This window comes from Streptomyces shenzhenensis (assembly GCF_021462265.1).
Classification (GTDB): domain Bacteria; phylum Actinomycetota; class Actinomycetes; order Streptomycetales; family Streptomycetaceae; genus Streptomyces; species Streptomyces shenzhenensis.
Map to the genome: position 1 here is coordinate 112,238 of NZ_JAJONF010000019.1, position 54,893 is coordinate 167,130.

The window sequence follows — 54,893 nt, forward strand, 5'->3', positions numbered from 1 at the left end:
TCCCGGTAGACGCCCGGGGCGAGGACCAGCGTCCAGCCGCTGCCGGTGGCGGCGGTCACGGCGGCCTGCACGGTGGTGAAGTCGCCGCGGCCGTGCGGGTCGACGTACAGGGACCGCGGGGTGCGGCGGCGCTCCGGGGAGCCGTACCGCCCGAAGGGGCGGGCGGTCGCGTGCGCGGGGCGGGCGGCCAGGGCGAGGGCGGCGCCGGCCCCGGCGCCCGCGAGCAGGAAACCCCGTCTGGACAGGGGAGGGTGGGGCGAGGACATGCGGGTGCTCCTTGGCGGGGGAGACGGGTGGCGGTGGTACGTCCTTCGCTGTGGGGGGGGTGGGGCGGGCCGGGGCCGGTCGTGCCCCGGCCCGGTCACGCACGCGCGTCAGCGCAGCCGGCCGGCGCCCGCGCCGCAGTCGACGATGCGCGGCACGGCCCGCGCCGGATCGACCTTCGTGCGCAGGGCCGGGGTCCAGGTGGAGCCCGCCGTGAGGGTCTCGGCCGGGATCTGCGCGTTGTGGACGGCGATCAGATCCGTCAGCTCGCCGTTGACGTAGTTGTCGTCGGCGGTGAGCGTCGACTCGTTCCACTTCTTCAGGATCGAGCCCGCCTTGACCGTGTCGGGCAGGGTGAACGCGTTGTGCTCGGCGACGAGTTGGGACTCCTTCCCGATGCCGTAGCTGTAGCCGTAGCCGTCCTCGGCGACGAAGTGGTTGTTGTAGGAGTCGACCTGCCCGAACCGCACCCGCGGCGCCCGCTCCACCAGGTTGGAGAACAGGTTGTGGTGGAAGGTCACCCGGAGGTGCCCGCGGTCGACGGCAGCGGTGGACGCGCTGTCGCTGTTGCCGATGAGGATCGTCTTGTCGTGGTCCGCGAAGACGTTCCAGGAGGCCGTGACGTAGTCGGCGCCCTTGACGATGTCCAGCTCGCCGTCGTGCTGCTCGTAGATCCGCCCGAAGTAGTAGGGCAGCGTGCTGTCGGGGTGATCACCGTCGGTGAACGTGTTGTGGTCCATCCACACATGGGTCGACCCGTAGATCACCGCGCTGTCGTACTCGGAGTTCCAGTTGCCGGCGGCGGTGTCGGTCGGGTCCCACTGCGGGAAGCAGTCGAGGGGGCTCTCGAAGCTCAGGTTGCGGACGATGACGTTGTCGACGGCCTTGATCTGCAGGCTGGCGCCCTTGAAGCCGGCGTCCTCGCCGATGCCGACGATGGTGGTGTTGGCCGGGACGTACGCCTTGATGTACGCGTCCTGCTGGGCGGCGGAGGCGCGGCGCAGCCCCTCCGGGCTGTCGTCGGGCTCGTTGTCCAGGTTGGTGGAGCGGCCCCAGGCCTCAGGTGAGTACGTGGCGAGGTAGGTGTCGAAGTCGTAGCCGGGCACGGCGAACGAGTCACAGCTCGGCCCGTCCGCGTCGATCGTCCCCTTGACTCTGATGATCTTCGGTGCGCTGCCGCCGTCGGCGAGTGCCGCCTTGAACTGGTCCCAGGTGGTGACGGTGTAGACGTGCGCGGAGTCGGCGGCGGCCCCGCCGGTGGTCCCGGTGGTGGCGGCGCCCCAGCCGTCGTCCGCGGACAGCACCTGCCGGTCGGGCGCGACCCGGTGCGGGGCCGCGGCCTGGGCGGTTCCGGTCACGGCCAGCACGAGAGCCGTGCAGCCCACGACCGCACCTATGACACGTCCATGACATTTCTGTGTACGCACTGTGCGGGTCTCCTCAGCTTGCGGGTGGCCAGGTGATCCAGGAGGTGGGGATGGACTGGTGCAGCCGGATGACGTCGTGCCGGGCGAGCACCCGGGTGCGCAGCAGCTCCTGCGCCACGAGCCGGGCCACGGCGATGGCCCCCGGCGGGTTGAAGTGCGTGTTGTCCTGCTCGGTGTCCGTCCAGTTGAAGTACGTCTTGGTCGTCTCGACTCCGAGCGCCTGCCACAGCGCGAGCGACAGCGCCTCGATGTCGAGCAGCGCGACCCGTTCCCGCGCGGCCAGCGCGCGCATGGCCGCCGGGTAGTCGCCGTGCGTCGGCACGGCGTTGCCGTCGGCGTCGAACCGCCGCCGCTCGACCGGGGTGGCGAGAACCGGCCGCGCACCGTGCGCACGGGCGCCTTCGACGAAGAGCCGCAGATGGTCCTGGTACGTGCTCCAGGGCTCGGTGTACCGGGTGGGATCGTCGCTCTTCTCGTCGTTGTGCGCGAACTGGACGAGCAGCAGGTCGTGCGGCCGGATGGTGGCGAGGATGGCGTCGAGCCGCCCTTCGTCGACGAAGCTCTTGGAACTACGGCCGTTGACGGCCTGGTTGGAGACGCCGATTTCCTTCCGGAGGAAAAAGGGGATCGCCATTCCCCATCCGGTCTCGGGAGCCGCGTCGGCGAATTTCTGGGCGGCGGTGGAGTCTCCGGCGATGTAAAGCGTGCGGCGGTCCTTCCCGGGAGAACGACCGACGAGCGGAACGGCGGCGAGAGCCGCGGAAGTTACCTGTCTGCGCGTAAGGGACACAAGCATCGCCTTTCAAACAGGGGTGAGGAACCGCGCCCCAAAGGGGCGCGGGGAACTGCGCAACCAGCCACAACCGGCCCGCAGCCGAAAAACTGCCTCAGTGATTCTTCTTCCAGTCCGCCTGCGCCTTGTTCAGCTGATCGGCCAACGTGTCCAGGAACTCCTTCGCCGTCATCTTCCCGAGCAGCACCTTCTGGAAGTTCGGCTCGTTGCCGGCCTTGGAGACGGTGTTCCAGTCCGGCAGATAGTAAGGAAGCTGCACGATCTTCGTCGTGGCCCCGCTGAGCGCCTCGGCCGCCAGCTTCGTCGGCTCCGACGCCCGCACCCAAGCGTCCTGCGCCGCCTCGTCGTTCGCCGGCACCTGCCCCGCCGACTCGTTCCACTTGCTGTTGGACGCGTGGGACGCGGCGAACTCGATGAACTTCCAGGCGGCGGCCTTGTTCTTGCCGGACTTGAAAAGACCGAGACCGTCGACGGGATTGGAGACCTGCACCCGGGTCCCGTCGTCCAGTGTCGGGTTCGGAATCCCCCTGAACTTGCCGCTCAGCGCCTTCTCGTGGTCGGCGTAGGAACCGAGGTTGTGGCTCAGCATCCCGATCGTGCCGGAATCCCACTGCGCGACCATCTTGGTGAAGTCGTTGTTGACGTCGGCGGACGGGGTGTCCTTCTTGTACAGGCCGGTGTACTTCTCCAGCGCGGTGACGTTCTTCGGGTCGTTGACGGTGGTCTTGTCACCATTCCAGAAGGAGGTGATCCCGCTCTGCCCGTACATGGCGTCCAGCGCCTGGGCGATGGACCCCTCGCCGCCCCGGATGGTGTACCCGAACCTGTTCTTCGCCCGGTCGGTGAGTTTGCCGGCGGCCGTGTAGAAGTTCGTCCAGGTGGTCGGCGGTGCCAGCTTGACCGCGCTGAACAGGTCGGTCCGGTACCAGAGCGTGCCGTTGTTCGCGGAGGTCGGCACGGAGTACGTCTCTCCGTCACCGCCCGCGGACTTCACGCTCTCCAGGAACTTCTCGTTGAGCTTGCCGTTCAGCGAGCTCTTCGCGAGCCGGCTGTCCAGCGGTTCCAGGGCACCCTGCGCGGCGATCTCCGCGAGCATGGCGGTGCCGACGCCGCCGACGTCGGGCAGTCCGCCGCCCTGGATGGCGGTGTCGTACTTGGACTGAACACTGGCGGCCGGCACCCCGACGTACGTGACCTTGATGCCGGGGTTCTGCTTCTCGAAGTCGGCGATGATCTCCTTCCACACGTCGGTGCGGACACCGCCGTTGTTGTCCCAGAAGGTGATCGTGCCCTTCCCCGAGCCCTCGCCGCCCTTGCCCCCCGCGCTGCCACTGCCGTCGTCGCCGCAGGCGGTGGCGGTCAGCGCGAGCACGGAGCCCAGGGCGACGGCGACGGCCGCGCGCCTGCTTCTGCGGATGCTGCTCTTCATTGATCGGCTCTCTTCTGTCTGGTCTGGCTACGGATCAGCAGGGAGTGACGCGGAAGTGCGTGAAGGTGGCGGCCCCGGCGGCGCCCGGTCCCTCGGGCGCGGCGGCGAAGAGCCCGAGCAGGGCGCCGACCCAGCGCCAGGGAGTGGCGGTGAACACCGGTCCGGACGCTACGAAGCCCGCCCCGACGTCGTACGAGAACCGGCACCGCGCCCCCGCGCCGATCCCGATCCGCAGCCGGGCCCGGCCCCCGGGCGCGGGGCAGGACGGGCCGGCGTCCCGTTCCCGGTCGGCGGCGGCCTCCGCGAACCGGTGCACGAGCCGCACGCCTCCGCCCGGCCGGCACTCCAGCCCGATCCAGCCGAACGCGTCCCCGAGCACCACGAGCCCCGCCCGCGCACCGGGCTCCGCGCGGTCCAGCCGCAGTTCCACCTCCACCACGCACGGCGTCCCGGGCAGCCGCTGGGTCAGCACGTGCGGCAGCCGGCGCGGGTCGTGCGCGTCCCCCGAGCGCACGCATGCCAGCCGCAGGCCGTCCCCCGAGTGCTGGGTGGCCCACCCCGCCGCCGGATTGGCCGTCCACTGCCACTGCCGGCCGAACCGCCCGCCGGGGAAGTCGTCGCCGGTGGCGGGCGCGGCGGGCGGCTGCGCCGGCAGCGCGGGCCTCGGGTGGACGGCGACGGGCGCGCCGGCGTCCCCGATCACCGGCCAGCCTCCCCCGTCCCCCCAGCGCATCGGCTGAAGGTGGACGACCCTGCCGTACGCCCCCCGCTGCTGGAAGTGCAGGAACCAGTCCTCGCCGGCCCCGGTCCGCACCCAGCCGCCCTGGTGCGGTCCGTTGACGTCGGTGTCCTTCTGCTCCAGGACGATCCGTTCCTCGTACGGCCCGAAGAACCCGCGCGAGCGGAGGGCGCCCTGCCAGCCGGTCGCCACTCCCCCGGCGGGGGCGAGGATCCAGAACCAGCCGTCGTGCCGGTAGAGCTTGGGGCCCTCCAGGGTGAACCACCCCGGTATCCGGTCCCCGTCGACGATCACCTTTCCGGCGTCGAGCAGCGAGCTGCCGTCGGGGTGCATCCGGTGCCCGGTGAGCCGGTTGTTGACACCGGAGCGGGACTTCGCCCAGGCGTGGACGAGGTACGCCTCACCCGTCTCGTCGTCCCACAGCGGGCAGGGGTCGATGAGTCCCCGGCCCTCCTTCACCAGGTGCGGCCGGCTCCACGGCCCCCTGATCTCGGGGGCGTTGACCTGGAAGATGCCCTGGTCGGGGTCGCCCCAGAAGATCCAGAAACGGTCGTCGTGGTGCCGTAACGAAGGGGCCCAGACCCCGTGGTCGTGGCGCGGGGCGGTGAACCGCTCCTCGGGTTCGAGGCGTTCGAGGGCGTGGCCGACCAGGGTCCAGTTGACCAGGTCGCGGGAGTGCAGCAGGGGCAGGCCGGGGACGCGGCCGAAGCTGGAGGCGGTGAGGTAGAAGTCGTCGCCGACGCGGACGACGTCCGGGTCGGACCAGTCGGCGTTCAGGACGGGGTTGGTGTATGTCTGTCCGTCGTCCGTCATGTGCTCACCTCGTTCGGCGGCTCCCAGGGGGCGCCGAGTTCGGAGTAGAGGGAGAGGGTGTCGGCGCAGGCCGCGACCAGTGCGTCGATGCCGGTCACGACCCGGCGCCCGTCCTCGGGGAGGTGGTGCCAGGCGTCGGCGGGCAGCGCGAGAGGGTCGTCGGCCAGCCGGATCGCTTCGACGACCTTCATGAAGGCGCCGGTCGCGTCCGGCTCCACCAGCAGGTCCGCCCCGGTGGTGAGATGGCCGGCGAGGTTCTCCAGCAGGTCCGTGCTGCCGTACTCGGTCTCCTCCGGGCCGCGGCCCGCCCGCTGCACCAGCACCCGGTCCTGCTTGTACCAGTGGGTGATCCGGCCGCTGGTGCCGTGCACCAGGACGTAGGGGTCGCCCGGCTCCTCGGCGCAGAGCGTGGCGGCGACCACGACCGGGCCGCGCGGCGTGGTGACGCGGACACATGAGGTGTCGTCGGACTCGATGTCGTTGGCGCGCAGCAGTTCGGTCTCGATGCCGGTGACGTCCTCGGCGCGGTCGGTGCCGAGCAGCGCGAGGCCGGTGGCGACGGCGTGCGCGAGGGGGTTGGTGAGGACCCCGTCGACGACGTCGACGCCGTTCAGCCGCCGCCTGCCGGCCCAGGGCGCCCGCCGGTAGTAGGACTCGGGCCGGGCCCAGGCACCCGCGCCGCCCACTCCCACCACGTCACCGATGGCGCCCTCGGCGATCAGCCGCCGGATCGCGGGCACGGCGTGCGAGCCCAGCGACTGGAAGCCGATCTGGCAGGCCACACCCGCCTTCGCGACCCCGTCGGCCATCCGCCGGAACTCCGCGTACGACGGCGCCGGCGGCTTCTCGAGGAGCAGGTGCACGCCCCGCTCGGCGGCCGTCAGGGCCAGGTCCGTGTGGGTGGGGATCGGGGTGCAGATCACGGCGATCCTGGCGCCGGTCGCGTCGAGCAGGGCGCCGAAGTCCGGGGACTGGGCGGGCCGGCCGAGCCCCTCGGGCAGCTCGTCCGCGCCCAGCGGGGTCAGCTCGCAGATCCCGGCGAGCCGTACGATCCCCTTCTCCTGGAGCCGGCGGATGTTCTCCAGATGCCAGCGGCCGTGGCCGCGTGCTCCCGCCAGAACGACGTCGATGGGTGAAGAGTTCACAGCGTCCTCCCTGCGTTGCCGATCTTCGCGTGCAGGGTAAGCGTCCGCCCTCGGCGGCCCGGAAGGCGTCTCATCCCTTCACCGCCCCCGCGCTGAAGCCGGTGATCAGCCACTTCTGGATGAAGGCGAAGACGATCACGACGGGTACCGCGGCGATGATCCCGCCCGCGGCCAGCGCGCCCAGGTCCACGCTGTCGGCGCTCATCAGGGTGTTGAGGCCGACCGGGATGGTCTGCTTGCTCTGGTCGGAGAGGAACATCAGGGCGAACAGGAAGTGGTTCCAGGCGTGCACGAAGGCGAAGGAGCCGACCGCGATCAGCCCTGGCCGCAGCAGCGGCAGCACGACGATCCGGAAGGCGGTGAGCCGGCCGCAGCCGTCGACCCAGGCGGCCTCCTCCAGGGAGTACGGCACGTTCCTGATGAAGCCGCTGATCAGGATCATCGACAGCGGGAGCTGGAAGACCGTCTCGGCGATGACGACGCTGCCGAGCGAGTTGATCATCTGGAGCTTCGCGAAGATCTGGAAGAGCGGGACCAGGAGCAGCGCGCCCGGCACGAACTGGGAGCAGAGCAGGGCCAGCATGAAGCCGCGCTTGAGCCTGAAGTCGAAGCGGGCGAGGGCGTAGCCGCCGGCCAGCGCGACGACCGTGGTCAGCACCAGCGTCGAGACGCCGACGTAGACGCTGTTGGTGAAGTAGGTGGCGAAGCTGCGCTCGGTCCACACCTTATGGAAGTGCTCGAAGGTGACCGGCCAGGGGACCAGCGAGGTGGAGCCGGCCGGGCGGAGCGCGAAGAGCAGGATCCAGTAGAAGGGGATCAGGGTGAAGAGGAGGTAGATCCCGAGGGGCAGGTAGATCTGCCAGCGCGGGACCTCGTCCCAGGCGCGGCGCTTCTTCCCCGGCCGGGCGGGTTCGGTGACGACGGGCCCGGCCGCGGGGGCGATCTCGGTGATCACTTCGTCTCGCCTCCGAACTTGCTGATCCGCAGGTAGACGATCGAGCAGAAGAGCAGGATCACGAAGGCCACGGTGGTCAGCGCGGACGCGTAGCCGAAGTCGTGGGCGTCGACGCTGGTGTTGGCGACGTAGAGGGGTAGCGTCGTCGTCTCCCCCGCCGGGCCGCCGCCCGTCAGGGTGTAGAGCAGGTCGACGTTGTTGAACTCCCACACCGCGCGCAGCAGCGTGGACAGGACGATGGCGTCCTTGAGGTGCGGCAGCGTGATGTGCCAGAACTGCTTGGCACGGCCGGCCCCGTCGACCTCCGCCGCCTCGTACAGGTCCTTGGAGACGGACTGGAGGTCGGCCAGGATGAGGATCGCGAAGAACGGCACGCCCCGCCACAGGTCGGCGACCACGGCCGCCGGGAAGACGGTCGAGGGGTCGGAGAGCCAGCTGGTGCCGTACGACCCGATGCCCGCGTCGGCGAGGTAACGCGTCACGCCGGTCTGCGAGTTGTACAGCAGCACCCAGATCGCGGAGGTCAGCACACCGGAGACGGCCCACGGCGAGAAGACCAGCGCCCGCCCGAGCGCCCGCCCCGCGAACGTCTGGTTGACGATCAGCGCCAGCGCGAGCCCGCACAGCAGCTGCAACCCGACCTCCACCACGACCCACTTGGCGCTGAAGGTCAGCGTGTCCCAGAACTGCGGGTCGTGCGCGAAGGCCTGGGTGAAGTTGCCGAAGCCCGCGAAGCCGTTCCGCCAGGGCTTGGTCGGGTTGTAGTTCTGCAGGCTGTAGTAGAAGACGCTGAGCACCGGGTAGGCGATGAAGCCCAGCATCAGCAGGGCCGCCGGGGCGATCAGCAGATACGGCAGCCTGCGCGGCGTCGCGGAGGCACGGCGCCGCGGGGGTGGCGCGGGCGGTTTCGCCACGGCTGCGGCTTGGGCCATGACCTGTTCTCCGTTCGCGATGGGGAGGAGCCGCCCGAAGTGCGTCCGTGAGGGGCGGTGGACGGGTGACGGGTGACGGGTGGGCAGTTGCAGGGAGTGTGGGAAGCGCTTGCTACATGGGCATGGCTGAAGCGCTTCGACGGTCGTCTGGGGGTCAGCCCGCGTACGGGTCCGGGACTTCTCCCGGCCGGGCCAGGAACTCGAAGTCGCAGCCGGTGTCGGCCTGGGTGATCTGCTGGTCGTAGAGCGCGCCGTACCCGCGCCCGTACCGCACCGGCGGCGGCGTCCACGCGGCCCGGCGCCGCGCCAGCTCCTCCTCGTCCACGTTGAGCCGCAGGGTGCGGGCCGCGACGTCCAGGGTGATGGAGTCCCCGGTGCGGACGAGCGCGAGGGGTCCGCCGACGTGCGACTCGGGCGCGATGTGCAGCACGCAGGTGCCGTAGCTGGTGCCGCTCATCCGGGCGTCGGAGATCCGCACCATGTCCCGCACGCCCTGCTTGAGGAGGTGGCCGGGGATGGGCAGCATGCCGTACTCGGGCATGCCGGGGCCGCCCTTGGGCCCGGCGCCCCGCAGCACGAGCACGCTGTCGGCGGTGATCCCGAGGGAAGGATCGTCGATGGTGCGCTGCATGGTCCGGTAGTCGTCGAAGACGACGGCCGGGCCGGTGTGCTTGAGCAGGTGCGGCTCGGCGGCGATGTGCTTGATGACCGCGCCGTCCGGGCAGAGGTTGCCGCGCAGCACGGCGACCCCGCCTTCGGCGGCCACCGGGTTGTCGCGGGGCCGGATGACGTCGTCGTGGTGCACCCGGGCGCCGGCCAGCTGCTCACGGTAGGTGTCGTACGACACCGTCGGCCGGTCCAGGTGGAGCAGGTCGGGGATGCGGGAGAGGAAGCCGGGCAGGCCGCCCGCGAAGTGGAAGTCCTCCATGAGGTACGTCCGGCCGCCGGGGCGGACGTTGGCGAGGACGGGCACGGTGCGGGCGATGCGGTCGAAGTCGTCGAGGGTGAGCCGCACCCCCGCCCGCCCGGCCATGGCGATGAGGTGGATGACGGCGTTGGTGGAGCCGCCGAGCCCGAGGACGGTGGTGACAGCGTCCTCGAAGGCGTCGGAGGTCAGGAGGTGGGAGAGCCGCCGGTCCCGGTGCACCAGCTCGACGATCCGCATCCCCGCCTGGGCCGCCATCCGGTCGTGCCCGGAGTCGACGGCCGGGATGCTGGACGCGCCCGGGACGGTCACGCCGAGCGCCTCGGCGGCGGCGGTGAGGGTGGAGGCCGTGCCCATCGTCATGCAGTGACCGGGCGACCGGGCCAGCCCGCTCTCCAGCTCCAGCAGCTCGCAGTCGCCGATGAGACCGGCGCGCTTGTCGTCCCAGTACTTCCACATGTCGGTGCCGGAGCCGAGGACCTCGCCCCGCCAGTGGCCCGGGAGCATGGGTCCCGCGGGCACGAAGACGGCCGGCAGGTCGACGGAGGCCGCGCCCATGAGGAGGGCCGGGGTGGACTTGTCGCAGCCGCCCATCAGCACCGCCCCGTCGACCGGGTACGACCGCAGCAGTTCCTCGGTCTCCATGGCGAGGAGGTTGCGGTAGAGCATCGGGGTCGGCTTCTGGAAGGTCTCCGAGAGGGTGGAGACGGGGAACTCCAGCGGGAATCCGCCCGCCTGCCAGACGCCCCGCTTGACCGCCTGCGCCCGGTCACGGAGGTGCACATGGCAGGGGTTGATGTCCGACCAGGTGTTGAGGATCGCGATGACCGGCTTGCCGAGGTGTTCCTCGGGGAGGTAGCCGAGCTGGCGGGTGCGGGCGCGGTGGCTGAAGGCGCGGAGCCCTTCGGTGCCGTACCACTGGTGGCTTCTGAGTTCCTCCGGCTTCTTCACAGCGGCCATCCGGCGGCTATGGCGGCGACCTCGGCGCGCTCGGCGTCGGGCAGCTGCCTGCTGGGCGGGCGGACGTCGCGGCGGCACAGGCCGAGGGAGGCGAGGGCCTCCTTGACGACGGTGACGTTGTCGGCGGAGCCGTTCGCGGCGCGGAGTTCCTCGAAGCGGCGGATCTGTTCCCAGACCTTCATGGCGGCCGGGTAGTCACCTGATCGAAGCGCTTCGATCATGTTCAGCGAAACGGCCGGGGCGACGTTCACCAGGCCGGAGGTGAAGCCGGTGGCACCGGCCGAGAAGTAGGAGGGCGCGTAGGGCTCGGCGAGCCCGGCGACCCAGACGAAGCGGTCGAGCCCCGCGTCACGGGCGAAGGCGGCGAACTTGGCGGCGTCCGGGACGGCGTACTTGACGCCGATCACGTTGGGGCAGGCGTCGGCGAGTTCGGCGAGGCGGGCGCCGGGAAGCTGGGCGTTGCGGATGTAGGGGACGACGCCGAGTTCGGGGACGGACGCGGCGATGGCCCGGTGGTAGTCCACCCAGCCGGACTGGGAGACGTAGGGATGGACGGGCTGGTGGACCATCACCATCTGCGCGCCGTGCTCACGGGCGTGCCGGGCGGTGGCGACGGCGGTCGCGATGTCGTGCCCGACCCCGACCAGGACGACCGCCCGGCCGCCGGCCTCGTCGAGGGTCGACTCGGTGACGAGCCGCCGCTCCTCGGGGGCGAGGGCGTAGAACTCGCCGGTGTTTCCGTTGGGGGTGAGGGTGCGGACGCCGCCGTCCAGGAGCCGGCGCAGCAGGGTCCGGTGGGCGTCCTGGTCGACGCCGCCGTCCTCGGCGAAGGGGGTCACCGGGATGGCCACCACGTCGGCCAGGGCCGCCCGTTGGGTCTCGAACGCCACGCTGCTCATTCCTGGCCTTCCTGCTCGGCTGCCTGGGGGAACGCCCGCTCGACGAAGGACGCGATGTGGGTGTGCAGGGCGCGGGCGGCGCCGTCGGCGTCGCCGTCCAGCGCCAGCCGCAGGATCTCGCGGTGCTCACCTGCCTCCCGCTCCCAGGAGGGGGAGGCGGCCCAGGCGACGGCGGAGACGAGGGCGGCCTGGTCGCGGACCTCGTCGAGCATCCGGCCGAGGAGCGGGTTGCCGCACGGGAGGTAGAGGGCGCGGTGGAAGTCACGGTTGGCGAGGGAGCGTTCGGCGGTGTCGGTGGCGTCGTCGGCACGGGTGAGGGCGGAGCGGGCGGCGTCCAGGGAGGCGCCTCGCCGCACCGCCCGGCGCAGCGCCTCGGGTTCGAGGAGCAGCCGTACGTCGTAGACCTCGCGCGCCATGTCCGCGTCCACCATGCGCACCGTGACGCCCTTGTACTGGCTCATCACGACCAGCCCGGTCCCGGCCAGGGTCTTGAGCGCCTCCCGCACGGGGGTCTTGGACACCCCGAACTGCGCGGCGAGCTCGGTCTCCACCAGGGCCTGACCGGGCGTCAGCCGTCCCGTGAGGATGCGGTGTTTGATCGCGTCCAGCACGAACTGCGTGCGCGACGGAATCGGCATGGGCACAGAGGTCATGCGCGCCTCTCGGGGTCACGTATCAGGCCGGGGGCCCGATCTGACATATCTGATCTCGCGTATCACGTCTCATATATGACGTACGAAGTACGACGCGGATGAAGGTAGGAGGACGGCCGTGTTTCGTCAATGCTTCCGGCAGAAATGGCTGAGGGGAGGGAGCCCGGCCAACGGACCGGGCGGCCGTGCCGGTTCCGAACGCCGCGTGGGGAGGGTCGCCCGGAGTGGGCGGGCCGGCGCTTCGCGGAGGAGCGGACGGGGGCGGGGCCCGGCAGCCTGTGACGACGGACACGGCCGGGCCCCGACCCCGTCGGGCCACCGCCGTCTCCCGGGTCAGGACAGGTCCCCGCCGGACGGGCCGCCCGGGGAACCCGCGCCGCGCCGGCTCCTTCCCGCCGTCGTTCTAAGGCATCTTCCCGATCCCCGCGCCCCGGCCTTAGATCCACGATGACCAGGCATGACGACCTCCTCATGGGCCGTGGTCCGCCTGCTGCGCGACCGTAACGCCGTCCTGTACCTCACCGGCGTCGTGGTGTCCGGCTTCGGCACCTCCGCGCTCTGGCTCGTGTCCGGCGTCTGGGTCAAGGACCTCACCGGCTCCGACGGCCTCGCCGCCCTGTGCACCGCCGCCCTCTGGGCCCCCACCCTCCTCGGCCCCGCCCTCGGCACCCTCGCCGACCGCGTCCGCCGCAGGCCCCTGGTGATTCTCACGAACCTCGCCCTCGCGCTCCTCCTGCTGCCCCTGTGGACGGTCGCCTCCCCGGCCTCCGTGTGGCTGCTCTTCGCCGTCCTCGTCCTCTACGGCGCGGCGGGCGTGGTCGAGGACACGGCCACCTCCGCCCTGGTCGTCACCGCCGTCGACCCCGCTCTGCTCGGCGACTTCAACGGGCTGCGGATGACCGCGCGCGAGGGCATGAAGCTGGTCGCCCCGCTGACCGGCGCCGCGCTGTACACGGCGTACGGCGGGCCGGGCGTGGCGCTGCTGGACGCCTGCACCTTCGTGCTGGCGGCCGGGCTGTGCGCGCTGCTGCGGGTGCGTGAGGAGCGGCCCGAGCGGGTTCGCGGCGGCTGGCGGCGGCAGACCGCCGAGGGGGTCCGGCTGCTCTGGGCGCATCAGGACCTGCGGCCGCTGGTCCGGGCCGGCGGCGTCACGATGTGCCTCGCCTCGCTCGGCAGCAGCCTGAACTACGCCGTCGTGGCCGCCCTCGGCCACTCCCCCGCCTACACGGGGGTGCTGTACGCCGTCCAGGGCGTCGGCTCGGTCGGCGTCGGGCTGGTCGCGGGGCCCGCGCTGCGGCGGCTCGGGGAGCGGCGGTTCGCGGCGTACGGGATCGCGCTGACGGGGGTGGCGGTGGCCGGCCGTGCGGTGCCATGCGACACGGCACTGCTCGCCTGCGGCCTCGCCGGCGGTCTCGGCCTCCCCTGTGTGCTGATCGCCGCCCACACCGCCGTGCAGCGCGCGATCCCGGCCGCCGCGCTGGGGCGGGCGACCGCGACGGCCGACACGCTGATGTTCGCACCGAACGTGCTCGGACTGGCCGTCGGGGCCGCCCTCGTCGAACTCGTCGACCACCGGCTGCTGTTGCCGGTCCTGGGCGGCGCGCTGCTCGCCACCGCCGGGTCACTGGCTCAGCGCAGCGCCTCCCGCACCGCGGCCAGGTCGCCGTCGGACGCCAACCCGGCGTGATACAGCCGCAGTTCGGTCGCGCCCCGGGAACGGGCGCGCTCCGCGTCCGCCGCGAGGGTCCCGGGGCTGCCGCCCATCCCGGAGACCACCGTGAAGTTGGCGGCGAGGACCGTGTCCTTTCGCGCGTGCTCGGCGAAGGGCGTCAGCAGGGCCGTACCGCCCGTGCAGGGCACCACGACGCCGTCCGCGACGGACAGGATCCAGGCAGGGTCCACTCCGGCGTTGGCACCGCAGTGGTAGGTCACCGGGTCCGCGTGCAGGAGGACCTGGAAGCCCGCGGGCGCCGCGGCGCGTACGGCGGCGACGGCCGTCTCCTGGAGCGTGCGGGCCTGCCCGTCGCGCCACGCGCGCGTGGCCGCCGCCACCGGCTCGCCGAGCAGCTTCTCCACCGTCGGCCAGCCGGCGTCGTCCGGCGCGCCCCGCCACAGCGGCTCCAGCGCCTCGCGCACGGCGGCGGCCAACTCATCCGCGTCCAGGCCCTGTTCGCCGTATCCGGCCCGGCACGCGGGGCAGAAGCAGAGCGCCATCAGGTACTGGCCGGCGTCCCCGAGGCCGACCCCGGCCGTCTTGTCATGGGCGTGCAGGTGCTGGAGGCCGTACCAGCCGAGGGACTCCAGTTCGGTGCCGGCCGCGCCGGGACGGACGGCGGCCTCGGCGGCGAGGCCGGCGAGGTACGCGCGCGTGGCGGGCTGGGCGATGCAGGGCGCCCACGGGTAGCGGTCGCCGTAGGCGTTGACGACCGAGGTGTCCGGATGGTCGGCGCCCAGGAGGGAGTTGTGGGCGAGGACCACCCAGGTGTGGACGTCGAGGCCGGCGCCGCGCAGGGCTTCGGCCGCCTCGCCGAAGGCGTCGCCCGGGGCCCAGTCGCCGGCCGGGTAGGGGCGCAGCTCGCGGCCCGTCCAGCGGTCGTCCACGGGGTAGTAGACGGCCGCGTGTCCGGCGGTGACGATGCGGTGGCGCGGGTGGCGGGGGGTCAGCGCGCGGGTGGAGTGGTAGGCGGAGGCCAGCGTCACCTGGGCGACGCCGAGCGCGGCGACGCGGTCCGGGGCCCCGGGGTCGCCGTTGACGTCCCAGGGGTAGACGAAGGCCGACGTCTTCAGCCGCCCCGCCCCGGTTCCTCCCGTTCCTCCCGACGCCGTCACGCGTCCTCCGCCAGGAGTGCGTACCCGCGCTCGATCAGCTGGGCGAGCTGCTTGACATGGTCCTCGGTCGGTTCGTGCAGCGGGGGGCGGACCTCGCCGACGTCCAGGCCGCGCAGCCGTACCCCGGCCTTGACGAGCGAGACGGCGTATCCCCGGCCCTGGGCGCGGAGTTCGACGAACGGGCGGTAGAAACCGTCGAGCAGGCGTTCCGTCGTCGCCCGGTCCCCCTCGCGCAGGGCAGTGTGGAAGGCGAGGGCGATCTCGGGGACGAAGCAGAAGACGGCCGAGGAGTAGAGGTCGATGCCGATGGCCTGGTAGGCGAGCTGGGTCTGTTCGGCGGTGGGCAGGCCGTTGAAGTAGAGGAAGTCGCCGGGGACCTCGGTGCGGACGGCGCTGACGATGCGCTGCATGAGGTCCAGGTCGCCGAGGCCGTCCTTGAAGCCGATGATGCCCTCGGTGCGGGCGAGTTCGACGACCGTCGGCGGGGTGAACACGGCGTTGTCGCGCTGGTAGACGATCACGGGGAGGCCGGTCGCGGCCGCCACCTCCCGGTAGTGCCGCAGCAGGCCCTCCTGGCCGGCGACCACCAGGTAGGGCGGCATGGCGAGGAGGCCGTCGGCGCCCGCGGCCTCGGCGAGACGCGCGTAGCGTACGGCGAGCGCGGTGCCGTAGCCGGCGCCGGCGACCACCGGCACGCGTCCGCCGGCCGCCGCCACGGCCGCGCCCACACAGGCCTCGAACTCCTCCGGCAGCAGCGCGTGGAACTCCCCCGTGCCGCAGCCGGCGAACACCGCGGCGGCGCCGGCCTCGACGCCCCGGCGGACGTGCTCGCGGTAGGCGTCGAGGTCGAGGGAGCCGTCGGGGCCGTAGGCGGTCACGGGGAAGAAGAGCGGCCCGCGCGGGTCACGAAGCCGGGCGGCGAGAGGTGCTGGCGTCACGGGCGCTCCCTGTCGATGCATGTGTCTGTCAACGCATGTCTCTGTCGATGCATGTTTCTGATCGATGTCCATATTCATGAACGCGACCACGGTACGAGGCACCATTGGCGCCGGTCAAGCCGCGAAACGGGCGACACACGGGCGGATCACCCCACTCCACGGCACACTTGACTCCCTACGCCCCGACTCCCTAGCGTGTCCATGAATGTGAATCTCGTACACGGACACGACCGGCGCTGATCAAGGAGACCGTGGATGCCCACTCCCCGCACGCTGCTGCTCACCGGCGCCGCCGGCGGACTCGGCACCCTGATGCGGTCCCTGCTCCCGGAGTACGGCTACGAACTGCGCCTCTTCGACGTGCGCCCGGTCGAGGGCGAACCGGACGCCATCACCGCCGACCTCGGCGACCAGGACGCGCTGCGGGCTGCGGTGCGGGGCGTGGACGCGGTCCTGCACCTCGCGGGGATCTCCCTGGAGGCTCCGTTCGAGAAGATCCTCCGCTCGAACATCGAGGGCACCTACAACCTGTACGAGGCCGCCCGCGAGGCCGGCGTGCCACGGGTCGTCTTCGCCTCCTCCAACCACGCCGTCGGCTTCACCCCGGCCCCGCGGCCCGGTGCCCCCCTCATCCCGGTCGACACCCCGCGCCGCCCGGACACCTTCTACGGCCTGTCCAAGTCGTTCGGCGAGGACCTCGCCCAGCTCTACTGGGACAGGCACGGCCTGGAGACGGTCTCCGTCCGCATCGGCTCCTGCTTCGCGGAACCGGCCGACGTGCGGATGCTCTCGGTGTGGATGAGCCCCGCCGACGGCGCCCGCCTCTTCCACGCGGCCCTGACCGCCGAGGAGGTCGGCCACACCGTCGTCTACGGCTCCTCCGCCAACACCCGGCTGTGGTGGGACCTGACCAGCGCGCGGGCGCTCGGTTACGAACCGCAGGACGACTCCGAGCAGTTCGCCGCCAAGCTGATCGCCGAGCACGGCGAACTGGACCCGCACAAGCCCGCCCACACCCACCTCGGCGGCCGCTTCGTCGACGACCCGCCGATCTGGCCGTACTGAACGGCCGCGCCGAGGGGCGTACTCGACGGCCGCACTCGACGGCCGTACCGAAAACGATCGCTCACGACGGCGGGCGGGCACCGAACGGGCCCGCCCGCTGTGGTGTTCGGGCACGGATCATGCCCGATCCCACGTCCCCCGCAGCAGCGCCCCAGGTCCGAGACGGGCACGCCCGAGCACAACCGGGCGCATACGGGCAGCATCGGGCCGGCAACAGGCCTGGTCAGCGCCGTACGCCGGCGGTACAACTTCCCCCATGGCCCGAACGGGCAGCTCCACAGGGAGGTGGGTGACGGCATGAGCACCAGGACGGCGGAAGAGCGCCAGCGCGAGATCGTGCGGGCCGCCCGGACCACCGGCTCCGTGGACGTCACCGCGCTCGCCGCCGAGCTGGGCGTGGCCAAGGAGACCATCCGGCGCGATCTGCGCACCCTGGAGGACCACGGGCTGGTGCGGCGCACCCACGGCGGCGCCTACCCGGTGGAGAGCGCCGGTTTCGAGACCACGCTCGCGTTCCGGTCGACCAGCCATGTCCCGGAGAAGCGCCGGATCGCGTCCGCCGCCGCCGAGTTGCTGGGCGACGCCGAGACCGTCTTCGTCGACGAGGGCTTCACCCCCCGGCTCATCGCCGAGGCGCTGCCCGGGGACCGGCCGCTGACCGTGGTCACCGCGTCCCTGCCGGTGGCGGGCGCGCTCGCGGAGGCCGAGAACGTCTCGGTACTGCTGCTCGGCGGCCGGGTCCGCTCCGGCACCCTCGCCACCGTCGACCACTGGACGACGAAGATGCTCGCCGGTTTCGTCATCGACCTCGCCTACATCGGCGCCAACGGCATCACCCGCGAACACGGCCTGACCACCCCCGATCCGGCGGTCAGCGAGGTGAAGGCGCAGGCGATCCGGGCCGCGCGCCGCACGGTGTTCGCGGGCGTGCACACCAAGTTCGGGGCGGTCAGCTTCTGCCGGTTCGCGGAGATCGGCGAGCTGGAAGCCATCGTCACCAGCACCCTGCTGCCCGCCTCCGAGGCCCACCGCTACTCGCTCCAGGGCCCACAGGTCATCCGCGTCTGACATCGAGCCGACCCAACCGTCCGACACACCGCACGCCGTCCCCGAACGGCACACCCACGCCCGCACAGGCCCCTTATATCCCCATAAGTTCTCCAGGAGCACCCCATGCGAACCCAGAGCCGACGAACGCCCCGTGCCCTGTTTGCGGTGGCCGCCGCAGGAACGCTGATCACCCCGCTGCTCGCCGGCTGCTCGGGGGCCGGCGCGGGCGGTGGTTCCTCCGCCCACTCCATCAACGTCCTGATGGTGAACAACCCGCAGATGGTGGAGCTGCAGAAGCTCACCAAGGACAGCTTCACCAAGGACACCGGGATCAAGGTGAACTTCACCGTCCTGCCCGAGAACGACGTCCGGGACAAGATCAGCCAGGACTTCGCCAACCAGGCCGGCCAGTACGACGTCGCCACCCTCTCCAACTACGAGATCCCGATCTACGCCAAGAACGGCTGGCTGGAGCCGATCGACTCGTACGTCGGGAAGGACACCGCCTTCGACCAGCAGGACGTCCTCAAGCCGATGCGGCAGGCCCTCACCGCGGCGGACGGCAAGCTCTACGGTGAGCCGTTCTACGGCGAGTCGTCCTTCCTGATGTACCGCAAGGACGTCTTCCAGAAGAAGGGGCTGACCATGCCGGCCCGTCCCACCTGGCAGCAGGTCGCCGGACTGGCCGCCAAGGCGGACGGCGCCGAGTCCGGCATGAAGGGCATCTGCCTGCGCGGGCTGCCCGGCTGGGGCGAGATGCTGGCCCCGCTGACCACGGTCGTCAACACCTTCGGCGGCACCTGGTTCGACAAGGACTGGAAGGCCCGGCTGGACGCCCCCGCGTTCAAGCAGGCCACGCGGTTCTACGTCGACCTGGTGCGCAAGCACGGCGAGTCCGGCGCCGCCCAGTCCGGGTTCGCCGAGTGCCTGAACGACATGACGCAGGGCAAGACCGCGATGTGGTACGACGCCACCTCCGGCGCGGGCTCGCTGGAGGCCGCCGGCTCCCCGGTCAAGGGCAAGATCGGGTACGTGCCGGCGCCGGTCGAGAAGACCGACAGCTCCGGCTGGCTCTACACCTGGGCGTGGGGCATCCAGAAGGCGTCCAAGAACCCCGGCGACGCCTGGAAGTTCATCTCGTGGGCCTCCGGCAAGGACTACGAGAAGCTCGTGGGCGAGAAGGCGGGCTGGGCCAACGTGCCGGCCGGCAAGCGCGCGTCGACGTACGACATCCCGCAGTACCGCAAGGAGGCGGCCGCCTTCGCGGACGTCACCCGGGACGCCATCGCCGGTGCCAAGCCGAACGACCCGGGCGTGCAGCCCCGGCCCGCGCCCGGCATCCAGTTCGTCGACATCCCCGAGTTCACCGACCTGGGCACCAAGGTCTCCCAGGAGATCAGCTCGGCCGTCGCCGGCCAGCAGTCCGTGGACGACGCGCTGAAGAAGGCCCAGAAGCTCGCCGAGGCCGTCGGCAAGAAGTACGAGGGATCATGACCGCCACCGCCTCCCCCCGGGTCGCCGCCGCCACCGCGCGGCCGGCGCCCCGGCCGCCCTCCGACCGTCTGCGCACCTGGGCCACCCGGGCCCCGCTGCTGCCCGCGCTGGTCTTCATGATCGTGGTGACCCAGCTGCCGTTCGTGGCGACCGTGGTGATCTCGTTCTTCGACTGGAACGCCCTCTACCCGAAGGACCGCCACTTCACCGGCATCGACAACTACCGCCAGGTCCTGACCGACCCGGACCTGCGCCACTCGGTGTGGACGACGGCCTTGCTGACGGTCACCGTGGTGCTGGTCAGCCTGGTCCTCGGACTGGTGGTGGCGCTGCTGCTCAACCGGAGGTTCCGGGGCCGCGGCGTGGTCCGCACGCTGATGATCGCACCGTTCCTGATCGTCCCGGTCGCGGCGGCGCTGCTGTGGAAGCACGTCCTCTACAACCCCGAATACGGCCTGTTCAACGGCCTGTTGCACTACGTCGGCGGCCCGCAGCCGGACTGGATCTCCGACACCCCGCTGCTCGCGGTCGAGGCCGCCCTGGTGTGGCAGTGGACGCCGTTCATGATGCTGATCCTGCTGGCCGGGCTGCAGAGCCGCGACCAGCAGCAGCTGGAGGCGGCCCGGGTGGACGGCGCGAGCGACTGGCAGATCTTCCGCTACCTGACCCTCCCCCACCTGCGCCGGTACCTCGAACTCGGCGCCCTGCTGGGCTCGATCTACATCGTGCAGAACTTCGACGCGGTCTTCACCATCACCTCCGGGGGCCTCGGCACGGCCAACCTCCCCTACACCGTCTACCAGAGCTTCTACCAGGCGCACGAGAACGGCCTCGCCTCGGCCGCCGGCGTCGTGGTGGTCATCGGCTCCATCGTCATCGCGACCTTCGCCCTGCGGGTGGTGTCGTCGCTGTTCCGCGAGGAGGTGTCCCGCGCATGAACACCGCCCTGAACGCCGTACGGCGAGGCGGACTCGGGCTGGTCGCCTGGCTGACCGGGATCGTGTTCTTCCTGCCCATCGCCTGGATGGCACTGACGTCCTTCCACTCCGAGTCGGACGCGGCGACCAACCCGCCCTCCTTCACCGCCGCCCTCACCCTGGACGGCTACCGCGAGTTCTTCGGCGTCGGCGGCGGAGCGAGCCCGTGGCCCGCGCTGGTCAACTCGGCGATGGCGTCGGTGTTCTCGACGCTCCTCGTCCTCCTGCTGTCCTTCCCGGCGGCCTACGCGCTGTCGATCCGCCGGGTGCGCAAGTGGACGGACGTCCTGTTCTTCTTCCTCTCCACGAAGATGCTGCCGGCCGTGGCGGGCCTGCTGCCGGTCTACCTGTTCGCGAAGAACGCCGGGATGCTCGACAACATCTGGCTCCTGGTCATCCTGTACACCTCCATGAACCTGCCGATCGCGGTGTGGATGATGCAGTCCTTCCTCGCCGAGGTCCCGGTCGCGGTCATCGAGGCCGCGCGGGTGGACGGGGCGCGGCTGCCGACGATCCTCGCGCGCGTGGTGGCCCCGATCTCCCTCCCGGGCATCGCCGCGACCGCGCTGATCTGCTTCATCTTCAGCTGGAACGAACTGCTCTTCGCCCGGGTGCTGACGGGCGTGGTCGCCGAGACCGCCCCTGTCTTCCTGACCGGGTTCATCACCAGCCAGGGCCTGTTCCTGGCCAAGGTGTGCGCCGCGTCGCTCGTGGTCTCCCTGCCGGTGCTCGCCGCGGGGTTCGCCGCCCAGGACAAACTCGTCCAGGGCCTGTCCTTGGGAGCCGTGAAATGAAGGCCGCCGTCATCGAGTCCGTGGGCCGCGCCGTCGTCACCGAGGTCCCCGACCCGGCACCGGGCCCCCGCGAGGTGGTCGTGGAGGTGGCCGCCTGCGGCCTGTGCGGCACCGATCTGCACATCCTCCAGGGCGAGTTCGCCCCCGAGCTGCCGATCGTGCCGGGTCACGAGTTCGCCGGCGAGGTGGTCGGCGTCGGGGCCCTGGTGACCGAGGTGGCGATCGGCGACCAGGTGGCGGTCGACCCGTCCCTGTACTGCCACGAGTGCCGGCAGTGCCGTAACGGCCACAACAACCTCTGCGAGCGCTGGGCCGCGATCGGCGTGACCGTGCCGGGCGGGGCCGCGCAGTACGCGGTGGCCCCGGTGGCCAACTGCGTCAGGCTCCCCGAGCACGTCCGCACCCAGGACGCGGCCCTGGTCGAGCCCCTGTCGTGCGCGGTGCGCGGCTACGACATCCTCCAGTCCCGGCTCGGCGCGCACGTCCTCATCTACGGCTCCGGGACCATGGGCCTGATGATGCTGGAGCTCGCCAAGCGGACCGGCGCGGCGAGCGTGGACGTGGTGGACCTGAACCCGGCCCGCCTGGAGACCGCGCGCCTGCTCGGTGTCTCCGGCTCCGCCGCGAACGCCGACGAACTGGACCGCCCCCGGGGCTGGGACGTGGTGATCGACGCGACCGGCAACGCGGCGGCGATCCAGGACGGCCTGGAGCGGGTCGCCAAGGCGGGCACGTTCCTCCAGTTCGGAGTCGCCGACTACGCGACCCGGGTGACGATCGATCCGTACCGCATCTACAACCAGGAGATCACCATCACCGGCTCCATGGCCGTCCTGCGCAGCTACGAGCGGGCGGCGGAGCTGTTCGCGAACGGGGTCCTGGACCCGGACGTCTTCATCAGCGACCGCCTCCCGCTGGGCAGCTACCCGCAGGCGCTGGAGCAGTTCGCGGCGGGGGTGGGGCGGAAGATCGTGGTGGTCCCCTGAGCCGATCGGGGGCCTCTTCCCAGGTAAGGGAACGGTAAAGCGGTGCTGTTCGTTCACGGGGCATGACAGCTATGACCCCTGGCTCGAACATCCCTCTTTCCGTCCCCCGGGTGGCGGTGGACGTCGCCGCACCGGTGCGGCTCGACGTTTCGGGCCTGCTGCTCACGAGCGACGGCAAGGTGCGCTCCGACGACGACTTCATCTTCTACAACCAGCCGGACGGGCCCGGTGTGACGTACCGCTCCGGCGGCGGTACGTCCCCGGACGCGATCATCGTCGACACGGCCGCCGTGCCGCCCGGGATCGAGAAGATCGTGGTCACCGCGAGCCCCGACGCGGCCGGCCAGACCTTCCAGGGCATCGAGCCGACGGCGACGATCCGCGACGCGGGCGACGGCTCGGTGCTGGCCACGTTCACGCCGCCGCAGCTGGGCACGGAGACGGCCCTGGTGGTCGTCGAGATCTATCTGCGGGGCGGCGCGTGGAAGGCGCGCGCCGTGGGCCAGGGGTATGCCGACGGGCTGGCCGGGATCGCGACGGACTTCGGCGTGACCGTGGAGGAGCCCGCACCCGCGCCCGCCCCGGCCACCCCGGCCGCCCCCGCCGCCCGGCCCGCGGCCCCGGCGGCTCCCCCGGTCCCGCCCGCGCCGCCCGCCCCGGGCACCGGGAAGATCAACCTCGACAAGGGCAGGGTCAGCCTCCAGAAGAACCAGACGGTGTCCCTGGTCAAGGGCGGCAGCCCGCTGCTCTCCCAGGTCATGATGGGCCTGGGCTGGGAGCCGGCGTTCCGCGGCAAGGACATCGACCTGGACGCCTCGGTCATCGCCTACGGCCCGCAGCGCAACCACGTCGACAGCTGCTACTTCGGCAAGCTGTCCATCCTGAACGGCGCGATCAAGCACTCCGGCGACAACCTCACGGGCGAGGGCGGCGGCGACGACGAGGTGATCGTGGTCGACCTCGGCCGGATCCCCCCGGAGGTCACCGGACTGGTCTTCACGGTCAACTCGTTCTCCGGCCAGAAGTTCACCGAGGTCGCCAAGGCCTACTGCCGCCTGTTGGACGCCGCGAGCGGCGAGGAACTGGTCCGCTTCGACCTCACGAGCGCCGAGGCGCAGACGGGCGTGATGATGGCGAAGCTGGTCCGGCAGTTCTCCGGGGAGTGGGACATGACGGCGATCGGCTCGTTCGTGAAGGCCCGGACGGTACGGAACATGGTCAAGCCGGGGGCGGAGGCGCTCTGACGCCGGCTCCGCGACGGGCGTGCGGCCGTGGGCGCTACGGCCGCAGCCCCTCCGTGAGCAGTGCCAGATAGCGCCGGATCTCCTTGCCCTGCCCGTTGGCCAGTTCGGAGGCCGTGGCCAGGCCGTGCGCGAGGCGCAGGACTTCGATCGGCTCGATGTCGGGGCGCAGGGTGCCCTCCTTCTTCGCCGCGTCCACCAGCCGGGTCGCCGCGCCGCGGACCGTCACCCCGCAGGCCGCGACCGTGGCCGAACTGCCGTCCGTGACGGCCGAGCCCAGCAGCGCCTTCAGGCCGCGCACCTGGATGGTGGCGACGCACAGTTCGTTCAGCCACTCCGTCAGCGCGGCGCCCGGCGGCAGCTGGGCGGCGAACTCGTCCGCCTTCGCCGCCAGCCCTTCCAGCCGGTCCACGAACGCGGCCTCCAGCAGCGCCTGCCGGGTCGGGAAGTGCCGGTAGAGCGTGCCGGAGCCGACGCCCGCCCGTTTGGCGATGTCGTCCAGCGACGCGTTCTCCCCCTGCTCGGCGAAGGCCTCGACGGCGACCGCCAGCAGCCGCTCGTAGTTACGCCGAGCGTCCGCGCGCATGGGCCTGACCTGCGTCATCCAGTTACTCCTTGCGAACCGGGGGCTCTCTCCGTATCTTATCGAAGACTAAACGGAGACAGTCCCCGGTTATCGTCGTGCGCTCCACGGGCAGTCCGCCTGCCCGTACTTCTCCATGCCCGCGCCGGGGACGCACAGACCGGGAGAATCCCATGTCCGCCCCGTCCAGCCCGTCCGCCCCGTCCACCGCCACCGACGCCCCACCGGACTCCCCGCACCCCGCCAGGCTCGGCTCCGCCCTCCTTGTCATCGTCGCCGCCTACATGATGGTCGGCGTCGACTCCACCGTCGTCAACGTCGCGCTGCCCGACATCCAGCAGGGCCTGGGGTTCAGCCGTACCGGCCTGTCCTGGGTGCTCAACGCCTACACCCTGGCCTTCGGCGGTCTGCTGCTGCTCGGCGGGCGGGTCGGCGACATCGTCGGCCGCCGTCGTACGCTCGGCGCCGGAGCGCTGCTGTTCGCACTCGCCTCACTGCTCGGCGGACTCGCCGCGGAGGGCGGCTGGCTGCTCGCGGCACGCGCGCTGCAGGGCGTCGGCGCCGCGCTGATCGCGCCCAGCACCCTGGCCCTGATCACCACCAACTTCCCGCAGGGCCCGCGCCGGCATCACGCCCTGAGCGTCTACTCCTCCATGGCCGGCATCGGCGGCTCCGTCGGCCTGGTCCTCGGCGGCATGCTCACCTCGTGGGCCTCCTGGCGCTGGGCCCTGCTCATCAACGTGCCCATCGGGATCACCCTGTTCCTGGCCCTGCCCCGGTTCGTCGCCGAGACCCCGCGCCACGCGGGCCGCTTCGACCTCGCGGGCGCGCTGACCGGGACGGCCGGGATGACCTCGCTGGTGTACGCGTTCATCCGGGTCTCGCAGGAGGGCTGGACCGACACCCAGTCCCTGCTCGGGTTCAGCTGCGCCGGCGCGCTCCTGTCCGGCTTCACCCTGATCGAGTCCCGGGCCGGCCAGCCGATCATGCCGCTGCGGCTGTTCGCCGACCGGGACCGGGCGGGCGGCTACCTCACCATCATGCTGCTGCCCGCCGGCATGTTCGGCGCCTTCTACTTCCTCACCCTCGTCTGCCAGCAGGTCCTGGAGTACAGCCCGTTGCGCGCCGGGTTCGCGTTCCTGCCCATGACCCTGGCCATGTTCACGATGGTGCGGCTGCTGCCGAGACTGCTGGCCCGCTTCTCGGCCAAGGCGGTGCTGCTGACCGGCATCGTCCTGCTCATCGCCGCCGGCGGCTGGCTGTGGCGGTTGCGGCCCGGCGACGGATACGCCACCGGGCTGCTCGGCCCGCTGCTGCTGCTCGGCGTCGGAGTCGGCCTGAGCTTCATGCCGCTCAACGCGACCATCCTGGCCGGCATCGGGCCACGGGAGGCGGGTGCCGCCTCCGGGCTGCTGCAGACGCTGCAGTGGCTGGGCGGCACCCTCGGACTCGCCGTCCTGGTCACGGTGTACGGCACGGCGACCCGGCACGCCACCGGCACCCCTGCCGAACTCCTCACCCACGGCGCGGCCCGCGCCTTCGGCATCGGGGCGGTGGTCGCGGTGGCCGCGTGGCTGGTGGCGGGGTTCGTGATCACGAGTCCGCGGCGGCAGGAAGCCTGACGGCACGCGTCGCGGGGGGCCGTGCGCCAACTGACGGTACGCGGGGGCTGGTCTCGCAGTTCCTCCCCCAGCCTTCGGCCGGGGGTACCCCCGGCGCCCCTGAAGGGGCGCCCACCGCGGTGCCCTGCTTTTAGGGGCGCGGGGAACTGCGCGACCAGCCACGACGGTGCCGCAGACGACAACCCGCGCCACACCGCCCCGACGATCGGCGAACCGTCTAGAACAAAGCGCTGTAGGCGTTCAACGCCGGCTGGCCGCCCAGGTGGGCGTAGAGCACCGTGGAGTCGGCGCCGATCTCGCCGCGCTCGACCAGGTCGATCATCCCCGCCATCGACTTCCCCTCGTACACCGGGTCGGTGACCATGCCCTCGGTGCGGGCGGCCAGGCGCATCGCCGCCAGGGTGGTGTCGTCCGGAACGCCGTAGGTCCCGGCGTGGTAGCGGTCGTCCAACTCCACGGTCAGCTCACCCTTGACCCCGATCAGTTCGCCGGTCCGCCGGGCGATCCGGGCGACCTGTTCGCGGGTCTCGGCGGGCTTGGCCGACGCGTCGATGCCGATGACCCGGCGCCCGCGGCCGCCCGCCTCCTCCAGCGCGGCGAACCCCGCCACCATGCCGGCCTGCGTCGAACCGGTCACCGAGCAGACGACCACCGTGTCGAAGAAGACCCCCAACTGCCGCTCCTGCTCGGCGACCTCGTACGCCCAGCCCGCGAAGCCGAGCCCGCCGAGCGGATGGTCGGAGGCGCCGGCCGGGATGGCGTACGGCCTGCCGCCCGACTCCTCGACCTCGCGCAGCGCCAGTTCCCAGCTCTCCTTGAAGCCGATCCCGAACCCGGCCCGGACCAGGCGCACATCGGCGCCCGCCAGCCTGCTGATCAGGATGTTGCCGACCTTGTCGTACACGGAGTCCGGCCACTCCACCCAGCTCTCCTGCACCAGCACGCACCTGAGCCCGGCACGGGCGGCCACGGCGGCGACCTGGCGGGTGTGGTTGGACTGCACCCCGCCGATGGAGACGAGGGTGTCGCAGCCCTGGGCGAGGGCGTCCGCGACCAGGTACTCCAGCTTGCGCGTCTTGTTCCCGCCGTACGCGATACCGGAGTTGCAGTCCTCGCGCTTGGCCCACAGCGCGGCGCCGCCGAGGTGGGCGGTCAGGCGCTCCAGCGGATGCACGGGAGAGGGGCCGAAGAGCAGGGGGTAACGGTCGTAGGAGGAAAGGGACATGGAGTGCCTCCTGGTGGCGGGGTCAGTCGACGGGGTCGGCGTCGGCCAGATCGGAGAGGGTGAGCCAGATGTCGGCCGTGATCCGGACCGCCGCCGGGGTGTCGCCGGCCGCGCAGGCCTCGATGAGCCGCTCGTGCAGGCCGGCCGAGCGGCAGGAGCCGCCCTCGCCGAAGCGGCGGCGTTCCAGGCGGCGGATGAGGGGGGTGTAGCGGGCGACGGTGGCGGCGGCCGCGCCGTTGCCGGCCACCCGGACCAGGACGTCGTGCAGTGCGTCGTCGGCCCGCAGGGCCTCGTCCACGTCACCGGCGCGTACGGCGGCGGCGAACCGGTCGTTGGCCGCGCGCATCAGGTCGAGGTCGGCGGCCCGTAGCCGGGGTACGGCGGCCCGGGTGACCAGCTCGTGCATGGCACCGACCACGGCCGCCGCGTCCCGTACGTCGGCGGCCACCACCGGGGTGACCCGGGTGTAGCTCTGCGGCTTGCTCTCCAGGAGCCCCTCGTCGACGAGCCGGGCGAACGCCTCCCGCACCGGCGCCCGGGACAGCCCGAGCCGCTTCGCGAACTCGGCGTCACGCACCACCGCGCCGGGTTCGATCTCCCCGGCGACGATGGCGTCCCGGATCGCGGCACAGGCGCGGTCGCGGAGCAGGGTGCGGGGGACGGGTCGCAGGGCCTCCATGAACTGAAATGTTAGATATCAGTAACCCGCACGGCAAGGCCCTCCTCCGGACCCGTTGCCGTGCGGCCACCCGTGCGGGCGGACCGGCAGGTCCAGGCCGCCGACCGTCTGCCGTCTGCCGTCTGCCGTCTGCCGTCTGCCGAGTCGGACAGCCCCGCCCCGCACGGGTGACGCGGCGTTCTAACGCCCCTGGCGCTTCCAGGGCCCCGTGATCGCTAGCATGATGCCCGGGGTCTGGATGTTCGCGTACAGGGTCCGGCCGTCGGGTGCGAAGGTGACGCCGGTGAACTCGCTGTATTCGGGCTCGTCCGCGGTGCCGATGTTCAGTTCGTTGCGGGCGATGGGGTAGGTGCGGCCGCTGTCGGTGGCCCCGAACAGGTGCTGGAGGCCCTCGCCGTCCTCGGCGATGACCAGACCGCCGTACGGGGAGACGGTGATGTTGTCCGGGCCGTCGAAGTCGCCCTCCACGGACGGGTCCGGGTTGACGCCGATGCGGACCTTGAGCGTGAGGGTGCGGCGCTTGGGATCGTAGAACCACACCGAGCCGTCGTGCTGGACGGGGCTCTCCGCGCGGGCGTAGGAGGAGACGATGTACACGCCGCCGTCGCCCCACCACATGCCCTCCAGCTTGCGGGCACGGGTGACCTGGCCGGTGGTGAACTGCTTGCGGACGGACGTGGTCCGCGCGTCGCGGTCCGGGACGTCCGCCCAGTCGACGCCGTAGACGGTGCCGATCTTCGTGGCGCGGGAGAGGTCGTCGACGAACTTGCCGCCGGAGTCGAAGCACTTGAACGCCTGGAGGGTGCCGGCGTCGTCGGCGAGGGTGCGCAGCTTGCCCCGGCCGTGGTGGAAGTGCTCGGGCGGGGTCCAGCGGTAGAGCAGGCCGTTGGGGTTGGAGGCGTCCTCGGTGAGGTAGAGGTGACCGCGCTTCGGGTCGACGACGACGGCCTCGTGGGCGTAGCGGCCGAGCGCCTTGACGGGCTTGGGGTCACGGTTGGCCCGGCGGTCCTCGGGGTCGACCTCGAAGACGTAGCCGTGGTCCTTGGTGAAACCGCCCGCGCCGGCCTTGTCCTCGGTCTCCTCGCAGGTCAGCCAGGTGCCCCACGGAGTGTTGCCGCCTGCGCAGTTGGTGGCGGTGCCGGCGATGCCGACCCACTCGGCGACGTGGCCGCCGGGGCGGACCTCGACGACGGTGCAGCCACCGGCGGCGGCCGGGTCGTAGACGAGGCCCTCGGTGAGCGGCACGGGGTACTTCCAGTTGGCGCGGGGACCCGCCAGCTCGTGGTTGTTGACGAGGAGGGTGGCGCCGCGCGGACCGTCGAAGGCGGCGGTGCCGTCGTGGTTGGAGGGAGTGAACTCGCCGGACTCCAGCCGGGTCCTGCCGCTGTACGTGACGACGCGGTACCTGAAGCCGGCGGGGAGCGCGAGGATGCCGTCGGGATCGGGCAGCAGCGGCCCGTAGCCGACCCCGCCGTGCCCGTGCGCCGCCCCGGCCACGTCGGTCTCGGTGGCGGCGAGGGCGTTCGGCGCGCTGGCGAGGGCGCCGACACTGCCCGCCAGCGCGACACCGGCACCGGTGATCGCGGACGTCCTGGCGAAGTCCCTGCGGGTGAGCGACATGGTGTCTCCTGTGACGGTCGGACAGCCGTGGAGGTGGCGGATCCCAACTCGCCGCACACGCTCCCGTCCACCTCTGAACACCGGTTGAACGCAGGGCGACATCACGGTCGGATGTTCCATGAATGCGCAATCCCCACCCCACGCCCCCCAAAAGCCCACCCCAAGAACACCCCATGGGGGCAACGGTTTCCCCCGGCCGCGGCATGACGTCCAGACAGCTCTCCCTGCCCACACGCAGGTGACCGGGGTGCCCGCCCCGCACGCCCCATCACACCGGCGCGCACCACAACGCCGGGCCGCGCCGCGTCCTCTTTCCCGCCGCGCCGGCGCTCAGCCGTGCACAACGCGGCCGGCGGTGCCCGCCCTCCACGCGCCCCCGCCCCTTCGGCCCCTATCCCCCGTGCTGTGACCGTGCCTTGAACGCCGCCTTGCGGGCCTCCTTGGCCACCTTCTTGTCCGGGTGGAGGCGGCCCATCGCCTCCAGAACGTCGGCCGTGTCGGGGTGGCCCACCCGCCACGCCTGGGCGAAGAATCCGCTGTGCTGCTGGGCGAGGCCCTCCACCAGGGCCTGGAGTTCCTCGGAGTTGCCCTCGGCGGCCAGTTGCGCGGCCACCGTGTCGATGGTCAACCAGAAGATCATGTCCTGGGAGGGCGCCGGCACCTCGGCGGCGCCGCGTTCGGCCAGCCAGACCCTCGCCAGCCCGCCCAGCTCGGGGTCGCCGAGGACCTCACGCAGGGCGGGCTCGGCCTCGGGGCCGAGCAGCGACAGTGCCTGCTGGCAGCGCAGCCGCCGCAGCGGGGCGCCGGTGTCCGCGCCGCGCGCGGCGGTCAGCAGCTCCCGGGCGGCGGCGAGGGATTCGCGGCGGGCCAGCCACTGCTCGGTCTCGGCCTGCGCGGCGCCCTGCGGGAACGTGGCGGTCCCGTCGAGCAGCGCGTCCGCGCCCTTGTCGGCGAGTTCCCCGACCGCCGGCGCCTCGAAGCCGGCCTCCAGCAGCCGTGCCCGCAGCCCGTACGCGCCGAGCGGGGTGAGCCGCACCATGCCGTACCGGGAGACGTCGGCCTCGTCGACCGGACCGGCCGCCGGCTCCTCCTCCGCGTCGGCCATCAGGGTCTCGTCGACCGGCTGGTACTCGACGAGCCCGACCGGCTCCAGCAGCCGGAACTGGTCGTCGAGTCGCATCATCGCGTCCGAGACCTGTTCCAGGACGTCATTGGTGGGCTCCCCCATGCCGCTGGGCACGATCATCGACGCGGCGAGCGCGGGCAGCGGCACCGGGGCCTCGCCGGAGCCGTCCTCGCTCACGGTGAGCAGATAGAGGTTGCCGAGGACCCCGTCGAGGAACTCCGCCTCCGCCTCGGGGTCCCAGCCGAGTGACGAGAAATCGACCTCGCCGCCCTCGTCCAGCGCGTCGACGACGCCGTCCAGGTCGGGCACGCTCGCGTCGGCGAGAACGGTCTCCAGGGCCGCCAGCCAGACCCCGAGGACGTCATGCGGCGAACCGCCGGTGAGCAGCGCCAGCTCCTCCCCCGCGGCCACGGTCCCGGCCTCCTCGTCGGCGATCTCGACGAGCCCGGTGTCCACGGCGACCCGCCAGGCCTCACCGGCGTAGGCGGCGGCGTCGTCCCCGGTGAGTCCGAGCACCTCGGCGGCGGCCGGCAGCTGCTCCTCGACCAGTTCGCCGCCCGCGTCCACGCGGGTGTCGGGCCCGGCCCAGCGGGCGAGCCGGGCGGCCCGGGTGAGCAACGGCGTGGACAGCGCGGCGTGCGCCAGCTCCGCTTCGGAACGCAACCGCACCGGGGGCAGGGGGGCGCTGTCAGACATCGGCTGCTTCTCCTCGGACGCCTCAACGGTCGTACGGCGACCTGGACACCGTATCGACGGTCGTACGGCCACCTGGACGCCGTACGGCTCAGCCGCTCAGCCTAGACGGATTTCCACCCATGCCGCCCGGTTCATCTCCGCGCCGGGCCCCGTACATGGCTGAAACCTTGACAACTGCCCTGAACACGCAGGAGATTGACGCGCGTAGAAATCGGGTGGGACACCTGTTCACTCCGGATCTACGCGTGTCACATCCGTGTCACACGGCGTTCATGAACGTGTCATGAACGCTCCATAAACCCCCCTTGTCCTGGCGCTTCCGATGTCCCCGGAGGGATTCCCTTGCCGAGCAGGTCTTCCGCGCGTCTCGCCGCGCTCACCGTCGCCGCCGTCTGCAGCGCGGCGTCCGCCGTCGCCCTCACCTCGCCCGCCCAGGCCGACGGGCTGCGTATCCACGACGTCCAGGGCACCACGCGCATATCGCCGTACGCCGGCCAGAAGGTGACGGACGTCCCCGGCATCGTCACGGGCACGCGCACCTACGGCTCCTCCAGAGGCTTCTGGATCCAGGATCCGACGCCGGACGACAACCCGGCCACCAGCGAGGGCGTCTTCGTCTTCACCAGCTCCACCCCGAAGGTCGCGGTCGGCGACTCCGTCACGGTCACCGGCACGGTCTCCGAGTACGTCCCGGGCGGCGCCTCCAGCGGCAACCAGTCGCTGACCGAGATCACCAAGCCGACGGTCACCACGGTCTCCACCGGCAACGCGGTCCCGGCGCCGGTCGTGATCGACAAGAAGTCGGTGCCGAGCGCGTACACCCCCGCCGGCGACCCGGCCGCGGGCGGTTCGGTCAACGGCCTGACCCTTCAGCCGAAGAAGTACGCCCTGGACTACTACGAGTCCCTGGAGGGCATGAACGTCCAGGTCAAGGACGCCCGCGTGGTCACCGCCACCGACCCGTACGCCGAGCTGTGGGTCACGGTGAAGCCGCACGAGAACCGCACCGTACGCGGCGGCTCGCTGTACCGCTCCTACCGCGACCAGAACACCGGGCGGCTGCAGATCCAGTCCCTCGGCCCGACCGCCGGCTTCCCGGTGGCGAACGTCGGCGACGCCCTGACCGGCGCCACGACCGGACCGATGGACTACAACCAGTACGGCGGCTACACCCTCGTCGCGAACACGCTGGGCACCCTGAAGAGCGGTGGCCTGCAGCGCGAGACGACGAAGAAGCAGTCGCACGGCGAGCTGGCGGTGGCGACCTACAACGTCGAGAACCTCGACCCCTCCGACGGCACCTTCGCCGCGCACGCCGCCGCGATCGTGAACAACCTCCAGTCGCCCGACATCGTGTCCCTGGAGGAGATCCAGGACAACAACGGCGCGAAGGACGACGGCACGGTCGCCGCCGACGTGACGGTGAACAAGCTGATCGACGCGATCGTCGCGGCCGGCGGACCGAAGTACGACTGGCGTTCCATCGACCCGGTCAACGACCAGGACGGCGGCGAGCCCGGCGGCAACATCCGCCAGGTCTTCCTGTTCAACCCCGAGCGGGTGTCCTTCGTCGACCGCGCGGGCGGCGACTCCACCACCGCGGTGGGCGTCACCGACGTGCACGGCAAGGCCCAGCTGACTGCCTCCCCCGGCCGTGTCGACCCGGCGGACCCCGCCTGGAAGACCAGCCGCAAGCCGCTCGCCGGTGAGTTCGTCTTCCGCGGCAAGACGGTCTTCGTGATCGCCAACCACCTCAACTCCAAGGGCGGCGACCAGGGGCTGACCTCGCAGTACCAGCCGGTGGCGCGCAGCTCGGAGACCCAGCGCCACGCGCAGGCGACGCTGGTCAACGCGTTCGTCAAGAGCATCCTCGACGTCCAGAAGGACGCCGAGGTCATCGCGCTCGGTGACATGAACGACTTCGACTTCTCCGGTACCACCAAGATCCTGGAGAACGGCGGCGCGCTCTGGTCGGCGATCCAGTCGCTGCCCACGAAGGAGCGCTACACCTACGACTACCAGGGCAACGAGCAGGTCCTGGACCAGATCCTGATCAGCAGGGAGATCCGCCGCGACGGCGACTTCGAGTACGACAGCGTGCACATCAACTCGGAGTTCCACGACCAGATCAGCGACCACGACCCGCAGGTGCTGCGCTTCCGCCCCTGACGACCCGCGGAGTTGCCCGGCTGGCTCACCCGGCCGGCTCGCTCAGGACTGGCTGAACACCCCGTTCAGCCAGTCCTGCCAGGCGATCTCGTTCGCCTCGGCGTCGGCGTCCGGCGCGAAGTCGTGGACGCTGATGCCGACCGGGGCGCCCCAGTGGTTGCGGCCGAAGAACCGGACGAGGGCGTCCTCGGTGCGCAGCCCGATGAAGTACGGGTCGCGGTAGTCGACCACCGCGTCCAGGGCCCGCCCGCCGGGCCCCCGGACGCTCGCCTTCGCGCCCGCCGCCAGGCCGTCCGGCAGACCGAGGGCATGGCCCACGGCGGTGAAGGCGTCCGGCGCCTGGGACGCCTCCGGCCCGTTCAGCTGGGCGAAGCTCACCGGGCGTGGCGCGAAGTGGGTGAGGTATTCACGCAGGGTGTGCAGATAGAAGTCGGTGTGCCGGTTGGCGCCGTCGTACTGGTTGTCCCAGTCGTCGGTGAAGATCCCGCTGTGCACGTAGCGCACCCAGGCGCGACGGCCGCCGTCGCGCTCCTCGATGACGTGCTCCAGCTGGTTGAGGCTCTGCACCGGGAAGCCCACGTCCTCGCTGCGGACGACCAGGTGGTGGGGCGGGTCGTAGGCGGTGACGGTGGAGCCGAAGGCCGCCGTACCGCCCACCCGGGGCTCGGGCGGCTGCATCGGCCACAGGTAGCCGCCGGTGCCGTTGGTGATCGCCTCCCACACCTCCCCGGGCGTGGCGTCGACCTCGAACTCACGGGCGATCTCGAATTCCTTGGACATGATGGGGCTCCTGCCGCCTACTGTTCCAGTTCAGGGGTGGGCCGGTCCTTGACCGTGGGATGGACGGCGACCACGATCCGGTGGTCCCGGCCGCCCTCCGCGTCGGGTGCGTCGTACTTGCGGATCAGCGCGCTCACACCCGCCGTCAGCTCCTGCACGAAGGCCGCGCGGTCGGCGGCGGAGGCGAAACGGACCTCGCCGTCCAGCGCGAAGGTCGCCAGCCGCTTGCGGGCCTTGGCCGCCCCCGTGATCAGCATGCCGACATCGCGCACCAGGCGGGCGCCGAGCGCGAGCAGCCAGCGCGCGGAGAGCTGGTCGCGGAAGCGGTCCGGGTCCGGCTGTACGGCGGGCAGGGCGGCCGGCGAGATGACGTACGACGCGGCGGTCGCGCGCATCAGCCGCTCGGTGACATTGCCCTTGCGCCGCTCGCCGGCCAGCTCGACCAGGCCGTGCCGCTCCAGCGTCTTCAGGTGGTAGTTCACCTTCTGCCGGGGCAGTCCGACCCGGCCGGCCAGCATGGCGGCCGACGCGGGCGCGCCGGCCAGTTCGGCGAGCAGCCTGGCCCGTACGGGGTCCAGCGACACGGCCGCCGCCTCGGGGTCCTCGATCACGGTGACGTCCAGCATGGCTCCACCGTCTCACCGAAAACTTTTTTTGTCCAGGCAGGTGAAGTTTTCGGTGAGACGGTGGAGGGAGCCCTCGGCGAATCTCAGCCGCGGCGCCCCCGGCGCAGCACGCCCACCGCCACCGCGGCGGCGATCGCGCCCGCGACCAGCACCGGCCCCCGGTGCCGTACGACGGCCCGGACCACCATGCGTGCGGGCTGCGGGACCCGGCCCTCGACGGCGGTCCCCGCCACAGCGGCCTTCCCGGACGCCAACTGCCCGGTCCGCGCCGCCCGGTCCTGCACGGCGTGCCCGGTCCGCAGCGCCCGCTCCTGGAACGTGTGCCGCGCCCTGGCCAGCTGCTCCTGCGCCGTGTGGCCGCCCCGCACCGCCCGGCCCTGGGCCTGGTGACCGGCCCTGGCCACGCCTGCGCGCAGATGTACGGTCAGCGCTCCGGCCTTGTCCCTGAGGTCGGCGGCGCGGGTCTGGGCGCGGCCCTTGAGGTCGGCCCTGGCCGCCAACGCACCGGCGGTGTCCGTCAGTCGGGCCCCCGTTCCGCGCACGGTCCTCTTCGTCATGGATGCTGCCCCTCCTGGTCTCGTCGGCGGTCCGCTCTGCTCGCGGACCCTCCGAGTACCCGGGCGGGCCGCTCTCAGCCCTGTTCCCCGCGCTCGCCGAGCCGGGCCAGCCGGCCCTGGGACCAGTCGAGGCGGGCCTGCAACAGGGCCGCCTCCGCGACCAGTTCGGGCACCCCGAAACCCTCGTTCGCCACCTCCCGGCCGGCACCGGCCCCGGCACCCCCGGTGATCACCCGCAGTCCTTGCCCCGCCAGCCGGGCGAACCAGGCGAGCGAGGCGGACGCACGCGCGCCCGCACAGCCCGCGCACGCGGCCGACAGGGCGCGCCAACCGGGCCTGCCCCAGCCCTCGTCGGCGAGGTGACGGCGAGGGAGACCCGGAGCGCCGACAACTTAGCATCGCTAAGATATGTCGGGTAGAAAAATTAAGTAGAGCTAAGTCGTCGCGCTGCCGACACTACCTCTATGACGAACCCAGGCGACACCACCAGCTCCTCCCGCCCCTTCGGCCGCACGCTCTGCGCGATGGTCACCCCGTTCACCGACGCGGGGGCGCTCGACCTCGACGGCGCCCGGCGGCTGGCCGCGCATCTGGTGGCGGAGGGCTGCGACGGCCTGGTGCTGAACGGCACCACCGGCGAGTCGCCGACCACCTCGGACGCCGAGAAGGCGGAGCTGATCGCGGCCGTCCGGGAGGCGGTGGGCGAGCGGGTGCCGCTCGTGGCCGGCGTGGGCACCGCGGACACCCTGCACACCGTCGAACTGGCGCGGGCGGCGCAGAAGGCGGGCGCGGACGGGGCGCTGGTGGTCTCCCCCTACTACAGCAGGCCGCCGCAGGACGCGCTGGAGGCGCACCTCCTGGAGGTGGCCGACGCCGGCGGGCTGCCGGTGATGCTGTACGACATCCCGGGCCGCACCGGCACCCGGATCGAGCCGGAGACGCTGATCCGGCTCGCCGCGCACCCCCGGATCGTCGCCGTGAAGGACTGCTCGTACGACTTCCTCGGCGCGCAGAAGGTGCTGGCCCGCACGGACCTGGCGTACTACGCGGGCTGCGACGAGCACATCCTCGCCCTGTACGCCGTGGGCGCGGCCGGCTGCGTGAGCACGGTGGCCAATGCCGTCCCCGCCCAGGTCGCAGCGATCCTGGACGCGTTCGACGCCGGCGACACCGCCCGCGCGAGGGGACTCCAGCTGCGCGCGACCCGGTTGATCGAGGCGATGACGGCCGCGGGCCTGCCGGGCACGGTCACCTCGAAGGCGCTGCTCGGCGCGCTCGGTCTGCCGGCAGGACCGGTGCGGGCACCGCTGCGGCCCGCCGGCCGGGAGGCGGCCGACGGTCTGCGGGCGGTGTACGAGGAGTTCCTGGCCGCCTGATCAGCGCGACTCGGCGAAGACCGGTGTCCAGCGGCCGGCGTCGCGGCCGGCGCCCTTGCGGAAACCGCTGAGCGGGACGGTCTTGTCGCTGCCGATGGTGACCAGGACGAGGTGGTTGTGGAACTCGCTGCCGCCGTCCTTGCCGGTGTCCCAGGCGATGAGGGACCTGTTGTCGGCCCAGGCGAGGAGCTGCTGCCCGTGCACCTCGGTCTTCTTGCCGGTGCGGAGGTCGGTGATCCAGGAGGAGGTCTTCATCGTCCTGCCCGCGAAGTCACCGGCGACCCGCTTGCCGTCGGGTGACAGTCGCGCTTCGACGTACCACGTGATATTCCGCTCGCCGGCCGGGGCAGGGACCTCGTCGCCGTGGCGGTCGTAGAACTGCATCCCGGGTTCGCTGGTCAGGCCTGTCCAGACGTACTGGCCGGAGCGGCTGAGGGCGAAGTCCTGGCGGGCGTTGATCGTGGGCAGTCCCATGCTGTCGTGCGGGTTGCCGACCTTGCTCCAGGAGCCCTTCCCGGAAGCCACGTCGAGGACGTAGAAGCCGGTACGCGGCATGCTGACGGGCATGGCGAAGGAGGTGCCGTCCTTGTCGTCCGCCGCCCTGGTCACCACGTCGGGGTCGGTGGAGTAGGTCGTCGCGACCAGTTCGCGGCCGCCGTAGGAGAACGCGGCCCTGTACCTGTGGTGACGCGTGCGCGGCGGCGCCACTATGCCTGTCCGGCGCGAGAATATTCACCGGCTTTCCGCGCGCCCGCTGCCGTACGTTGGCCCCGTGAGCCGCCCCCTGCTGTTCCTGGACGTCGAGGGCCCCCTCAACCCGTACGCGGCAAAGCCGGAGCGACGCCCCGAAGGCTGTACGACGATCCGGGCGACCGTCCCCTTCGGGCGGCCGCTGCGGGTGGGCAACGCGCTCAACCTCCCCGGGTTGTTCTACTGACATCCGGCGCCGCCGTCGCCGTACCCGTCGTCTCGGCCGCCGCCGTCCCTGGTCGGGGAAGCCACGATCGGAGAGTCTGGGGGCATGCTGCTGCCGCTAGCCCATGGGAAGACCGAGCTCATCGAAGTCGTCCACATCACCGACCCCGTCAGGCACCTCAGTTCGGAGGACCTGGCCGGCGACACTGCCGCGATATGGGAGGGAGGGCAAGCCCAGCAGGCTCTGTCCCTGATCGCCGACCTACCAGGTAGTGAGCTGTACCGCTGCTTCCTGCCAGGCTGGGGAATCCGGGCGCACAGCTCCACCGATCAGCTCTTCGAGATCGCCTTCTGCTTCCGCTGTCACGGTGCCCGTGTCTGGGGGCCGGGTCTTCCTGTCGGCCGACGAAGCCAGACCTTCGACGCGGAGAGCCCTGCCGCACTTGAACTGCTCCACCGATTCCGCTCCTGCCTGCCGGACTGAGACCTCGGCAGCAGCAGCGGTCGGCCGGGTACGGCCTCGACGAATCAGAGGCCGCCTTCGTCGTCAGCGTGGCGGAAGTGAAGTGGACTCGGGCCGAAGTCTTGCTCTACGGTGCGCGAATGGCGATTCTGCAGGCTCTGACGAACCAGGGACGCGTAGTGGGCGGTCACTTGGCGGGCGGCAGCGTTCTGTCAGGCCACGGCGGACTCACCATCCAGCACCCACGCAACCCGTTCAAGCGGCCCCGGCTCAACGCCGAGACCGTGCTCGAGTGGGAGGAACTCTCGACCAGGGAAGGTGTCGCCGGCGCCATGGGCCAGGCCGCCGCGAAGGCCGCTCTGCCCGGCATGATCGGTAAGGCTGTCGGTGCCGGCCTCGGGGCTGCCATGAAATCCGGGCACACCGTCCGCGTGAACTGGGCCGACGGCAGTCAGTCCCTCATTGAGTTGCCGGAGAAGCTGTTCATGATCTTCTCCGTACTGCTCGAAGGCCGGCAGGTCGTCACTGATACCTCCGCGCAGGCCGAGTCTTCGGAGCCCCTCCCGGCGCAGCCTGGCGTGACCGATAAGATCTTGGACCTCGCTTCTTCGGTGATCCAGCGAGGCAAGCATGGGGCACCGGCCGAGGCCGCAACTCAGCCGGATGTTGTCGAGCAGATCGCGAAGCTCGCGTCGCTCCATGACGCCGGCATCCTCACGGACGAGGAGTTCGCGGAGAAGAAGGCTGAGCTGCTCGGGCGTCTCTGACACGATCTACGCCCGGAGCGTCTGCGGGGCTCGGTGTTCTGCTCTTCCGTGGAGACGGCGGACATCATCGTGCCCGCCGCCCACTGCGAGATCGTCTACGAGATCCCATCAATCGACAGCCCACAGCCCTGTCGAGCCGACAAGTTCACTGCTGCCGCCCCCTGGATGCCGATGGTGAGTCCGGGAGCGCACAGGCCGATGTCCCGCCCGGAGGAAGCACGTGAGCGCCCTCCCCGGGCCGTCCTCGGGCCGTGGAAGGGCGCTCAGCGACGACCAGCGTCGACAACTGCCGGCAACTCGGCGGCTCGGCAGCAGTCGGAGCGATGATCGGTTGGGCGGCCGCAGGTCACGGCCGTCAATGATCAGTTGTGGCTGTGCAGGATCTCGTTCAGGCCGCCCCAGACCGCGTTGTTCGGGCGGGCCTCGACGGCGCCGGTGACCGAGTTGCGGCGGAAGAGGATGTTGGAGGCGCCGTTGAGTTCGCGGGCCTTGACGATCTGGCCGTCGGGCATGGTGACGCGGGTGCCCGCGGTGACGTACAGGCCCGCCTCGACCACGCACTCGTCGCCGAGGGCGATGCCGACGCCCGCCTCGGCGCCGATCAGGCAGCGCTCGCCGATGGCGATGATGACGTTGCCGCCACCGGAGAGCGTGCCCATGGTGGAGGCGCCGCCACCGATGTCGGAGCCGTTGCCGACCACGACACCGGCGGAGATCCGGCCCTCGACCATCGAGGTGCCGAGGGTGCCGGCGTTGAAGTTGACGAAGCCCTCGTGCATGACGGTGGTGCCCTCGGAGAGGTGCGCGCCGAGGCGGACCCGGTCGGCGTCGGCGATGCGCACGCCCTTCGGGACGACGTAGTCCGTCATCCGCGGGAACTTGTCGATCGAGGTCACCTGGAGGTGCAGGCCCTCGGCGCGGGCGTTCAGCCGGACCTTCTCGATCTCGTCGACGGCGACCGGGCCGAGGGAGGTCCAGGCGACGTTGGCGAGCAGGCCGAAGATGCCGTCCAGGCTCTGGCCGTGCGGCTTCACCAGGCGGTGCGAGAGCAGGTGCAGGCGCAGGTAGGCGTCGTGGGTGTCGAGCGGCTTGTCGTCGAGGGAGGCGATGACCGTACGGACCGCGACGACCTCGACACCGCGGCGGGCGTCCGGGCCGAGCGCCTTCCCGGCGCCCTCGCCGAGCAGTTCCACGGCCTTCTCCGCGGACAGCCGCTCGGTACCGGACGGGCCGGGCTCGGCCAGGAGTTCGGGAGCGGGGAACCAGGTGTCGAGAACGGTGCCGTCGGCGGCGATCGTGGCGAGGCCCACGGCGGCGGCACCGGTGGAACGAGGAGCAGTGGTGTCGGTCATGAGGGCAACCTAACCGGCCGGGGGCCGGGGAGGCGAACCAGCGTGCGGGGCGTCTCAGGGGGCGGGCCGCGTCGACGCGCCGGGGACCCGGCGCTCCCCCGTGGTGCGGGCCCCCGGCTCCGGTCAGGGGCGCTCGCCGGCCTCCGCCACCGAAAGCACCGCCGTCGTGCGTGCTCGCCGCCGGTGTGGCTTCGGCGGGAGCGGGACATACGCGTCCGCTCAGGGAATCACCCGCCCCAGTGCCTCCCGCGCGTACCCCTCGTCGTACGGCGTCCCCGTCAGCAGCACCTGGAGGCAGATCCCGTCCATCAGTGCGACCAGCGCCCGCGCCGTGACCGGGTCGGTGCGCCGGGCCAGGCATTCGGCGAGGTCGTCGGCCCACTCGGCGGCGACGGGGCGCAGGGCCGGACGGCGCAGGGCGGCGAGGTACAGCTCGTACTCCAGTTCCACGGCGGTACGGTCACCGCTCAGCCAGTCGCCGAGGATCCGGGCGAGGACGGTGGCGAGGTCCGCCGAGGAGTCGTCCAGGCCTCCGTCCGCGGCGATCGCCTTGGCGAAGCCCTCGTTCGCCTGGCGCAGGGCGGCGACCATCAGTTCGTCGAGGGTCTTGAAGTGGTACGTGGTGGAGCCGAGCGGGACGTCGGCCTCGGCGGCGACGGTGCGATGGCTCAGTCCCGCGAGCCCCTTCGCGCCGACGACCCGGATCGCCGCGTCGATGATCCGCTGCCGGCGATCGGGGTCGTAGCGACGGGGCATCAGTGCGCGCCTCCCAGGTTCAGGACCACCACGCCACCGACGATCAGCACGATCCCGGCCACCTTGACCAGGGTCAGGGTCTCCCCGAACAGCAGCAGGCCCAGCACGGCGACGACGGCGGTGCCGACCCCGGACCAGATCGCGTACGCGGTGCCGATCGACACGGTCTTCAGCGTCTCGGCCAGCAGCAGGAACGAGACGACGTATCCCAGTGCCGTCAGCAGCGAAGGCCAGAGTCTGCTGAAGCCGTCCGCGTACTTCATCGCCGTCGTGGCGGCGACCTCGGCGGCTATGGCGCCGGCGAGCGTCAGATATCCCATGTGTACGAGTGTACGCACCGTTGCGTACGACCGTACACAACCGTGCCGGGCCGTCTTGGCCTCGGCACGGGGGCCGGGCCGCCGCCACCGGGCCCGGTTCGCGCAGCCGTGTCACGCGGTCGAGCGTCCGGCGCTCGGCGAGGGCCGCGCGGCGCCGGGCGAGGACGCGGCGGTGGCGGAGCAGTTCGGCCGGGTAGGGCCGGACCGCCCCGCTCGGTGCGTAGCCGTACCGCGCCAGGCGGTCGCCCAACGCGGCCTCGGTGAGCCGGATCTGGTCCGGCGTCAGCCGCCACTGCCAGCTGCCGGACCGGGAGGGGCACCGCGGCGCCAGGTCTCCGGGCCGGTACGGCGGCGCGCGCGAGACGGTGCGGCTCGGTCGTCCGCGGGTCGTACTCCTCGCCCAAATAGGCGCAGATCATGCAGAGTTGGTGTTCGCAGTCGGTGATCAGGTCCTCGTAGCGGACCTCGTGCCAGGCACCGGGGCCGAGCCGTCGGGCGTGGCGCCGGGTCCCGTCCGTCACCTGGGCCCAGGTGGCGACGGCCTCGTGGAAGCCGCGGTGCCGCCAGGGCATACCGAGGAGCGAGGCCACGCAGTCCCGGCCGTCGCGGACGAGGGGCACGAACTGGGCGTCTGGGAAGAGCCGCAGGATCTCCTCGACGTGCAGGGCGCAGGCGGGCCGCTTGTCGCCCCGGCGCGCCTTGCCGTGGCTGTCCGCGTACGCCTTGAGGGCGATGCCGAGGGCCGAGCCGAGGGTGGGCGGGCCGCCGGTGATCCGGCCGGCGACGTCCTCGGCGTCGAGGCCCAGTTCATAGAAACGGGTTTCCCTGCGGCCGGTGATCCAGTGCGCGAGCACCGCCCGATTCACCGGCTCACGCAAGTCCCCGAAGCCGAGCCCGCGTTCGTAGAACCGGCAGGACGAACCGCGTTTCCAGCGGCGGGGCGATACGCGGGTGGGCGTGCAGCATCAGGTGGAGCAGGGTCGTTCCCGAGCGGGGACAGGCGAGGACGAAGACGGGGCGTACGGAGGAGAACACCGAGGTAGCCATCGGCGCCAGGGTGCCGTCGGGCGGCGAGCCGGACCTGGGAGGGCAACTGAGAACGCCGTTTGAACTCCCCCGCGCCCCACACGGATGTTTAATGCTCACAGAAACCGCTAGCTGAAGGGCTCCCCGTGAGCCCGTCACTCCACTAGTGTGTGCACCTCGGTGATCCACCCTTGCTTCACACTTCACCCACCCCACCCTCACGTCCCCGGCCGCTGCCTTGGCGCCGCTGGAGGAAACCGCGTATGCCAGAAACCACCCCCCAACCCCCGCCGCATCCCGCCTGGGAGAACGGCTGGGCCCCCGACACCTCCCGGGCCCCCGGCACCCGAAGACTCTGGCTGGCGGGCATGCTCGCCGTCGCCACCGTCGTCGCCTGCGTCACGGCGATAGCCGTCAGCCACAAGACCCCTGACCGGTCGGCGTCGCCCGGCTCCACGGCGACCGGGAACACCGACAACGGCCCGGGTCTGCTCTCCTTCGCCTCGCCGTCGGCGTCGGGTACGACCGCTCCGCCGAAGGGCACGTCGGGGATGTCGGCGACCTCGCCGTCCGCGTCCGCCACGGCGACCGCCACGGCGCACGGCAGCACCCCGAAGGCCGCGCCCTCCAGCGCGAAGCCCTCCAAGTCCGCTCCCTCCAAGGGCGGTTCGGGCGGCTCGGCGCAGCAGCCCAGCACCGCCCAGAGGTCGGTCCGCTCGGTCAACTACCCGGACCGCTACTGGCATGTGAGCGACGGCCTGGTGAAGCTGGACGCGCCACGCGGCTCGGAGTCCCGCGCGGACTCCACGTTCACCGTGGTCACGGGACTGGCGAACAGCTCCTGCTACTCGTTCAGGACGTCCGACGGGAAGTACCTGCGGCACCGCAGCTTCCTGTTGCGCGCCGACAGCGACGACGGTTCGTCCCTCTTCGAGCAGGACGCCACCTTCTGCGCCCGGGCCTCGTCCTACTCCGGCGCGGTCATGCTGGAGTCGGTGAACTACCCCGGCCGCTATCTGCGCCACCAGAACTTCCAGCTGAAGCTGGACCCGTACCAGAACAGCGACCTCTACCGGGCGGACTCCGCGTTCCGGTTCGTGGACCCGCTGGCCTGAGCAAGCGAACGAAAGCGGCGGCACCCGGAAGGTGCCGCCGCTTTCACGTGTGCGGGGTGCTCAGACGTTGAACCCGAGCGCCCGCAGTTGCTCCCGCCCGTCGTCGGTGATCTTGTCGGGGCCCCACGGGGGCATCCAGACCCAGTTGATGCGCAGCTCGTTGACGATGCCGTCCGTGGCGGACTTGGCCTGGTCCTCGATGACATCGGTCAGCGGGCAGGCCGCCGAGGTCAGGGTCATGTCGACGGTGGCGATGTTCGCGTCGTCGATGTGGATGCCGTAGATCAGGCCGAGGTTGACGACGTCGATGCCGAGCTCGGGGTCGACGACGTCCATCAGGGCCTCGCGGAGTTCTTCCTCCGAGGCGGGGTTCATCTCAGCGGTGTCGGTCATGCCGTCTTCCTCTCGGCGTCGGCCGCGCCACCCAGCGCCTGCGCCGTCGCGTCCTTCCACGCCATCCAGCTCAGGAGGGCGCACTTGACCCGGGCGGGGTACTTGGAGACACCGGCGAACGCGACCGCGTCCTCCAGGACGTCCTCCATCGCGTCGTCGGGCTCCAGCCGGCCCTTGGACTGCATCAGCTCCAGGAAGGTCTCCTGGATCTTCTGCGCGTCCGCCAGGTCCTTGCCGACCAGCAGTTCGTTCAGCACGGAGGCCGAGGCCTGGCTGATGGAGCAGCCCTGGCCCTCGTACGAGACGTCCTCGATCGTCGTGCCGTCGTACTTCACTCGGAGGGTGATCTCGTCGCCGCACGTCGGGTTCACGTGGTGCACCTCGGCGTCACCGTCCCTCAGACCACGCCCGTGCGGGTTCTTGTAGTGGTCCAGGATGACTTCCTGGTACATCGAATCCAGCTTCACGACGACAAACCTCGCATTCCATAGCGCAGCACGGTCTCAGCTCACGCCCTTCAGCCGAAGAAGTTCCGTACGTGCTCCAGGCCCTCGACCAGAGCGTCGACCTCGGCCGGAGTGGAGTACAGATAGAACGACGCTCGCGTGGTCGCAGGAATTCCGTACCGGAGGCAGACGGGCCGCGCGCAGTGGTGGCCGACGCGGACCGCGATGCCCTGCTCGTCGAGGACCTGGCCCACGTCGTGCGGGTGGATGTCCCCGAGGGTGAAGGAGATCGCGGCACCCCGGTCCTCGGCCGTGGTGGGGCCGATGATCCTCAGATCCGGGACCTGCTGGAGCTGCCGCACCGCGTACTCGGTCAGCGCGTGCTCATGGGCGAGGATCTTGTCCATGCCGATGGCGCTCAGGTAGTCGATCGCCGCGCCGAGGCCGACCGCCTGGGCGACCGGCGGGGTGCCCGCCTCGAACTTGTGGGGCGCCGGGGCGTACGTCGACGAGTGCATCGACACGGTCTCGATCATCTCGCCGCCGCCGAGGAACGGCGGCAGGTCCTCCAGGAGCTCCTGGCGGCCCCAGAGGACGCCGATGCCGGTCGGGCCGCACATCTTGTGGCCGGTGAAGGCCACGAAGTCGGCCTGCAGGGCCTGCACGTCCAGCGGCATGTGGGGAGCGGCCTGGGAGGCGTCGATGCAGACGAGGGCGCCGACCTCCTGGGCGCGGCGCACTATCGCCTCGACCGGGTTGACCGTGCCCAGGATGTTCGACACCAGCACGAAGGAGACTACCTTCGTCTTCTCCGTGATGATCTCGTCGAGGTTGGTGAGGTCGAGGCGGCCGTCGTCGGTGAGGCCGAACCACTTCAGCTTCGCGCCGGTGCGCTGCGCCAGCAGCTGCCACGGCACGATGTTGGAGTGGTGCTCCATCTCCGTGATGACGATCTCGGTCTCGTGGTCCACCCGGTAGGGCTCGTCGGCCCAGCCGAGCATGTTCGCCACGAGGTTCAGCGACTCGGAGGCGTTCTTGGTGAAGATCACCTCGTCGCGGCTGGGCGCGTTGATGAACTCGGCGACCTTGTCGCGCGCACCCTCGTACATCGCCGTGGCCTCTTCGGCGAGCACATGCACACCGCGATGGACGTTGGCGTTGTGGCGCTCGTAGTACTCGCTGAGGACGTCCAGTACCTGGCGCGGCTTCTGGCTGGTCGCCGCGTTGTCCAGGTACACGAGCTTCTTGTCGTCGTGGACCAGCCGGTCCAGGACGGGGAAGTCCTTGCGGATCGCCTCGGTGTCGAGGAGGCCCGGCAGCTGTGTCACTCGGATGCGCCACCCTTCGTGTATGCCTCGTAGCCCTCGGCCTCCAGCTTGTCGGCGAGCTCGGGGCCGCCCGACTCGACGATCCTGCCGCCCGCGAAGACATGGACCTGGTCCGGCTTGATGTAGCGCAGGATGCGCGTGTAGTGCGTGATCAGCAGGGTGCCGACCTCACCGGTCTCGCGGACACGGTTGACGCCCTCGGAGACGATGCGAAGGGCGTCGACGTCGAGGCCGGAGTCGGTCTCGTCGAGGATCGCGATCTTCGGCTTGAGCAGTTCGAGCTGGAGGATCTCGTGGCGCTTCTTCTCGCCGCCGGAGAAGCCCTCGTTCACGTTGCGCTCGGCGAAGGAGGGGTCGATGGACAGCCGCTCCATGGCCTCCTTGACCTCCTTCACCCAGGTGCGCAGCTTGGGGGCCTCGCCGCGGACGGCGGTGGCGGAGGTCCGCAGGAAGTTCGACACGGAGACACCCGGAACCTCGACCGGGTACTGCATCGCCAGGAACAGGCCCGCGCGGGCCCGCTCGTCGACGGACATCTCCAGGACGTCCTCGCCGTCGAGCAGCACGGTGCCACCGGTGACCGTGTACTTCGGGTGACCCGCGAGCGAGTAGGCGAGGGTCGACTTGCCGGAGCCGTTGGGGCCCATGATGGCGTGCGTCTCGCCCTGCTTCACGGTGAGGTCGACGCCCTTGAGGATCTCCTTCGTGGCGTTGTCGGCCTCGACGGTGACGTGCAGGTCTCGGATTTCAAGCGTTGCCATGGGTGCCTCAGGACTCCTGGGTGAGGGAGACGAGCACGTCGTCCCCTTCGATCTTTACGGGGTATACGGGGACGGGGCGCGTGGCCGGGAGGCCGGACGGCTTGCCGGTGCGCAGGTCGAAGCTGGAGCCGTGCAGCCAGCACTCGATCTGGCAGTCCTCCACCTCGCCCTCGGAGAGCGAGACGTTGGCGTGGGAGCAGATGTCGTAGATGGCGAACACCCCTGCCTCGGTCTTGACGACCGAGACCGGCGTGCCGTCGAGTTCCACCCGCTTCGGGGTGCCCTCCTCCAGCTCGCTCAGCCCGCAGGCGCGCACGAACGCAGTCGAGGTCATGCGACCGAGACCTCCAGCTCCTGCTCGATCTTGGCGAGCAGGCGCTCCTCGATGTCGGCGACACCGATCTGCTGGACCAGTTCGGCGAAGAAGCCGCGGACGACGAGGCGGCGGGCCTCCTGCTCCGGGATGCCGCGGGCCATCAGGTAGAAGAGCTGCTCGTCGTCGAAGCGGCCGGTGGCGGAGGCGTGGCCGGCGCCGACGATCTCGCCGGTCTCGATCTCCAGGTTCGGCACCGAGTCGACGCGCGCGCCGTCCGTGAGGACCAGGTTGCGGTTCATCTCGTAGGTGTCGGTGCCCTCGGCCTTGGCCTCGATGAGGACGTCACCGATCCACACCGCGTGCGCGTTGTCGCCCTGGAGTGCGCCCTTGTAGGCGACGTTGGACTTGCAGTGCGGGGTGTTGTGGTCGACCAGCAGGCGGTGCTCCTGGTGCTGGCCGGCGTCGGTGAAGTACAGGCCGTACAGCTCGGCCTCGCCGCCGGTGCCGGCGTAGGAGACGCGCGGGTGCAGTCGTACGACGTCGCCGCCGAAGGTGACGACCACGGACTTGAAGCCGGCGTCCCGGCCGACCAGGGCGTTGTGCTGGGCCACGTGGACGGCCTTGTCGTCCCAGTCCTGGACGGAGACCACGGTCAGCTTGGCGCCGTCGCCCAGGACGTACTCGACGTTGGCCGCGGTGACCACGTCACCGGTGTGGTCGATGACGACGACGGCCTCGGCGAAGGCGCCCAGCTCGATCACCTGGTGGCCGTAGGCGACCCCGCCCTGGCCGTGCACGCTGATCCGGATCGGCTCGGTGAGCACCGTCTCCTTGGGGACGGTGACCACGCCGGCCCGCTCGAAGGCGGAGTACGCCTGGGCGGCGACCCGGTCCACCGGGGTGCCGGCCCGGCCGAGCCGGGGGTCGTCGCGGCCGACCAGCTCGACGGTGACGCCCTCGGGGGCCTCCACCGCGACCTTCAGGCTGTCGCCGGACGCGACCGCCGTGCCGTCGTGCAGCCCGCGCAGGCGCTCCAGCGGGGTGAACCGCCACTCCTCCTCGCGGCCGTGCGGGACCGGGAAGTCCGCGACGTCGAAGGACGGGGGCGCGCTCATGCGCGTGGCGACGGTCGACTCGGCGGCCACCGCGATCTGGCCCGCGGTCATCGACCCCGCGGGGATGTTCTGAGCCTCAGCCATGGCTGTCGGTCTGCTCGCTTTCTTACGTGAGTGGCTTGACGGTGACGGCGGTCGGTCAGCCGACCGCGCCTTCCATCTGGAGCTCGATCAGCCGGTTGAGCTCGAGGGCGTACTCCATGGGCAGTTCCTTGGCGATCGGCTCGACGAAGCCACGCACGATCATCGCCATCGCCTCGAACTCGGACAGACCGCGGCTCATCAGGTAGAAGAGCTGGTCCTCGGAGACCTTGGAGACGGTCGCCTCGTGCCCCATGGACACGTCGTCCTCGCGGACGTCCACGTACGGGTACGTGTCGGAGCGGGAGATCGTGTCGACGAGCAGCGCGTCGCACAGCACGTTCGACTTGGAGCCGTGGGCGCCCTCGCCGATCTCGACCAGGCCGCGGTAGGAGGTACGGCCGCCGCCGCGCGCCACGGACTTGGAGACGATGTTGGACGACGTGTTCGGCGCCATGTGGACCATCTTGGAACCGGCGTCCTGGTGCTGGCCCTCGCCCGCGAAGGCGATGGAGAGGGTCTCGCCCTTGGCGTGCTCGCCCATCAGGTAGACGGCCGGGTACTTCATCGTCACCTTGGAGCCGATGTTGCCGTCGATCCACTCCATGGTGGCGCCCTCGTAGGCGACGGCGCGCTTGGTGACCAGGTTGTAGACGTTGTTCGACCAGTTCTGGATGGTCGTGTAGCGGCAGCGGGCGTTCTTCTTGACGATGATCTCGACGACCGCGGAGTGGAGGGAGTCGCTCTTGTAGATCGGAGCGGTACAGCCCTCGACGTAGTGCACGTAGGCGCCCTCGTCGACGATGATCAGGGTCCGCTCGAACTGACCCATGTTCTCCGTGTTGATGCGGAAGTAGGCCTGGAGCGGGATCTCGACGTGCACACCCTTCGGCACGTAGATGAAGGAGCCGCCGGACCACACGGCGGTGTTCAGCGCGGCGAACTTGTTGTCACCGGCCGGGATGACGGTGCCGAAGTACTCCTTGAAGAGCTCCGGGTGCTCCTTCAGGGCGGTGTCGGTGTCGAGGAAGATGACACCCTGCTCCTCCAGGTCCTCGCGGATCTGGTGGTAGACGACCTCCGACTCGTACTGGGCGGCGACACCGGCGACGAGGCGCTGCTTCTCGGCCTCCGGGATGCCCAGCTTGTCGTAGGTGTTCTTGATGTCCTCGGGCAGGTCCTCCCAGGACTCCGCCTGCTTCTCCGTGGAGCGCACGAAGTACTTGATGTTGTCGAAGTCGATACCGGAGAGGTCGGATCCCCAGTTCGGCATGGGCTTCTTCTCGAAGAGCTTGAGGCCCTTGAGACGCAGCTTGGCCATCCACTCCGGCTCGGACTTCTTGCCGGAGATGTCGAGGACGACCTCCTCGTTCAGGCCGCGCCTGGCGGAGGCACCGGCCACGTCGGAGTCGGCCCAGCCGTATTCGTACTTGCCCAGGCCCTCGAGCTCAGGGTGGGCAGTCTCCGTGGGGAGAGTCATGCGGGGTTCCTCCCGGCCGTGCTAGCAGATGCGTCAGTGGAAATCTTGGGGATGAACGTCGTGCAGACGCCGTCGCCGTGCGCGATGGTCGCCAGTCGCTGGACGTGTGTTCCGAGCAGTTCGGCGAAGATCTCCGTCTCCGCCTCGCACAGTTGGGGGAACTGCTCCGCGACATGGGCGACCGGGCAGTGGTGCTGGCACAGCTGTTCGCCGACCGGTGCGCGGCGCGCCGTCGCAGCGTACCCGTCCAGGCTCAGGGCCTTGGCCAGTGCTTCGGCGCGCTCGTCGGGGCTCACGCTCTCGATCGCCTGGCGGTAGGCGCTCGCCTGGGCGGCGATCCGGGCCCGCGCGAAGGCGGCGACCGCTTCCTGGCCGCCTCCCTGCTCGGCGATCCAGCGCAGCGCGTCGGCGGCGAGCTTGTCGTACGACTGGTCGAAGGCGTCGCGGCCGCAGTCGGTGAGGGCGAAGATCTTGGCGGGCCGGCCGCGCGTCCGCGCGCCGTACACCCGCTGCTCGCGCGCCTCCACGACGTCGTCGGCCACCAGTGCGTCCAGATGCCGGCGTACGGCCGCCGGAGTCAGGCCCAGGCGTCCGGCGAGCTCCGTGACGGTCGACGGCCCGTGGTCCAGGATCGACCGCGCGACCCGGTTGCGCGTCGAGCGCTCTCCGGTCGCGAGCTCTTCCTGCGGGGCCCCCGAAGGGGTCTCCCGAACCTCGCCGACGTTTTTCACAACACCATTGTTGCGTAATTCCTCAGAGCCAGGCAAGCGGCGTCCGGGCGGGGAAGCGGTGCCCTGCATCACTTAGGGTTACCTAACCACGGGTCTGCCCTGACCTGCGGAAATCACCCGTGCACCCAATTGGGTGGCGCACGGCGGCCGCCTCCGGAACACTCCAGGATCATGCCCACGCCCCCTCCGACCGGCCCTCTTGTCACGCGGGACGCCCTCGCGAAGCAGCTTCGACTGCTGGGTGTCAGGACCGGCGAGATCCTCCTCGCGCACACTTCGCTCAGTTCCCTCGGCTGGGTGAACGGCGGAGCCGTGGCCGTCGTCCAGGCCCTCCTCGACGCCCTCGGTCCGGACGGCACCCTGGTGGTCCCCACCCAGTCCGGCGACCTCTCGGACCCCGCCGGGTGGGGAAACCCGCCGGTGCCCGAGGAGTGGTGGGCGACGATCCGGGCGACCATGCCGCCGTACGACCCCCGGACGACCCCCAGCCGCGGGGTCGGCGTGCTTCCGGAGACCCTGCGGACCTGGCCGGGTGCCCTGCGCAGCGCCCACCCGCAGACCTCCTTCGCCGCCGTCGGCCCCCGCGCCGCGGAGCTCCTGGACGGCCACGAACCCGACTGCCGGCTCGGCGAGCGGAGCCCGCTGGCCCGGCTGGAGCAGCTGCACGCGCGCGTGCTCATGCTGGGCACCGGCTACGCCACCTGCACCAGCTTCCATCTCGCCGAGTACCGGATCCCCGCCCCGCGCGTCCGGGTCGGCCGTCCCGCGCCCGGCGGCGGCTGGGAGGAGATCACCGAGGTGTCGATCACCTCCGACCGCTTCGACGAACTCGGGCACGACTTCGAACGCGACCGCCCGGTGGTCGTCCGCGGCACGGTCGGCGCGGCCGAGGCCCGGCTCTTCCAGGTGGCGGAGGCCGTGGCCTACGCCGAGCGGTGGCTGGCCGTGCACCGACCCCGTGAGGAGGAGATCCAGCCACCCGGCCGTCCGGGTGACGGCCGGCGTCCTTAGACTCTGTCACCATGCGAAGTGAGCCGGTGGTCCAGGTGCGGGACCTGGTGAAGCGGTACGGCACCAAGACCGCTGTGAACGGCCTCGTCCTGACCGCCGAGGCCGGCGTGACGGCCGTACTCGGCCCCAACGGGGCGGGCAAGACGACCACGATCGAGACCTGCGAGGGGTACCGCAAGCCGGATTCCGGCACGGTGCGCGTCCTGGGCCTCGATCCCGTACGGCAGTCCGCCGAGCTGCGCCCCAGAGTCGGCGTGATGCTCCAGTCCGGGGGTGTCTACTCGGGCGCCCGCGCCGACGAGATGCTGCGGCACGTGGCGAAGCTGCACGCGCATCCGCTGGACGTGGACGCGCTGATGGAGCGGCTCGGCCTCGGCAGCTGCGGACGGACGTCGTACCGCCGCCTGTCCGGCGGCCAGCAGCAGCGCCTGGCGCTCGCCATGGCGGTGGTCGGGCGCCCGGAACTGGTCTTCCTCGACGAGCCGACGGCGGGCCTCGACCCGCAGGCCCGCCGCGCCACCTGGGACCTCGTCCGGGACCTGCGCACCGACGGTGTCTCGGTCATCCTCACCACCCACTACATGGAGGAGGCCGAGCAGCTCGCCGACGACGTGGCCGTCATCGACGCCGGCCGGGTGATCGCCCAGGGCTCCCCCGAGGAGCTGTGCAAGGGCGGCGCCGAGAACACCCTGCGGTTCACCGGCCGCCCCGGCCTCGACGTCGGCTCGCTCCTCAAGGCACTGCCGGCCGACTCCACGGCCGCCGAACTGACCCCGGGCTCCTACCGGGTGGTCGGCAAGGTCAACCCGCAACTGCTGGCGACGGTGACCTCGTGGTGCGCCCAGCACGGCGTCATGCCCGACCGCATCTCGGTCGAACGGCACACCTTGGAAGACGTGTTCCTGGAGCTCACGGGTCGGGAGTTGCGCTCATGATTCCGGCTCACACGAAAACCGGCCGGGGGTCCGCGGGTCGCCCCCCGGGAAAGCACAGCCTGGAGCTCACGGGTAGGGAGTTGCGTTCATGACCACCGCGACCGGCACCGGTGTCCACGTCCCCGAGCCGGGTGCCGCCCCGCTCCCCCGCATGATCGCGGCGCAGGCGGCCCTGGAGACGAGGATGCTGCTCCGTAACGGCGAGCAGCTCCTGCTGACGGTGGTGATCCCCACCCTCCTCCTCGTGCTCTTCAGCTCGGTGGACATCGTCGACACGGGCAAGGGCAAGTCGGTCGACTTCCTGGCCCCCGGCATCCTCGCCCTCGCGGTCATGTCGACGGCCTTCACCGGCCAGGCCATCGCGACCGGCTTCGAGCGCCGCTACGGCGTGCTGAAGCGCCTCGCCGCCTCCCCGCTGCCCCGCTGGGCCCTGATGGCGGCCAAGACCGCGTCGGTCCTGGTCACCGAGGCCCTCCAGGTGATCCTGCTGACGATGAGCGCCTTCGCCCTCGGCTGGTCCCCGCACGGCAACCCCCTCGCCGTCCTGCTCCTCCTGATCCTCGGCACGGCCGCCTTCTCCGGCCTCGGCCTCCTGATGGCGGGCACCCTCAAGGCGGAGGCGACCCTGGCGGGAGCCAACCTGGTGTTCCTGCTGCTGCTCGTGGGCGGTGGGGTCATCGTCCCGCTGGACAAGTTCGGCGGCGCCCGGCACACCCTCGACCTGCTCCCCATCTCGGCCCTCTCGGGCGGCCTGCGGGACGTGCTCCAGCACGGAGCGGCCATGCCGTGGGGCGACCTGGGGATTCTCGCGGTGTGGGCGGTGGTGGCGCTGGGGGCGGCGGGGAAGTTCTTCCGGTGGGAGTGACAGGTCCCGGCGACCCGCGCGACCCGCTGGACGGCCCCGTCGGCGGGGCGGACCCCCACCCTCGTGAACGCGTGCACAAGCAGCCCCCTACCATGGTGCCCGTGCCAAAGCTGACCCCCACCGACCTCGTAGCGGCGCTGCGCAACCCGCTCGCCTTCATCGCCGAACGCTGGACCCCGGATCCCCGGACCGTCCAGCGGGCGGCTCTCGCCGCGCTCGTCATGTCGGTGATCATCGTGGTCACCGGCGGTGCGGTGCGGCTCACCGGCTCCGGCCTCGGCTGCCCGACCTGGCCCGAGTGCACCGACGGCTCGCTCACCCCGACCGACGCGCTGAGCTACCACAGCGCCATCGAGTTCGCGAACCGCATGCTGACCTACGTGCTGTGCGCGGCGGTCGGGTGGGCGATCATCGCCGCCCGGTCGCAGAAGCCCTACCGGCGCGGTCTGACCCGGCTGGGCTGGACCCAGTTCTGGCTCGTGATGGGCAATGCCGTGCTCGGCGGCATCGTGGTGCTGGTGGGTCTGAACCCGTACACCGTGGCCGCCCACTTCCTGCTGGCGACCGCTCTCATCACGGTCGCCGCCGTGATGTGGCAGCGCACCCGCGAGGGCGACGGAGAGCCACGCCCGCTGGTCGGCCGGGCCGTGCAGCAGCTGGTGTGGGCCCTGGTGGCCGTGTCGCTGCTGCTCATCACCGCGGGCACGGTGGTGACCGGCGCGGGACCGCACCCGGGCGACTCCGGCGACGTCGAGCGCATCGACGTCAGCTGGTCGGGCGTCGCCGAGCTGCACGCGGTGTTCGCCTGGATCGTGGTGTCGCTGACCTTCGCGCTGTGGTTCTTCCTCAAGGGCGTCGACGCGCCCCAGGGGCCGCGGGACCGCGTCCGCGACCTGTTCCTGATCCTGCTCGGTCAGGGCGTGATCGGGTACGTCCAGTACTTCACGCACCTGCCCACGGTCCTGGTCGGCCTGCACATGTTCGGCTCCTGCCTGATGTGGATCGGCGTGCTGCGTGTCCTGCTGTCCCTGCGGGAGCGCGCCGAGGTGACGGCCGACCTGCCCGTTCAGTCGTACGACGCCGTGAGCGCGTCGATCGCCGGGCCCAAGTAGTCGCGGGTCAGCCGGGCCCGGCGCGCCGTCCACTCCTCGGTGGGCGGGGCGGGGTGAGCGTCGTAGCGGCGGCTTCGGATGTCGTCGACGACCTCGGCGGGGGCGCCGAGACCGGGCAGCAGGTCCAGCGCCTCGCGTTTGGAGATCAGGCGGCCCGCACGGGCGGTGACGGTGGCCCGGGCCAGTAAGGTCTCGGTGTCCATGCGCCGAGTCTGGACAGGTCAGTCCAGTCCGTACACCCGTGTCGCGTTCCCCGCCGCGATCAGCTTGGCCACCCGCTGCGCGTCGCCCAGGGACCAGGCGCCGTCGGCGACCCAGGTGCCGAGGACCCGGGCGAGGGACTCGCGGAAGAGGCGGGCGCCGACCACGTGCAGCTCGGGGAGGCCATGGGCGCCGCTGGAGAAGAGGATCTTGCCGAAGGGGGCCAGCTCCAGGATCTCGGCGAGGACCGTCGCGGCGCGGGCGCCGGTGCGCACCAGGGCCGCGCCCGAGTCGGCGTACACGTGCGGGAAGACGCCGGCGAGGTGGGCGGCGTGGCGGTGGTAGGGGTAGCCGTGCAGGAGAACCAGGTCGGTGCCGAGGCCCGCGGTGGCCCGGACGAAGTCGGTGAGCAGGACCGGGTCGGTGCGGTCGATCCGGGCGCCGGGCTCGCCGAGGCCCGCGTGCAGCTGGAGGGGGAGGCCGGAGGCCACGGCGATCCAGAGCAGGTGCCGGAGCAGGACCGGGTCGGTCAGCTCGCCGCCGACGCCGCGGGCCGCCAGCCAGCGGCCGGCCGCGCCTCTCACCTCGCCGGGGCCGGGCGGCTCGGGGGCCAGGGCCAGGCCGTGGCGGAGACCGGCGACGGAGGTGAAGGCGACCGCGTTCGCCGCCGCGCCGTGCACCGACTCGGCGAGGTTGGCGAGGAAGGACTCGACGGTGCCGGAGGTGTCGGCGACCTGCTCGGCGAGGAGTTCCAGGCGGACGATCTCGCGGGCCTGAGCGGCGCCGGCCGAGGCGACCTCGGCGGGGCCGGTGAGGTCGCCGGGCAGGCCGGTGTCGACGAGGTAGGTGGTGATGCCGCTGCCGCGCAGGAGACGGCGGCCGGTCTCCAGGACGCCGAGTTCACGGCGCCGGGCCAGGTAGCGGGCCGGCGCGCAGTGGGGTTCCAGGCCGAGGAGCGGGGGGCACCAGCGCCGTACCGCGAAACCGGTCTGGGTGTCGAAGAGGGTGGTGCCGGGGGCCGGGGGGCCTTCGGTACG

55 protein-coding genes and 2 pseudogenes (2 of these 57 running past the window's edge) are annotated in these 54,893 nt (G+C 71.3%); 19 read left to right on the forward strand and 38 right to left on the reverse strand.

Annotated elements, in window-relative coordinates; genetic code table 11:
* The 11 genes from LQ326_RS24365 to LQ326_RS24415 form a co-directional block, all read right to left on the reverse strand.
* A protein-coding gene (locus tag LQ326_RS24365) for a pectinesterase family protein (RefSeq protein ID WP_234539684.1) crosses the window boundary here: on the reverse strand, positions 1-266 show its start. The gene continues 850 nt to the left of window position 1, outside the view; 266 of the gene's 1,116 nt are visible here — the first part of the coding sequence; the start codon lies at positions 264-266; its stop codon lies beyond the left edge, outside the window.
* Between the two features lie 108 nt (positions 267-374).
* A complete protein-coding gene (locus tag LQ326_RS24370; RefSeq protein ID WP_434056956.1) occupies positions 375-1,691 on the reverse strand; it encodes a pectate lyase family protein in 1,317 nt (438 codons plus the stop codon).
* 13 nt (positions 1,692-1,704) lie between these two features.
* The gene (locus LQ326_RS24375; RefSeq protein ID WP_234539687.1) at positions 1,705-2,481 is read right to left on the reverse strand and encodes a rhamnogalacturonan acetylesterase; all 777 of its coding nucleotides are present in this window, start codon (positions 2,479-2,481) and stop codon (positions 1,705-1,707) included.
* Positions 2,482-2,578: 97 nt separating this feature from the next.
* A complete protein-coding gene (locus LQ326_RS24380) occupies positions 2,579-3,913 on the reverse strand; it encodes an ABC transporter substrate-binding protein (protein WP_234539688.1) in 1,335 nt (444 codons plus the stop codon).
* 34 nt (positions 3,914-3,947) lie between these two features.
* The gene (locus LQ326_RS24385; RefSeq protein WP_234539689.1) at positions 3,948-5,465 is read right to left on the reverse strand and encodes a glycoside hydrolase family 43 protein; all 1,518 of its coding nucleotides are present in this window, start codon (positions 5,463-5,465) and stop codon (positions 3,948-3,950) included.
* Positions 5,462-6,610, reverse strand: coding sequence for a Gfo/Idh/MocA family protein (locus LQ326_RS24390; RefSeq protein WP_234539691.1), 1,149 nt, complete (start codon positions 6,608-6,610; stop codon positions 5,462-5,464). Before LQ326_RS24390 ends, LQ326_RS24385 begins: the two co-directional genes overlap by 4 nt.
* Before the next feature lie 70 nt (positions 6,611-6,680).
* Positions 6,681-7,565, reverse strand: coding sequence for a carbohydrate ABC transporter permease (locus LQ326_RS24395; RefSeq protein WP_234539692.1), 885 nt, complete (start codon positions 7,563-7,565; stop codon positions 6,681-6,683).
* On the reverse strand, positions 7,562-8,497 hold the full coding sequence (locus tag LQ326_RS24400) for a carbohydrate ABC transporter permease (protein WP_234539694.1): 936 nt from the start codon (positions 8,495-8,497) through the stop codon (positions 7,562-7,564). Before LQ326_RS24400 ends, LQ326_RS24395 begins: the two co-directional genes overlap by 4 nt.
* Before the next feature lie 154 nt (positions 8,498-8,651).
* Positions 8,652-10,382, reverse strand: coding sequence for an L-arabinonate dehydratase (araD, locus tag LQ326_RS24405; protein WP_234539695.1), 1,731 nt, complete (start codon positions 10,380-10,382; stop codon positions 8,652-8,654).
* Positions 10,370-11,281 (reverse strand): dihydrodipicolinate synthase family protein, encoded by a 912-nt coding sequence (locus tag LQ326_RS24410; protein WP_234539696.1) that lies wholly within the window; start codon positions 11,279-11,281, stop codon positions 10,370-10,372. The genes araD and LQ326_RS24410 overlap by 13 nt, the downstream gene beginning before the upstream one ends.
* On the reverse strand, positions 11,278-11,934 hold the full coding sequence (locus LQ326_RS24415) for a GntR family transcriptional regulator (protein ID WP_234539698.1): 657 nt from the start codon (positions 11,932-11,934) through the stop codon (positions 11,278-11,280). Before LQ326_RS24415 ends, LQ326_RS24410 begins: the two co-directional genes overlap by 4 nt.
* Before the next feature lie 457 nt (positions 11,935-12,391).
* Between LQ326_RS24415 and LQ326_RS24420 the strand changes: the two genes are divergently transcribed.
* Positions 12,392-13,621, forward strand: a complete 1,230-nt coding sequence (locus LQ326_RS24420; RefSeq protein WP_234539699.1) for an MFS transporter — start codon at positions 12,392-12,394, stop codon at positions 13,619-13,621.
* On the opposite strand, the gene LQ326_RS24425 is transcribed toward LQ326_RS24420, so the two are convergent.
* Positions 13,564-14,721, reverse strand: coding sequence for a hypothetical protein (locus LQ326_RS24425; protein ID WP_234539775.1), 1,158 nt, complete (start codon positions 14,719-14,721; stop codon positions 13,564-13,566). The two genes, LQ326_RS24420 and LQ326_RS24425, sit on opposite strands and share 58 nt — an antisense overlap.
* A 38-nt stretch (positions 14,722-14,759) precedes the next feature.
* Complete coding sequence (locus LQ326_RS24430) at positions 14,760-15,701, reverse strand: 5-dehydro-4-deoxyglucarate dehydratase (RefSeq protein WP_234539700.1); 942 nt, start codon at positions 15,699-15,701, stop codon at positions 14,760-14,762.
* 255 nt (positions 15,702-15,956) lie between these two features.
* On the opposite strand from LQ326_RS24430, the gene LQ326_RS24435 reads away from it, so the two are divergent.
* The 7 genes from LQ326_RS24435 to LQ326_RS24465 all read left to right on the forward strand — a co-directional run bounded on the left by LQ326_RS24435 (position 15,957) and on the right by LQ326_RS24465 (position 23,311).
* Entirely contained in the window at positions 15,957-16,766 is an 810-nt protein-coding gene (locus LQ326_RS24435) for an NAD-dependent epimerase/dehydratase family protein (RefSeq protein WP_234539702.1), read from the forward strand.
* Positions 16,767-17,063: 297 nt separating this feature from the next.
* Positions 17,064-17,834, forward strand: coding sequence for a DeoR/GlpR family DNA-binding transcription regulator (locus LQ326_RS24440; protein ID WP_234539703.1), 771 nt, complete (start codon positions 17,064-17,066; stop codon positions 17,832-17,834).
* A 105-nt stretch (positions 17,835-17,939) separates the two neighbouring features.
* Positions 17,940-19,310 carry an ABC transporter substrate-binding protein gene (locus LQ326_RS24445; RefSeq protein WP_234539704.1) on the forward strand — a complete coding sequence of 457 codons (1,371 nt, stop codon included), beginning with the start codon at positions 17,940-17,942 and terminating at the stop codon, positions 19,308-19,310.
* Positions 19,307-20,248, forward strand: coding sequence for a carbohydrate ABC transporter permease (locus tag LQ326_RS24450; RefSeq protein ID WP_234539706.1), 942 nt, complete (start codon positions 19,307-19,309; stop codon positions 20,246-20,248). The genes LQ326_RS24445 and LQ326_RS24450 overlap by 4 nt, the downstream gene beginning before the upstream one ends.
* Complete coding sequence (locus LQ326_RS24455) at positions 20,245-21,081, forward strand: carbohydrate ABC transporter permease (protein WP_234539708.1); 837 nt, start codon at positions 20,245-20,247, stop codon at positions 21,079-21,081. Before LQ326_RS24450 ends, LQ326_RS24455 begins: the two co-directional genes overlap by 4 nt.
* Positions 21,078-22,067 carry a zinc-dependent alcohol dehydrogenase family protein gene (locus LQ326_RS24460; protein ID WP_234539710.1) on the forward strand — a complete coding sequence of 330 codons (990 nt, stop codon included), beginning with the start codon at positions 21,078-21,080 and terminating at the stop codon, positions 22,065-22,067. The genes LQ326_RS24455 and LQ326_RS24460 overlap by 4 nt, the downstream gene beginning before the upstream one ends.
* Before the next feature lie 71 nt (positions 22,068-22,138).
* Positions 22,139-23,311, forward strand: coding sequence for a TerD family protein (locus LQ326_RS24465; RefSeq protein WP_234539776.1), 1,173 nt, complete (start codon positions 22,139-22,141; stop codon positions 23,309-23,311).
* Between the two features lie 34 nt (positions 23,312-23,345).
* Here the strand turns inward: LQ326_RS24465 and LQ326_RS24470 are convergent, their stop codons facing one another.
* Positions 23,346-23,912: a TetR/AcrR family transcriptional regulator gene (locus LQ326_RS24470; RefSeq protein WP_234539711.1), complete on the reverse strand. Its 567-nt coding sequence runs from the start codon at positions 23,910-23,912 to the stop codon at positions 23,346-23,348.
* Positions 23,913-24,064: 152 nt separating this feature from the next.
* Here LQ326_RS24470 and LQ326_RS24475 point away from each other — a divergent pair, with 152 nt between their 5' ends.
* Complete coding sequence (locus tag LQ326_RS24475; protein ID WP_234539713.1) at positions 24,065-25,513, forward strand: MFS transporter; 1,449 nt, start codon at positions 24,065-24,067, stop codon at positions 25,511-25,513.
* A gap of 217 nt (positions 25,514-25,730) precedes the next feature.
* Here LQ326_RS24475 and LQ326_RS24480 read toward each other — a convergent pair whose 3' ends face one another.
* From LQ326_RS24480 to LQ326_RS24495, 4 genes are all read right to left on the reverse strand, one after another.
* The gene (locus LQ326_RS24480) at positions 25,731-26,738 is read right to left on the reverse strand and encodes a 1-aminocyclopropane-1-carboxylate deaminase (RefSeq protein ID WP_234539715.1); all 1,008 of its coding nucleotides are present in this window, start codon (positions 26,736-26,738) and stop codon (positions 25,731-25,733) included.
* A gap of 22 nt (positions 26,739-26,760) precedes the next feature.
* Complete coding sequence (locus LQ326_RS24485; protein ID WP_234539718.1) at positions 26,761-27,417, reverse strand: GntR family transcriptional regulator; 657 nt, start codon at positions 27,415-27,417, stop codon at positions 26,761-26,763.
* A gap of 180 nt (positions 27,418-27,597) precedes the next feature.
* Positions 27,598-29,037, reverse strand: coding sequence for an alkaline phosphatase PhoX (locus LQ326_RS24490; protein ID WP_234539720.1), 1,440 nt, complete (start codon positions 29,035-29,037; stop codon positions 27,598-27,600).
* 391 nt (positions 29,038-29,428) lie between these two features.
* Positions 29,429-30,859, reverse strand: a complete 1,431-nt coding sequence (locus LQ326_RS24495; RefSeq protein ID WP_234539721.1) for a hypothetical protein — start codon at positions 30,857-30,859, stop codon at positions 29,429-29,431.
* Between the two features lie 342 nt (positions 30,860-31,201).
* On the opposite strand from LQ326_RS24495, the gene LQ326_RS24500 reads away from it, so the two are divergent.
* Entirely contained in the window at positions 31,202-33,028 is a 1,827-nt protein-coding gene (locus LQ326_RS24500; RefSeq protein ID WP_234539723.1) for a DUF8508 domain-containing protein, read from the forward strand.
* A gap of 42 nt (positions 33,029-33,070) precedes the next feature.
* Here the strand turns inward: LQ326_RS24500 and LQ326_RS24505 are convergent, their stop codons facing one another.
* The 4 genes and pseudogenes from LQ326_RS24505 to LQ326_RS24520 form a co-directional block, all read right to left on the reverse strand.
* The gene (locus tag LQ326_RS24505; RefSeq protein WP_234539724.1) at positions 33,071-33,808 is read right to left on the reverse strand and encodes an SRPBCC family protein; all 738 of its coding nucleotides are present in this window, start codon (positions 33,806-33,808) and stop codon (positions 33,071-33,073) included.
* Between the two features lie 17 nt (positions 33,809-33,825).
* On the reverse strand, positions 33,826-34,434 hold the full coding sequence (locus LQ326_RS24510) for an ArsR/SmtB family transcription factor (RefSeq protein ID WP_234539726.1): 609 nt from the start codon (positions 34,432-34,434) through the stop codon (positions 33,826-33,828).
* An 83-nt stretch (positions 34,435-34,517) separates the two neighbouring features.
* Positions 34,518-34,991: a hypothetical protein gene (locus tag LQ326_RS24515; protein WP_234539727.1), complete on the reverse strand. Its 474-nt coding sequence runs from the start codon at positions 34,989-34,991 to the stop codon at positions 34,518-34,520.
* Between the two features lie 74 nt (positions 34,992-35,065).
* A pseudogene (locus LQ326_RS24520) lies at positions 35,066-35,350 on the reverse strand (hypothetical protein); the annotation flags it as partial.
* A 105-nt stretch (positions 35,351-35,455) separates the two neighbouring features.
* On the opposite strand from LQ326_RS24520, the gene dapA reads away from it, so the two are divergent.
* Positions 35,456-36,367, forward strand: a complete 912-nt coding sequence (dapA, locus tag LQ326_RS24525) for a 4-hydroxy-tetrahydrodipicolinate synthase (RefSeq protein ID WP_234539729.1) — start codon at positions 35,456-35,458, stop codon at positions 36,365-36,367.
* Here the strand turns inward: dapA and LQ326_RS24530 are convergent, their stop codons facing one another.
* Positions 36,368-37,075 (reverse strand): hypothetical protein, encoded by a 708-nt coding sequence (locus LQ326_RS24530; RefSeq protein ID WP_234539730.1) that lies wholly within the window; start codon positions 37,073-37,075, stop codon positions 36,368-36,370.
* Positions 37,076-37,139: 64 nt separating this feature from the next.
* On the opposite strand from LQ326_RS24530, the gene LQ326_RS24535 reads away from it, so the two are divergent.
* From LQ326_RS24535 to LQ326_RS24545, 3 genes are all read left to right on the forward strand, one after another.
* Positions 37,140-37,304, forward strand: a complete 165-nt coding sequence (locus LQ326_RS24535) for a hypothetical protein (protein ID WP_234539780.1) — start codon at positions 37,140-37,142, stop codon at positions 37,302-37,304.
* An 84-nt stretch (positions 37,305-37,388) separates the two neighbouring features.
* Positions 37,389-37,766: a hypothetical protein gene (locus tag LQ326_RS24540; RefSeq protein WP_234539732.1), complete on the forward strand. Its 378-nt coding sequence runs from the start codon at positions 37,389-37,391 to the stop codon at positions 37,764-37,766.
* A gap of 119 nt (positions 37,767-37,885) precedes the next feature.
* A complete protein-coding gene (locus LQ326_RS24545) occupies positions 37,886-38,512 on the forward strand; it encodes an SHOCT domain-containing protein (protein ID WP_234539734.1) in 627 nt (208 codons plus the stop codon).
* Between the two features lie 362 nt (positions 38,513-38,874).
* On the opposite strand, the gene dapD is transcribed toward LQ326_RS24545, so the two are convergent.
* The 5 genes from dapD to LQ326_RS48765 form a co-directional block, all read right to left on the reverse strand.
* Complete coding sequence (gene dapD, locus LQ326_RS24550) at positions 38,875-39,864, reverse strand: 2,3,4,5-tetrahydropyridine-2,6-dicarboxylate N-succinyltransferase (protein ID WP_234539735.1); 990 nt, start codon at positions 39,862-39,864, stop codon at positions 38,875-38,877.
* 219 nt (positions 39,865-40,083) lie between these two features.
* Positions 40,084-40,620, reverse strand: a complete 537-nt coding sequence (locus LQ326_RS24555) for a TetR/AcrR family transcriptional regulator (protein ID WP_234539737.1) — start codon at positions 40,618-40,620, stop codon at positions 40,084-40,086.
* Complete coding sequence (locus LQ326_RS24560; protein ID WP_181808563.1) at positions 40,620-40,940, reverse strand: DMT family transporter; 321 nt, start codon at positions 40,938-40,940, stop codon at positions 40,620-40,622. The genes LQ326_RS24555 and LQ326_RS24560 overlap by 1 nt, the downstream gene beginning before the upstream one ends.
* Positions 40,928-41,806 (reverse strand): sulfotransferase family protein, encoded by an 879-nt coding sequence (locus tag LQ326_RS24565; RefSeq protein ID WP_308402010.1) that lies wholly within the window; start codon positions 41,804-41,806, stop codon positions 40,928-40,930. Before LQ326_RS24565 ends, LQ326_RS24560 begins: the two co-directional genes overlap by 13 nt.
* A 4-nt stretch (positions 41,807-41,810) precedes the next feature.
* On the reverse strand, positions 41,811-41,987 hold the full coding sequence (locus LQ326_RS48765) for a sulfotransferase (RefSeq protein ID WP_372496942.1): 177 nt from the start codon (positions 41,985-41,987) through the stop codon (positions 41,811-41,813).
* A 242-nt stretch (positions 41,988-42,229) separates the two neighbouring features.
* On the opposite strand from LQ326_RS48765, the gene LQ326_RS24570 reads away from it, so the two are divergent.
* Positions 42,230-43,081: an AbfB domain-containing protein gene (locus LQ326_RS24570; RefSeq protein ID WP_234539738.1), complete on the forward strand. Its 852-nt coding sequence runs from the start codon at positions 42,230-42,232 to the stop codon at positions 43,079-43,081.
* A 60-nt stretch (positions 43,082-43,141) separates the two neighbouring features.
* On the opposite strand, the gene LQ326_RS24575 is transcribed toward LQ326_RS24570, so the two are convergent.
* Genes LQ326_RS24575 through LQ326_RS24610 form a run of 8 tightly spaced genes read right to left on the reverse strand, consistent with a single transcriptional unit; the run spans position 43,142 to position 49,732 of the window.
* A complete protein-coding gene (locus LQ326_RS24575) occupies positions 43,142-43,474 on the reverse strand; it encodes a metal-sulfur cluster assembly factor (RefSeq protein ID WP_234539740.1) in 333 nt (110 codons plus the stop codon).
* Complete coding sequence (gene sufU, locus LQ326_RS24580) at positions 43,471-43,941, reverse strand: Fe-S cluster assembly sulfur transfer protein SufU (protein ID WP_234539743.1); 471 nt, start codon at positions 43,939-43,941, stop codon at positions 43,471-43,473. Before sufU ends, LQ326_RS24575 begins: the two co-directional genes overlap by 4 nt.
* 50 nt (positions 43,942-43,991) lie before the next feature.
* On the reverse strand, positions 43,992-45,248 hold the full coding sequence (locus LQ326_RS24585) for a cysteine desulfurase (protein ID WP_234539745.1): 1,257 nt from the start codon (positions 45,246-45,248) through the stop codon (positions 43,992-43,994).
* A complete protein-coding gene (sufC, locus tag LQ326_RS24590; protein ID WP_234539747.1) occupies positions 45,245-46,009 on the reverse strand; it encodes a Fe-S cluster assembly ATPase SufC in 765 nt (254 codons plus the stop codon). Before sufC ends, LQ326_RS24585 begins: the two co-directional genes overlap by 4 nt.
* A gap of 7 nt (positions 46,010-46,016) precedes the next feature.
* A complete protein-coding gene (locus LQ326_RS24595; RefSeq protein WP_234539748.1) occupies positions 46,017-46,343 on the reverse strand; it encodes a non-heme iron oxygenase ferredoxin subunit in 327 nt (108 codons plus the stop codon).
* On the reverse strand, positions 46,340-47,524 hold the full coding sequence (sufD, locus tag LQ326_RS24600) for a Fe-S cluster assembly protein SufD (protein ID WP_234539750.1): 1,185 nt from the start codon (positions 47,522-47,524) through the stop codon (positions 46,340-46,342). The genes LQ326_RS24595 and sufD overlap by 4 nt, the downstream gene beginning before the upstream one ends.
* Positions 47,525-47,579: 55 nt before the next feature.
* Entirely contained in the window at positions 47,580-49,001 is a 1,422-nt protein-coding gene (sufB, locus tag LQ326_RS24605; RefSeq protein WP_181804579.1) for a Fe-S cluster assembly protein SufB, read from the reverse strand.
* Complete coding sequence (locus LQ326_RS24610; protein ID WP_234539751.1) at positions 48,998-49,732, reverse strand: helix-turn-helix transcriptional regulator; 735 nt, start codon at positions 49,730-49,732, stop codon at positions 48,998-49,000. The genes sufB and LQ326_RS24610 overlap by 4 nt, the downstream gene beginning before the upstream one ends.
* Before the next feature lie 171 nt (positions 49,733-49,903).
* Here LQ326_RS24610 and LQ326_RS24615 point away from each other — a divergent pair, with 171 nt between their 5' ends.
* The 4 genes from LQ326_RS24615 (at position 49,904) to LQ326_RS24630 (ending at position 53,655) form a co-directional block, all read left to right on the forward strand.
* Positions 49,904-50,743, forward strand: coding sequence for an AAC(3) family N-acetyltransferase (locus LQ326_RS24615; RefSeq protein WP_234539753.1), 840 nt, complete (start codon positions 49,904-49,906; stop codon positions 50,741-50,743).
* 11 nt (positions 50,744-50,754) lie between these two features.
* The gene (locus tag LQ326_RS24620; protein WP_234539755.1) at positions 50,755-51,678 is read left to right on the forward strand and encodes an ABC transporter ATP-binding protein; all 924 of its coding nucleotides are present in this window, start codon (positions 50,755-50,757) and stop codon (positions 51,676-51,678) included.
* An 88-nt stretch (positions 51,679-51,766) separates the two neighbouring features.
* Entirely contained in the window at positions 51,767-52,543 is a 777-nt protein-coding gene (locus LQ326_RS24625; protein ID WP_234539757.1) for an ABC transporter permease, read from the forward strand.
* Positions 52,544-52,635: 92 nt separating this feature from the next.
* A complete protein-coding gene (locus LQ326_RS24630) occupies positions 52,636-53,655 on the forward strand; it encodes a COX15/CtaA family protein (RefSeq protein WP_234539758.1) in 1,020 nt (339 codons plus the stop codon).
* Here LQ326_RS24630 and LQ326_RS24635 read toward each other — a convergent pair.
* Positions 53,610-53,837, reverse strand: a pseudogene (locus tag LQ326_RS24635) (nucleotidyltransferase); the annotation flags it as partial. The gene LQ326_RS24630 and the pseudogene LQ326_RS24635 sit on opposite strands and share 46 nt — an antisense overlap.
* Positions 53,838-53,876: 39 nt before the next feature.
* On the reverse strand, positions 53,877-54,893 hold the 3' portion of the coding sequence (locus tag LQ326_RS24640) for an amidohydrolase family protein (RefSeq protein WP_234539760.1). The gene runs 90 nt beyond the window's last position; 1,017 of the gene's 1,107 nt are visible here — the last part of the coding sequence; its start codon lies beyond the right edge, outside the window; it ends in the stop codon at positions 53,877-53,879.

Excerpts from the sequence above, each read along its gene's own strand:
- LQ326_RS24460 (WP_234539710.1), top strand. The coding sequence starts at position 21,078 with ATGAAGGCCGCCGTCATCGAGTCCGTGGGCCGCGCCGTCGTCACCGAG.
- LQ326_RS24555 (WP_234539737.1), bottom strand. The coding sequence starts at position 40,620 with ATGCCCCGTCGCTACGACCCCGATCGCCGGCAGCGGATCATCGACGCG.
- LQ326_RS24545 (WP_234539734.1), top strand. The coding sequence starts at position 37,886 with ATGGCGATTCTGCAGGCTCTGACGAACCAGGGACGCGTAGTGGGCGGT.
- LQ326_RS24455 (WP_234539708.1), top strand. The coding sequence starts at position 20,245 with ATGAACACCGCCCTGAACGCCGTACGGCGAGGCGGACTCGGGCTGGTC.
- LQ326_RS24630 (WP_234539758.1), top strand. The coding sequence starts at position 52,636 with ATGGTGCCCGTGCCAAAGCTGACCCCCACCGACCTCGTAGCGGCGCTG.
- LQ326_RS24400 (WP_234539694.1), bottom strand. The coding sequence starts at position 8,497 with ATGGCCCAAGCCGCAGCCGTGGCGAAACCGCCCGCGCCACCCCCGCGG.
- LQ326_RS24490 (WP_234539720.1), bottom strand. The coding sequence starts at position 29,037 with ATGTCGCTCACCCGCAGGGACTTCGCCAGGACGTCCGCGATCACCGGT.
- LQ326_RS24505 (WP_234539724.1), bottom strand. The coding sequence starts at position 33,808 with ATGTCCAAGGAATTCGAGATCGCCCGTGAGTTCGAGGTCGACGCCACG.
- LQ326_RS24480 (WP_234539715.1), bottom strand. The coding sequence starts at position 26,738 with ATGTCCCTTTCCTCCTACGACCGTTACCCCCTGCTCTTCGGCCCCTCT.
- LQ326_RS24595 (WP_234539748.1), bottom strand. The coding sequence starts at position 46,343 with ATGACCTCGACTGCGTTCGTGCGCGCCTGCGGGCTGAGCGAGCTGGAG.
- sufB (WP_181804579.1), bottom strand. The coding sequence starts at position 49,001 with ATGACTCTCCCCACGGAGACTGCCCACCCTGAGCTCGAGGGCCTGGGC.
- LQ326_RS24415 (WP_234539698.1), bottom strand. The coding sequence starts at position 11,934 with ATGACCTCTGTGCCCATGCCGATTCCGTCGCGCACGCAGTTCGTGCTG.
- sufD (WP_234539750.1), bottom strand. The coding sequence starts at position 47,524 with ATGGCTGAGGCTCAGAACATCCCCGCGGGGTCGATGACCGCGGGCCAG.
- LQ326_RS24620 (WP_234539755.1), top strand. The coding sequence starts at position 50,755 with ATGCGAAGTGAGCCGGTGGTCCAGGTGCGGGACCTGGTGAAGCGGTAC.
- LQ326_RS24385 (WP_234539689.1), bottom strand. The coding sequence starts at position 5,465 with ATGACGGACGACGGACAGACATACACCAACCCCGTCCTGAACGCCGAC.
- LQ326_RS24615 (WP_234539753.1), top strand. The coding sequence starts at position 49,904 with ATGCCCACGCCCCCTCCGACCGGCCCTCTTGTCACGCGGGACGCCCTC.
- LQ326_RS24445 (WP_234539704.1), top strand. The coding sequence starts at position 17,940 with ATGCGAACCCAGAGCCGACGAACGCCCCGTGCCCTGTTTGCGGTGGCC.
- LQ326_RS24465 (WP_234539776.1), top strand. The coding sequence starts at position 22,139 with ATGACCCCTGGCTCGAACATCCCTCTTTCCGTCCCCCGGGTGGCGGTG.
- LQ326_RS24380 (WP_234539688.1), bottom strand. The coding sequence starts at position 3,913 with ATGAAGAGCAGCATCCGCAGAAGCAGGCGCGCGGCCGTCGCCGTCGCC.
- LQ326_RS48765 (WP_372496942.1), bottom strand. The coding sequence starts at position 41,987 with ATGGCTACCTCGGTGTTCTCCTCCGTACGCCCCGTCTTCGTCCTCGCC.
- LQ326_RS24510 (WP_234539726.1), bottom strand. The coding sequence starts at position 34,434 with ATGCTGGACGTCACCGTGATCGAGGACCCCGAGGCGGCGGCCGTGTCG.
- LQ326_RS24450 (WP_234539706.1), top strand. The coding sequence starts at position 19,307 with ATGACCGCCACCGCCTCCCCCCGGGTCGCCGCCGCCACCGCGCGGCCG.
- dapA (WP_234539729.1), top strand. The coding sequence starts at position 35,456 with ATGACGAACCCAGGCGACACCACCAGCTCCTCCCGCCCCTTCGGCCGC.
- LQ326_RS24560 (WP_181808563.1), bottom strand. The coding sequence starts at position 40,940 with ATGGGATATCTGACGCTCGCCGGCGCCATAGCCGCCGAGGTCGCCGCC.
- LQ326_RS24575 (WP_234539740.1), bottom strand. The coding sequence starts at position 43,474 with ATGACCGACACCGCTGAGATGAACCCCGCCTCGGAGGAAGAACTCCGC.
- sufC (WP_234539747.1), bottom strand. The coding sequence starts at position 46,009 with ATGGCAACGCTTGAAATCCGAGACCTGCACGTCACCGTCGAGGCCGAC.
- LQ326_RS24440 (WP_234539703.1), top strand. The coding sequence starts at position 17,064 with ATGAGCACCAGGACGGCGGAAGAGCGCCAGCGCGAGATCGTGCGGGCC.
- dapD (WP_234539735.1), bottom strand. The coding sequence starts at position 39,864 with ATGACCGACACCACTGCTCCTCGTTCCACCGGTGCCGCCGCCGTGGGC.
- LQ326_RS24420 (WP_234539699.1), top strand. The coding sequence starts at position 12,392 with ATGACGACCTCCTCATGGGCCGTGGTCCGCCTGCTGCGCGACCGTAAC.
- LQ326_RS24495 (WP_234539721.1), bottom strand. The coding sequence starts at position 30,859 with ATGTCTGACAGCGCCCCCCTGCCCCCGGTGCGGTTGCGTTCCGAAGCG.
- LQ326_RS24540 (WP_234539732.1), top strand. The coding sequence starts at position 37,389 with ATGCTGCTGCCGCTAGCCCATGGGAAGACCGAGCTCATCGAAGTCGTC.
- LQ326_RS24410 (WP_234539696.1), bottom strand. The coding sequence starts at position 11,281 with ATGAGCAGCGTGGCGTTCGAGACCCAACGGGCGGCCCTGGCCGACGTG.
- LQ326_RS24515 (WP_234539727.1), bottom strand. The coding sequence starts at position 34,991 with ATGACGAAGAGGACCGTGCGCGGAACGGGGGCCCGACTGACGGACACC.
- LQ326_RS24435 (WP_234539702.1), top strand. The coding sequence starts at position 15,957 with ATGCCCACTCCCCGCACGCTGCTGCTCACCGGCGCCGCCGGCGGACTC.
- LQ326_RS24475 (WP_234539713.1), top strand. The coding sequence starts at position 24,065 with ATGTCCGCCCCGTCCAGCCCGTCCGCCCCGTCCACCGCCACCGACGCC.
- araD (WP_234539695.1), bottom strand. The coding sequence starts at position 10,382 with ATGGCCGCTGTGAAGAAGCCGGAGGAACTCAGAAGCCACCAGTGGTAC.
- LQ326_RS24485 (WP_234539718.1), bottom strand. The coding sequence starts at position 27,417 with ATGGAGGCCCTGCGACCCGTCCCCCGCACCCTGCTCCGCGACCGCGCC.
- LQ326_RS24470 (WP_234539711.1), bottom strand. The coding sequence starts at position 23,912 with ATGACGCAGGTCAGGCCCATGCGCGCGGACGCTCGGCGTAACTACGAG.
- LQ326_RS24625 (WP_234539757.1), top strand. The coding sequence starts at position 51,767 with ATGACCACCGCGACCGGCACCGGTGTCCACGTCCCCGAGCCGGGTGCC.
- LQ326_RS24570 (WP_234539738.1), top strand. The coding sequence starts at position 42,230 with ATGCCAGAAACCACCCCCCAACCCCCGCCGCATCCCGCCTGGGAGAAC.